Source organism: Kitasatospora sp. NPDC032121 (genome assembly GCF_055580145.1).
In genome coordinates, this window is record NZ_JBVILX010000033.1 from 1 (window position 1) to 41,366 (window position 41,366).

The 41,366-nt window shown below is 71.1% G+C and carries 36 protein-coding genes and 4 pseudogenes; 18 read left to right on the forward strand and 22 right to left on the reverse strand.

What is annotated here, in order from left to right:
* Positions 1–1,395: 1,395 nt before the first annotated feature.
* The 5 genes from ACZ5OX_RS38125 (at position 1,396) to ACZ5OX_RS38145 (ending at position 6,024) form a co-directional block, all read left to right on the forward strand.
* Entirely contained in the window at positions 1,396–1,965 is a 570-nt protein-coding gene (locus ACZ5OX_RS38125; RefSeq protein WP_465636655.1) for a DUF6232 family protein, read from the forward strand.
* Positions 1,962–2,318, forward strand: a complete 357-nt coding sequence (locus tag ACZ5OX_RS38130) for a hypothetical protein (protein WP_465636656.1) — start codon at positions 1,962–1,964, stop codon at positions 2,316–2,318. Before ACZ5OX_RS38125 ends, ACZ5OX_RS38130 begins: the two co-directional genes overlap by 4 nt.
* Positions 2,319–3,639: 1,321 nt before the next feature.
* Entirely contained in the window at positions 3,640–3,873 is a 234-nt protein-coding gene (locus ACZ5OX_RS38135) for a hypothetical protein (RefSeq protein WP_465636657.1), read from the forward strand.
* 98 nt (positions 3,874–3,971) lie between these two features.
* Positions 3,972–4,583: a hypothetical protein gene (locus ACZ5OX_RS38140; protein ID WP_465636659.1), complete on the forward strand. Its 612-nt coding sequence runs from the start codon at positions 3,972–3,974 to the stop codon at positions 4,581–4,583.
* A 487-nt stretch (positions 4,584–5,070) separates the two neighbouring features.
* Positions 5,071–6,024 carry an ATP-dependent DNA ligase gene (locus tag ACZ5OX_RS38145; RefSeq protein ID WP_465636661.1) on the forward strand — a complete coding sequence of 318 codons (954 nt, stop codon included), beginning with the start codon at positions 5,071–5,073 and terminating at the stop codon, positions 6,022–6,024.
* Between the two features lie 324 nt (positions 6,025–6,348).
* On the opposite strand, the gene ACZ5OX_RS38150 is transcribed toward ACZ5OX_RS38145, so the two are convergent.
* The 7 genes from ACZ5OX_RS38150 to ACZ5OX_RS38180 all read right to left on the reverse strand — a co-directional run bounded on the left by ACZ5OX_RS38150 (position 6,349) and on the right by ACZ5OX_RS38180 (position 15,949).
* Complete coding sequence (locus tag ACZ5OX_RS38150; protein ID WP_465636663.1) at positions 6,349–7,611, reverse strand: hypothetical protein; 1,263 nt, start codon at positions 7,609–7,611, stop codon at positions 6,349–6,351.
* An 838-nt stretch (positions 7,612–8,449) separates the two neighbouring features.
* Complete coding sequence (locus ACZ5OX_RS38155; RefSeq protein ID WP_465636664.1) at positions 8,450–8,785, reverse strand: hypothetical protein; 336 nt, start codon at positions 8,783–8,785, stop codon at positions 8,450–8,452.
* A gap of 471 nt (positions 8,786–9,256) precedes the next feature.
* Positions 9,257–10,150: a hypothetical protein gene (locus ACZ5OX_RS38160; RefSeq protein ID WP_465636666.1), complete on the reverse strand. Its 894-nt coding sequence runs from the start codon at positions 10,148–10,150 to the stop codon at positions 9,257–9,259.
* Between the two features lie 107 nt (positions 10,151–10,257).
* A complete protein-coding gene (locus tag ACZ5OX_RS38165) occupies positions 10,258–12,636 on the reverse strand; it encodes a helicase associated domain-containing protein (protein ID WP_465636668.1) in 2,379 nt (792 codons plus the stop codon).
* Positions 12,637–12,688: 52 nt separating this feature from the next.
* A complete protein-coding gene (locus ACZ5OX_RS38170; RefSeq protein ID WP_465636670.1) occupies positions 12,689–13,387 on the reverse strand; it encodes a helix-turn-helix domain containing protein in 699 nt (232 codons plus the stop codon).
* Positions 13,384–15,609, reverse strand: a complete 2,226-nt coding sequence (locus ACZ5OX_RS38175) for a hypothetical protein (protein WP_465636672.1) — start codon at positions 15,607–15,609, stop codon at positions 13,384–13,386. The genes ACZ5OX_RS38170 and ACZ5OX_RS38175 overlap by 4 nt, the downstream gene beginning before the upstream one ends.
* Positions 15,610–15,616: 7 nt before the next feature.
* Positions 15,617–15,949, reverse strand: coding sequence for a helix-turn-helix domain-containing protein (locus ACZ5OX_RS38180; protein WP_465636674.1), 333 nt, complete (start codon positions 15,947–15,949; stop codon positions 15,617–15,619).
* 1,209 nt (positions 15,950–17,158) lie between these two features.
* Here ACZ5OX_RS38180 and ACZ5OX_RS38185 point away from each other — a divergent pair.
* The gene (locus ACZ5OX_RS38185; RefSeq protein WP_465636676.1) at positions 17,159–17,653 is read left to right on the forward strand and encodes a DUF4145 domain-containing protein; all 495 of its coding nucleotides are present in this window, start codon (positions 17,159–17,161) and stop codon (positions 17,651–17,653) included.
* A gap of 83 nt (positions 17,654–17,736) precedes the next feature.
* On the opposite strand, the gene ACZ5OX_RS38190 is transcribed toward ACZ5OX_RS38185, so the two are convergent.
* A complete protein-coding gene (locus ACZ5OX_RS38190) occupies positions 17,737–17,985 on the reverse strand; it encodes a ribosomal protein L7/L12 (protein ID WP_465636678.1) in 249 nt (82 codons plus the stop codon).
* Positions 17,986–18,662: 677 nt separating this feature from the next.
* Here ACZ5OX_RS38190 and ACZ5OX_RS38195 point away from each other — a divergent pair.
* The 3 genes from ACZ5OX_RS38195 to ACZ5OX_RS38205 all read left to right on the forward strand — a co-directional run bounded on the left by ACZ5OX_RS38195 (position 18,663) and on the right by ACZ5OX_RS38205 (position 20,536).
* Positions 18,663–19,055, forward strand: coding sequence for a ribosomal protein L7/L12 (locus tag ACZ5OX_RS38195; RefSeq protein ID WP_465636680.1), 393 nt, complete (start codon positions 18,663–18,665; stop codon positions 19,053–19,055).
* 111 nt (positions 19,056–19,166) lie between these two features.
* Positions 19,167–19,832 carry a hypothetical protein gene (locus ACZ5OX_RS38200; protein ID WP_465636682.1) on the forward strand — a complete coding sequence of 222 codons (666 nt, stop codon included), beginning with the start codon at positions 19,167–19,169 and terminating at the stop codon, positions 19,830–19,832.
* Between the two features lie 398 nt (positions 19,833–20,230).
* Positions 20,231–20,536 (forward strand): hypothetical protein, encoded by a 306-nt coding sequence (locus tag ACZ5OX_RS38205; protein WP_465636684.1) that lies wholly within the window; start codon positions 20,231–20,233, stop codon positions 20,534–20,536.
* 11 nt (positions 20,537–20,547) lie between these two features.
* On the opposite strand, the gene ACZ5OX_RS38210 is transcribed toward ACZ5OX_RS38205, so the two are convergent.
* The 4 genes from ACZ5OX_RS38210 to ACZ5OX_RS38225 all read right to left on the reverse strand — a co-directional run bounded on the left by ACZ5OX_RS38210 (position 20,548) and on the right by ACZ5OX_RS38225 (position 24,333).
* The gene (locus ACZ5OX_RS38210; RefSeq protein ID WP_465636686.1) at positions 20,548–20,949 is read right to left on the reverse strand and encodes an Imm7 family immunity protein; all 402 of its coding nucleotides are present in this window, start codon (positions 20,947–20,949) and stop codon (positions 20,548–20,550) included.
* A gap of 791 nt (positions 20,950–21,740) precedes the next feature.
* Positions 21,741–22,583: an ankyrin repeat domain-containing protein gene (locus ACZ5OX_RS38215; RefSeq protein WP_465636716.1), complete on the reverse strand. Its 843-nt coding sequence runs from the start codon at positions 22,581–22,583 to the stop codon at positions 21,741–21,743.
* Positions 22,584–23,579: 996 nt separating this feature from the next.
* Positions 23,580–23,930, reverse strand: coding sequence for a hypothetical protein (locus tag ACZ5OX_RS38220; protein ID WP_465636687.1), 351 nt, complete (start codon positions 23,928–23,930; stop codon positions 23,580–23,582).
* A 7-nt stretch (positions 23,931–23,937) separates the two neighbouring features.
* On the reverse strand, positions 23,938–24,333 hold the full coding sequence (locus ACZ5OX_RS38225) for a DUF402 domain-containing protein (RefSeq protein WP_465636689.1): 396 nt from the start codon (positions 24,331–24,333) through the stop codon (positions 23,938–23,940).
* Positions 24,334–25,002: 669 nt separating this feature from the next.
* On the opposite strand from ACZ5OX_RS38225, the gene ACZ5OX_RS38230 reads away from it, so the two are divergent.
* The 3 genes and pseudogenes from ACZ5OX_RS38230 to ACZ5OX_RS38240 form a co-directional block, all read left to right on the forward strand.
* The gene (locus ACZ5OX_RS38230; RefSeq protein WP_465636691.1) at positions 25,003–25,665 is read left to right on the forward strand and encodes a helix-turn-helix domain-containing protein; all 663 of its coding nucleotides are present in this window, start codon (positions 25,003–25,005) and stop codon (positions 25,663–25,665) included.
* The gene (locus tag ACZ5OX_RS38235) at positions 25,662–26,339 is read left to right on the forward strand and encodes a hypothetical protein (protein WP_392926203.1); all 678 of its coding nucleotides are present in this window, start codon (positions 25,662–25,664) and stop codon (positions 26,337–26,339) included. The genes ACZ5OX_RS38230 and ACZ5OX_RS38235 overlap by 4 nt, the downstream gene beginning before the upstream one ends.
* Before the next feature lie 425 nt (positions 26,340–26,764).
* A pseudogene (locus ACZ5OX_RS38240) lies at positions 26,765–27,091 on the forward strand (transposase); the annotation flags it as partial.
* A gap of 302 nt (positions 27,092–27,393) precedes the next feature.
* Here the strand turns inward: ACZ5OX_RS38240 and ACZ5OX_RS38245 are convergent.
* Together ACZ5OX_RS38245 and ACZ5OX_RS38250 are read right to left on the reverse strand one after the other, a co-directional pair.
* Positions 27,394–27,942 (reverse strand): annotated as a pseudogene (locus tag ACZ5OX_RS38245) (transposase domain-containing protein); the annotation flags it as partial.
* A 311-nt stretch (positions 27,943–28,253) separates the two neighbouring features.
* Positions 28,254–28,811, reverse strand: a complete 558-nt coding sequence (locus ACZ5OX_RS38250; protein WP_465636693.1) for a hypothetical protein — start codon at positions 28,809–28,811, stop codon at positions 28,254–28,256.
* Between the two features lie 627 nt (positions 28,812–29,438).
* On the opposite strand from ACZ5OX_RS38250, the gene ACZ5OX_RS38255 reads away from it, so the two are divergent.
* Positions 29,439–30,062 (forward strand): hypothetical protein, encoded by a 624-nt coding sequence (locus ACZ5OX_RS38255; RefSeq protein WP_465636695.1) that lies wholly within the window; start codon positions 29,439–29,441, stop codon positions 30,060–30,062.
* Positions 30,063–30,135: 73 nt separating this feature from the next.
* Here ACZ5OX_RS38255 and ACZ5OX_RS38260 read toward each other — a convergent pair whose 3' ends face one another.
* Together ACZ5OX_RS38260 and ACZ5OX_RS38265 are read right to left on the reverse strand one after the other, a co-directional pair.
* A complete protein-coding gene (locus ACZ5OX_RS38260; protein ID WP_465636697.1) occupies positions 30,136–30,747 on the reverse strand; it encodes a hypothetical protein in 612 nt (203 codons plus the stop codon).
* Positions 30,748–31,064: 317 nt separating this feature from the next.
* Positions 31,065–31,247, reverse strand: a pseudogene (locus tag ACZ5OX_RS38265) (IS982 family transposase); the annotation flags it as partial.
* Positions 31,248–31,339: 92 nt separating this feature from the next.
* Between ACZ5OX_RS38265 and ACZ5OX_RS38270 the strand changes: the two are divergent.
* A complete protein-coding gene (locus ACZ5OX_RS38270; protein ID WP_465636699.1) occupies positions 31,340–31,693 on the forward strand; it encodes a hypothetical protein in 354 nt (117 codons plus the stop codon).
* 78 nt (positions 31,694–31,771) lie between these two features.
* Positions 31,772–32,572, forward strand: a complete 801-nt coding sequence (locus ACZ5OX_RS38275) for an MBL fold metallo-hydrolase (RefSeq protein WP_465636701.1) — start codon at positions 31,772–31,774, stop codon at positions 32,570–32,572.
* Positions 32,573–32,689: 117 nt separating this feature from the next.
* Here ACZ5OX_RS38275 and ACZ5OX_RS38280 read toward each other — a convergent pair whose 3' ends face one another.
* The 3 genes from ACZ5OX_RS38280 to ACZ5OX_RS38290 form a co-directional block, all read right to left on the reverse strand.
* Positions 32,690–34,108 (reverse strand): helix-turn-helix domain-containing protein, encoded by a 1,419-nt coding sequence (locus ACZ5OX_RS38280; RefSeq protein WP_465636703.1) that lies wholly within the window; start codon positions 34,106–34,108, stop codon positions 32,690–32,692.
* Positions 34,109–35,219: 1,111 nt separating this feature from the next.
* Positions 35,220–35,579: a hypothetical protein gene (locus tag ACZ5OX_RS38285; RefSeq protein WP_465636705.1), complete on the reverse strand. Its 360-nt coding sequence runs from the start codon at positions 35,577–35,579 to the stop codon at positions 35,220–35,222.
* Between the two features lie 984 nt (positions 35,580–36,563).
* A complete protein-coding gene (locus ACZ5OX_RS38290) occupies positions 36,564–37,937 on the reverse strand; it encodes a tetratricopeptide repeat protein (protein ID WP_465636706.1) in 1,374 nt (457 codons plus the stop codon).
* 365 nt (positions 37,938–38,302) lie between these two features.
* Here ACZ5OX_RS38290 and ACZ5OX_RS38295 point away from each other — a divergent pair, with 365 nt between their 5' ends.
* A complete protein-coding gene (locus ACZ5OX_RS38295; protein WP_465636708.1) occupies positions 38,303–38,764 on the forward strand; it encodes a hypothetical protein in 462 nt (153 codons plus the stop codon).
* A 401-nt stretch (positions 38,765–39,165) separates the two neighbouring features.
* Here ACZ5OX_RS38295 and ACZ5OX_RS38300 read toward each other — a convergent pair whose 3' ends face one another.
* On the reverse strand, positions 39,166–39,603 hold the full coding sequence (locus ACZ5OX_RS38300) for a hypothetical protein (protein WP_465636710.1): 438 nt from the start codon (positions 39,601–39,603) through the stop codon (positions 39,166–39,168).
* A 29-nt stretch (positions 39,604–39,632) separates the two neighbouring features.
* Between ACZ5OX_RS38300 and ACZ5OX_RS38305 the strand changes: the two genes are divergently transcribed.
* Positions 39,633–39,770 (forward strand): hypothetical protein, encoded by a 138-nt coding sequence (locus ACZ5OX_RS38305; RefSeq protein WP_465636711.1) that lies wholly within the window; start codon positions 39,633–39,635, stop codon positions 39,768–39,770.
* Between the two features lie 125 nt (positions 39,771–39,895).
* Here ACZ5OX_RS38305 and ACZ5OX_RS38310 read toward each other — a convergent pair whose 3' ends face one another.
* On the reverse strand, positions 39,896–40,216 hold the full coding sequence (locus tag ACZ5OX_RS38310; RefSeq protein WP_465636713.1) for a hypothetical protein: 321 nt from the start codon (positions 40,214–40,216) through the stop codon (positions 39,896–39,898).
* Positions 40,217–40,343: 127 nt separating this feature from the next.
* Here ACZ5OX_RS38310 and ACZ5OX_RS38315 point away from each other — a divergent pair, with 127 nt between their 5' ends.
* Positions 40,344–40,982: a hypothetical protein gene (locus ACZ5OX_RS38315; protein WP_465636714.1), complete on the forward strand. Its 639-nt coding sequence runs from the start codon at positions 40,344–40,346 to the stop codon at positions 40,980–40,982.
* Between the two features lie 146 nt (positions 40,983–41,128).
* Here the strand turns inward: ACZ5OX_RS38315 and ACZ5OX_RS38320 are convergent.
* Positions 41,129–41,278: pseudogene (locus tag ACZ5OX_RS38320) on the reverse strand (ATP-binding protein); the annotation flags it as partial.
* Between the last annotated feature and the right edge of the window lie 88 nt (positions 41,279–41,366).

Genomic DNA, 41,366 nt, shown 5'->3' on the forward strand with positions numbered 1-41,366 from the left:
CCCACGTCACACCACACGACACCACCCCACACGACAGCCCAACGCGACAGCAGGCGCGACGACCCCACACGGCCTCCCCCAGGGCTCCCGGACGTTCCTCCACGGGCAGCCACCAGGGCGGCCTGACGGCCACCCAGCCGTCCAGCCGGAACGGCGGTGCCCAGCGGCCAGGGACAGCAGCACCGCGAGGCCCGCACGCCGCCCCGGACGGCGGCACAGCAGGCAGGCAGGGCGCAGCAGGGCCGGACGGCGCGGGGCCCGGCGGCTCCACCCCGGACGAAACCGAACACCGACCCCCGCCACCACCCCGCCCGCGCAATTCCACCCGAATTCAGACCACCACCGGCAACCAATCCGCCAAAACAACCGAACGGGATACCTGGAGGAATTCATCCTCGAATGCGCCCCAACAACACCCCACCGGCCCCCGAGCGGCCCCACCGGACCCCCGACCCCACTCCGCCACCACACACAGTCACCAACCCGAGCGTGAGTCACCACCCACCCGGACACCCCAACAGGACCAACCAAAGGTCCAGACAACCTGGCATGTAGAGCCAATTTCACGCCCCACAACACCAACAGGTCACACCCCCGGGGGGGGCGCCAGGGCGCAGCAGCACGACCGGCAGCCAGGACACCGGGACGGCGGGGAACGCACAGAGACCGCGCCGAGTCGGACGAGCGGCCGGACAAGCCGGACGTCACCAGGCCGACGAGCGGGCCGTCCAACGGCGCCGAGCGGAGCTGCCGGAGAACGCCAGCACGGCGCAGCACCGCGACGAGCAGCACCACCAGGACGGCACAGCGAGCCCGGGGCCGGGACCGGCCGGCACCGAGCAGGACCCACACGCGAGGCCCCCGGACAGGGCCCGCCAGCTAGCGCCGCAGGCCCCCGGACGGCGGCCCAGGGCGCAGCCTAAGGCGAGCGACGACGCCGAGGCCGACGCCCCGGCCGAACGAGAACGACGAGCAACACCAGGCCGACGCAGCCGGCCCCGGGCAGGCCCCGGACGACGACACGGGGCCCCAAGCGACCACCAAGGCGGAACCGCGGAGCACGGCCACCAGACCCGAGGCAAGGCCAACACGGGCCCCGCCGAGGTCACCTCCACGGTGGGGCGCAGCAGAGGCCGGACGGCTGGCCCACCCGCACGGCGACCGAGGACCGTCGTGTCAAGGCGGGCTGCGGCGTCCTGTGTGTGACCACTCGTCAGGGAGGTTCCGGTCGGTCATCCTGGGGGCGTCGATGGAGGCACCGGGCCCCGGCCGGGGCCGGACAGGTGAGGGGGAAGCGTGGGTAGGAACGATCAGCCGGACCGTCCCTGGCGGGACCCGGCCCGCCAGGTGCCACCGCAGCCGCCCCGTCCTCCGACGATCGGGGACCGGGGCGGTATGCCACTCGCGACCGGACCGTCGGCGGTGCTGACAGCCTCGGTCGACCTGCGGGTCAGCAAGCGTCTGCTATGGGTCGGCGGGGCCGTCTACCCGCTGCACAACATTGTGCGGGTCTACGCCTTCGTGCTGCTGCCGAAGCGCAAGGAGGCACTGCGGCGGTTCGCGCGGCAGGTGGTGCAGGCACTGACGCTGGCCCTGCTGGCCGTGATCGGCGCCGGACTCCCGTCAGACATCGGGAAGGACATGGAGATGTTCAAGGGAGCGGCCCTGACGGCGGCCCTGCTCTGGGCGGGGTACGGGTTCGTGGAGATGCTCGTCGTCCTCACCTCGCCCGCGCTACCGGTGCTGGCGGTGGACACGGCGGGTAACGCGACGGCCCTGATCGGGACCGCCGACCGGGCCCGGCTCGCGGAGGCGGTCCGGATCCTCTCGCACGCGCTGGAGAACCCGGAGACCGAGGTCGCCCTGAAGATCCGGTCGGTGACCGTCAACACCGGGAACTACCACATCGGCGACAACGTGAACATGTACGGCGGCAGCGGCAACACCGGGAAGGTGACGGAATGAGCGGCGACCACTTCCACGGCGACGTGGTGAACATGTACGGCGGCACCGACAACAAGGGCATCGTGCACCACCACGCGCCGGCCGCGGACGGCGACCGGACCACCCCGGAACTGACGCGGGCGGTCGAGGAACTGGTCGCCATGCTGCGCGAACTCCGGGCGGGCGTGGCACCGATGGCCGCGGAGTCGATCGAAGAGGCGCTGCCGGCCATCACCGTCGGCCCACAGGCAGTGCCGCGCGAACGGCACCGGGCACTGATGGCGGTGGCGGGGATCGCCGCCACCCTCGGGGCCGTCGGTACCCCTGTCGTCGAGGCGGTGCAGCGAGTACTGGGACTGCTCGGCGGCCAGTAGGCCAAGCCCGGCCTACGCCATTTCCCCAGCACCATCCAGTGGACCGACCTCGCCGCCGCAGGAGAGTTCCGCCACCGCGGCCACCTCTCCATGGCCGACCTCCTCCACCAGGAGCGGACCGGCGCCCCGCCGGGCCGCAGCCGGCTTCGGCGCCGCAGGCCGGCGTGACCCGACAGCGCACCACCGCCACACCCCCCAACACCAGAAGGACAGGGGCGCGCAGAAAGGGTTGTCGGCTTTTCCAGCCGCCTTGGTTAGCCCTCTGAGCTGCACGAATGCCACCCCACACCCGGGGCGGGGGTGCTGGCATCAGGAGCCACGTCAGGAGTCACAGCGGGAGCCACATCAGGAGCCACGTCGGGAGCTGCATCAGGAGCCCCGGGAAGAGCCATTCCCGGACCGCGTGGGGCCGGACCGGCCCCCCGGACCGGCCCCCTGGGCCCGACGGGGTGTCAGAGCCCCACTGTGCGCCCGTCAGGGCCGCCCATGGCGTGCCGGGCAGCGGAACCGCAGCCCGGCCCCAGCCAGACGCGGGCCGCCGACAGGAGCGGTGGTCGTCCGGCCTTCACCGGGCACTCACCACCACCACAGCCCCGCAGGGCGCAAACCCGCGCCGTCCGGACCGTCACCCAGAACCGCACCACCCACCACCAGCCCAGGGCCGAGGGACAGACAGAGGGGGTTGTCGCATTTTCCGGCGACCCAAAACAGCGGCCTGACCTGCACAAACGCGCGGCGGCGGCCGAAGGGTGCGGGGTACCTACGGCGGTAGCTGCGCCCGTACCTGCGGTGGCACCCCCGGTGGCACCTGCGGTGGTGCCTACGTGCATCCCGGTACGGCGTGCGGCAGGCCCCCGCGGTGGGGGGACCTTCGGGGTCGGTGGTTCAACGGTGACCGCCGCCGGGGGTTTCGGCCCAGGGCGCAGCTTGGCGAGCGACGACGCCGAGGCCGACGCCCCGGCCGAACGAGAACGACGAGCAGCACGTCGACGAGCAGGCCCTGGACGGCAGCCCGGCACAGCAAGGCGGCCCCGACCCGGACGACTCGGAGCCGGCGGCCGTCCGCCGCTGGCGGGGTCCGTTGCGGTCGGGGTGTTCTTCCGGGCGGTGGCGGGGGGTTCGGTCTCGGCGGCCGGGCGGGCAGAGCCTTCGGTCTGACGACTCCCGCCCGACCCCGCCGCCGGCCCTCGGGCTCCGATGCGCCCACCCGCCATTCGGCGCCCGAACAGGCCCGGGACAAGCGCTGCCCTTGATGGATCACGCGAGGCATCAAGATCGGTTTCGGCGCGCCGGACAGCGGCCCGGGCCTTGAATAGACGATATGACGCAGAATTCCAGTAAAAGAACCCAAACCCGAAATATCACCGCCCATTTCATGGAAATCATCCATAAAGGGCGATCGGTGGGCGAGCAGGGGTCCGCGCATGCAGGGGAGGACCGGCGGGGCCCGCGGCTTGGCGGGGTGAGCGACTGGCCTGAGGCCGATCTCGGTGAGCAGGCACTGCTGGTCTGGGTAGAGCTCGGCCCGGCCGGTGTCTCAGCACCTGGCTGGTAGCAGAGGGGCAGCGATCGCGGTCAAGACCTTCGCCGCTGTTTGCATGAAAATGATGGCGGCGGGTCATCAATAACCATATGATAAAAGTCAATTCATCCGTGCACATCACGTTCGGGCACAGTCAGGATGGTGAAATGACCAGGTTCACGACCAGGTTCGCCCAGGGGACCGCGATCGCAGCCGCAGCGGTCGCGCTGACGGCCTTCGCTCCGACGGCGGCCCAAGCCCACGGCTCGTCCGACATCACCCCCGCCACGGCGGTCTCCAGCCCCGCACTCGCAGAATCCATACCCTCCAGCCCCGCCCTCGCAGGCTCCATACCCCCTTGTACGGCCCACAACGCGAACAACGACCTCGGCGTCGGCTTTTGGGCCGACTACACCATCGTGTCGACCGCGGCATGGTGCAGCTACAACTACAAGTACGAGCTCGCCATGCAAGGCGATGGCAACCTCGTGCTGTACAACAGGGAAAGCGGCTCGGCGATCTGGGCCACCGGCACGTACAACCACCCGGGCGCGAAGGCGAAGATGCAGTCGGACGGGAACTTCGTTGTCTATGACACCAACGGCGCCGCCCTGTGGGCCACCGGCACCTGGTGGGCCGGCGCCGACTCGCACTTCGTGTTCCAGAACGACGGCAACCTGGTCGTGTACCGAGGCAAGGGCGAAGGCGACCCGGTATGGGCCAGCGGCACCTACGGCGCCTGATCTCCCACCCGGCGGGGCCAATTCCGCTGCCCGCCGCAGCGCCTGAACCATGGTTCGGAGCTCCGAAAGGCCGCTGCCCTGTCCGTGGGTTCTAGGACCGTCCCAGCAAATCGGGCATACCGGGCGGCCTGGGGCGGTGCTGGGGCAGAGGCGTCCCAGTACCGTCCCAGGCCGACAGCAGCGTAGCGGGGTGCGAACCGGCCGAAGGGGTGCGGCGGGTCTTCGGGGACGACGGCGGCGATCCGCACGGTCGGCGGCCAGGCCAGGGCGGCGGACGCCGAGAGCGACCCCACCGCTGGCCAAGATCACCCACCCAGCCGACCACGCCGCGCTCCGTCTGGCACCAGGCAAGGCCCGCGCCGTGGAGGAGGCCTTGGGTGGCCTGGCGGAGCTGTCCCCGGGGCAGGGGTCCTGGACGGCAGCCCGGCGCGGCGGACGGGTGTATCCGGTTCCGCTCCGGGTCCGGTTCGGCGGCACCCTGGGAAGCGTGAGTGCCCGAGGGGCCGCGCGGGTGCGGCTGCCCCACATCGAGCCGATGCTGGCGACGGCCGGACCGCTGCCGGCCGGGTCCGGGTGGGTCGCAGAGGTGAAGTGGGACGGGGTGCGGGCCGTCGCGTACGTGCCCGAGGCGGCGCCGGTGCGGTTGCTGGGCCGCTCCGGCGTGGACTTCACCGACCGGTTCCCCGAGGTCGCCGACGCGCTCACGGAGGTCCGCGGCCCGTTGGTCCTGGACGGCGAGCTGGTCGTGATGCGCACGGGCGTCCCGTCGTTCGCCGCGCTGCAGGGCCGTATCCACCGCACCCGCCCGCAGGCGGTGCGAGCCGGCGCCGCCGCTGCGCCCGCCCTGTACGTCGCGTTCGACCTGCTGCACACCGGCGAGCGGTCGCTGCTCGACGAGCCGTACGCGCGCCGGCGCGACCTGCTGGAGAACCTGGCCCTGGAGCGGCCGCACCTACGGGTACCGCCGGTCTGGGACTCGGTCACCGAGGCCTACGGATGGACCCGCGAACACCGCCTGGAGGGCGTCGTGGCCAAGCGGCTCGACTCCCTCTACCGGCCCGGTACCCGCTCCCGCGACTGGACCAAGATCAAACACCTGCGGGCGGCGGACGTCGTGATCGGCGCCTGGCTGCACGGCGGCCTGGCCGGAGACACAGTGCGCGCCGTCCTCGTCGGCGTCCCCACCCCGCCCGACGGCCGACTCCTGTTCGTCGGCTCGGTCAGCAGCGGCATGGTCACCACCGAGAAACGCGCCCTGGCCGCCACCCTGCGCCGCCTCACCGTCCCAGTGTCACCCTTCACCACCGGCGCCAGCCTGGGACTGCCACGCGGCACCGAGGTCCGCTTCGTCCGGCCCGAGCTCCACGCCGAAGTCGAGTTCCTGGAACTCACCGACAACGGCCGACTCCGACAACCAGTATGGCGCGGACTCTGCAGCTGAAGCAGGGCGCAGCCGGCCGAGCCCGAGGGGAGCAGGGGGGTGTTCCGCGGGGCCCGGCCGGTGGGAGGTCAGCAGCGCCAGGGTGGCGGGGCGCTGCTGTGCTGCTCGGCGGCCCGGTGGTGCTGTGGTGGGGCCGTCGTGGAGGGAATGCTAGACCTGCTGGTGGACAGGTGGCCAGGGGCTGTGACCTGGGATTTTTCGGCCGCGAACATGCCATCCGGAAGGATGGGATCCGGGCGCGAGGCGGGTGAGCGGCGGGCTATCCGGGTGCCCGGAGGGCAGGGCGGCTGCCCGTGTGGGCCTGGCTGTCTTCGGGGTCGTGTATCACTTGCCCCAAGGGACGGCGCGGCCGAAGACCTCGTTGACCTGCGCGGCGACATCCTGGCGGATCGTGGCGAGCGAGACGGCGGCCATCACGGCGAAGGTCCAGCGCAGGCTGGTGGCCATCCCTGGGCTGTCAGCCACGAACGGGACCATCGGCAGCAGCACCGCGGCCGCAGCGAACACCGCCGCGGGAGCGAGGCGCGGCATCCACCGTGCCAAACGTCCCGGCGCCGGGACGTCGGACGGAGCCCCCGTCAGCAGGGCGGCACGGTCGCCAACCATCAGTGCGTGGAGGCCGTTGAGAAGCGAGGCTGTCACCTCGTCGACCGCGGCAGCGCTGTGGGCCTGGGCGAGGTCGCGCTTGTGCGCGCGGAACACGGCGGCGATCCGCAGGTTCTCCATCCGCAGGGCAGCCGTCACCTCGGGACCCGGGTTGTGGATCCGTCCCGGGTACATGCCAGCGCGTTCCATCTCGACCGCGATCTCCTCCAGCTGCCGTGACCAACCGGCAACGTCCTCGGCGGCGAACCAGCGGTGCCGCTTCTGGTGGAGGTCGCCAACCAGCCGCGCGACCCGGACGCACACCGCGTCAAACGGGCGGCACCTCTTGCGCACCGCCTTGGCCCGGATCCGGCCGTAGAGCACGTAGTACCCGCTCAGTGCGATGCAGGCCAGACACGCGGCCACGAGCCCGGCCCACGAACCGTTGACCCTCGCCTGCGGATCCCCCGGCAGAGGCGTCAACAGTCTGGACCGCCCCTGAACAATGATCATCAGGAACACAAGGGAGTAGGCGAGCATGGTGGTGAGGGCCATGATCCCCTCAGCCCACTTCAGACCGGGCAACAGCCTGCATAGGATGATCGTCCCGACCACCGGCAAGACCAGGATGACCAGCAGAGCAAGCATCCCCCCGACCACGCCGCCCGCGACGAAGTCGGCCACCTCCTGCCGCGTCGGATGCGGAGGACGACGCACCCACCGGCTGTTCACCGCGACCACCACCGCAACCACGGCACACAGCCACAGCACCCGACGCGCCCCCCAGCTCGCGGCCGTGCGCACGGTGCACCAACGCAGCAGAACCCCGCGGACCCTACCGTCCAACCGCGCCCTGTCGGCTTCGGGTACCGCCTCCTTCGCCGCACGGGCCCGGTCGTCTTTAACCTCGCAGGCCAGGGTCGCCTTGAAGCGGGCCCGCGGCATCAACGGCGAAACCCAGGTACGGGCAGCATGCACCCACACAATCGACGTCATCGTCACGCCCGACACAGTAGAGGCCCACACACACCACCACAGGGCGTTCACCGGAACCCAACCCCCCTCAACCCCCGCCACAGGACCAGCGAGCCGCAGCCAGGCGCCGTATTAGGTCGCACATGCGGTTACGAGGCGGGCGAGCAGCGGAGCGGATGCACGACGACGCCGACCGACCATGCGACAGCGGACTGGCTGGGACGGCGGCAGCGGAACGGGGGCGCAGCGGCCGGGCGGCCGGCGGGCCGTCACCCTCCAGACGGCCTTGGCGAAGGGACGGCAGCCGGCGGCTGGGCGTTGGCTGGCCCGGAGAGCGCGACGGCAAGACCGGTGAGCACTGTGGACCGGCCGGACGGACCGTGTGGCCGGGGGCGACCGGCGCGCTCGCGGCGCACGGGCCGACGGCGTCCTCCCGGCCGGAAGCGGCAAAGCGGAAGGACGGCGGCGGTACCCCCAGGGGCCGAGCCCGGCCGGCCGGTGAACGGAAGGCCGGGGCACCGCGACTCCAGGGGGCCGGCAGGGATGGCGATGTCGGCAGCGGCGCGACAGCGATACGCAGGCGCGCCGGGCCGGCGGCGCCGTGGCGGCGCAGCAACGGCAGGGTGGTGGCGACGACCGGCAGGGCGCGGTGGTGGTCGCGGGCGTGGAGGGCGTCGCCGCCGTACGTGGGCGCGTGCCAGGTGTCCTCGGAGGCGGCCTCGACCTCGGTCATGCGGTTGAGCAGCCGCTCGTGGTCCCGCTTGGCCTTCTCAGCGTGGCGCCAGGTGGGGCCTGATTTGTTGGTCAAACCAGGCCCCAGGGGGCAGGTGCTACTCCTCGGAGTCACCAAAGCGGTAGAGCTGCACTACAAGACCACGCTGACGCGTGAAGTCCGCAATGCCCTCGACGTGGCCTTCAGCGTGGCACGGAGCCTCTGGAGCTCGGGCGCACGCCGCTCCCTGTCGGGCGCGTCCTCCACCGCCTGCCAGGCGGCCCGGTAGGCATCCTCCAGCGGACTGAGCATCTCGTCGTACTCAACGATGCTATCCGGCGGAAAACCGGGGTGGCTGCGTTGTGCGGCCATGTCCAGCTGAGCGGTGACCGAAAGGAGATCACCCACCAACTGCACATGGGCCGCCCCGATTTTCGGGCTCAGCAGAATGTCGGCCAGCAGTGCGTTCCAGTGCTCTTCCCCATCCATGATCAGTTATTCGCTTCCCTTCGCATTTTGTTGAGTTCCGCGGCTCCGGTCCGACCGGCGGGTATGTCGACCCCGCCTGCCCGCAGAATTCCCACGCAGTAGGAACGTTGCGCACCTGGGCCGTGTCCTCGCTGCGCAGAGCTGCCCAAAGACCCTCCGTGTCGTTGGGCAGCCAGCCGTCGCGCGGCACGAACCGGAACCACACCTTGATCAGGTAGTCCTCGGCGGCAACGGGTTCCGGCGGCGTCTGCGAAGTCATGCGCAACATGATCGCGCACACACCAGCGCCAACAGCGCGGTGGGTGTCCTGCACCGAACACCCACCGCCACGCCCCGAGAACACGGGGCCGAAAGGGGCCAGCACTCCCACCGCCTCCCACCGACATCACTCTGAACCCCGTGGTGTTACATGCCCACCAGCTACGGTGGACCCCTGGGTTCCGCCTCTAACGCCCTTCAGAAATCGCGAACTCATGGGACTTGGCCATGCGGCGCAGCAGGAGGAGCAGGCGGTCGGCGGTGCCGGGCGGGGTGGGGGTGCGGTGCCAGCCGGTGGTGGGGGCGAGGTCGGCGCGCCAGGCAGTGACGCCGATAGCTGCGGTGTTCACCCGGCTTTCGGTGAGCACGTCGGGGTTGAGCTTGAGTCGGGTGAGGGCGTCGCGTAGGGGGGGTGAGGTCGCTGGGGGTCCAGTGGATGACGGGGCGGCCGGAGAGCAGGGCGTTGAGGTCGTCGAGGGCGGAGGCGGGGTCGAGGGCGTGGGCGGGGGCGCCGGGGGTGCGGGGGCCGGTCAGACGCACGGTGCGGTCGTAGAGGGTGGCGCCGGTGCGGTCGACGGCGACCAGCCGGGCGGCGGCCGGCGGGCGGGGGGTGCCGGCCGCGGTGGGCTCGCCCGGGATGTAGTCGACGGCCAGGACGACCAGGCCCTCGTCGGCGAGCAGGCGCGCGGCGACGGCGGCGGCCTCGCGGGCCCCGGTGGCGGCCTTGGCCTGGCGGGTGCGCAGCCGCTGGATGTGGGCGCAGGTGCCGCACAGGGCGCGGCCGTCGTCGGCGGGCGTGCAGGGGGTTTCGGGGTGGGCACAGCAGTCGGCGCAGGTACGGGCGTTGGCGTTGGTGGTGCGGCGGGCGGCGGCCGCGGCGAGCTGCGCGGCGGTGGCCGCGGTGGGCACGGACTCGCGCAGGTCGTACAGGTCGAAGTTGTCCTTCCGTCCGGTGCCAGGGTTGCGGGTCTCGATGGTGGCGCGCACGGGGCCGGCGGGCTGGCGCGGGAGGTCGAGGGCGGCGAGCTGGGTGGTGGTGCGCAGGTGGTCGGGGACCTGGCCCCACCAGGCGTAGACGGCCGGCGGGGTGCTGACGGACGGTTCCACGTGCTGCTCCTCGGGGTGAGGGGTTCGGCGGGGTGGTGGGCGGCCGCCGGGTGGCGGCCGCCGGGATCGCGAGCGGGACGGCGGTGTCGATGCGGGTGTGGTCGGGTTCAGCCGGTGACGGTCTCGGCGTGCCGGGTGAGCGCGTCCAGGAGCGCGCTCTGCTGCTCGGTCAGCTTGCCGTCGGTGCGGGCCCTGTCCTGCTTGCGCAGCCAGGTGCCGGGCCGGAACGTCGGGTCGGCTTCGCCGCCGGTGCGGTTGACGGGGCCGGTAAGGGTGCCGCCGGCGGCGAGGTAGGCGAGCAGGCGGCGGTAGGAGCGGTTCCAGTCCGGTTCCAGGCGCCACAGCTCGTCCAGGCCGTCGAGCTTGGCCACCTGGTCGGTGGTGAGGTTGTCGGCCTTGCGCTGGCGGCGCATCCACGCACCGACCGCGTAGCCATCGAGCTTCTCGGTCGCGGGGATCGCGAGGTGGCCGTGACGGGCGGCCCAGGCACGGGCGTAGGCGTGGCCGCGTTCCCAGGCGTTGGCGTGCTTGGACCAGATCATGCCGAGCGCGTCCAACTCGCTGACTCGGGCCGGGTCGAGCAGGTGCTGGCCGTTGAGGTGGCGCTGGCGGTCCAGCCAGGAGATCAGGGCCGCGTGCTCCGTCTTGTCGGTGGGGTCGAGGTGGCCGTGCCGGAGGTGGAACGCGGCGGCAACCGCGTGCATCCGCTGCCACTCCACCGCCCGCGGGTTGAACGCCCGCAGCTTCACCGTCTGCAGGATCCGCGCCGCGTGCCGGCGCGCGTCGATCCGCAGCCAGTCCACCGGCGACTCCACTACCGCCGGCGGCTCCCCCTCTCCGGGGCCGGCGGCCGTGCCCGCCTCTTCCTCCGAGGCCGTGGCGGTGAGCAGGGCCGGCTGGGCTCGGTGGGCGCGCAGCTCGGTGATCCGGCCGACCACCCGGGCATCGTGGGCCGCGAGCGCCCGCAGGACCCGCCAGATCGTGCGGAAGGAGCCGGCCTCGATCTCGGCGTCCGCCTCCGCCTTCACCGCCTCTCCGGCGTCGCGGACCTCGGCCGGGTCGGCGGCCGCCGTGTCGTCCCCGACCTCCGGCGTCGGCAGGTACACCGGGATGACGACCCAGGACACCTTGCCCTGGCGGTAGGACTGGCGCAGCGCCCGGCCGACGGCCTGGACGATGTCGATGACGGACGACTTGGGGTCGGCGAAGCAGACGGCGTCGACCGCGGCGACGTCGATACCCTCGGTCAGCAGGCGGGAGTTGCAGATGATGCAGCACTGCTCGCCGTCCTCGCCGGTGGAGGCCTTGAACGTGGCGAACGCGGCCCGGCGGTGCTTGAGCCGATCGGTGCCGGCCACGGCGAGCGCCGTCAGCCGCTCGGGCCGGTCCGCGTCCTTCAGCAGGGCGGCCGCCGCCTGCAGACCGTCGGCGAACTCCCGCGCCCCCGACACCCGGGAGTGGAACGTGATCACCCGTCGCAGCTCCAGGTCGGCGACCGCGCGCAGCACCGCGATCTGCAACGCCAGGCGCAGCAGGTCCTCGTTCGAGCGCTGGGAGCGCAGGTCCGCGACGGCCGGGAGGTTGAGCAGGTCGCGCAGGTCCTCGTCAGTGACGACCGGGACCAGGACGCGGTAGTCGGCGAGGTAGCCGTGCTCGATGCCCTGGCCGAGCGTCCAGGTGTAGACGGTGGGGCCGTAGATGGACTCGTCGTCCATCGAGCACAACGCGGGCAGGGCCTGGCCGCCGGCGCCGTCCGTGTCGCCGTCGGTGCCGTCACCGGTGGCGGCGAGGTCGGCCAGGCCGTCCTTCGCCCGCCGGTCGTCCGCGATCCTCGGCGTCGCGGTGAAGTACAGCCGGCGCACGGCGGGCACCCGGGTGTCGTCATGGACCGCGGCCCACGCCTTGCCCTCCGCCCCGGCCGTGCGGTGGGCCTCGTCGACGACCACCAGGTCCCAGGCCGGGAGCCGGAAGTCGCGGTGGGCCTGGACGATCCGCTCCAGCGACGCGTAGGTCGCGTACACGGTGACCGGCTCGCCGGGCTTCGCCGAGGCGACCAGGTCGGCAATCCGCGCGGCCTGCGTCGACACCTGCGCGCGGATCCGGCCGCCGGCCTCCGCGCTCTCCAACGCCTCCTTCCGCGAACACGCCGCCACCGCCAGACCCCGACGCCCGCCCCGCAGCGACCACGCCTCCGCGGTCTGCTCCAGCAACTCGATCGTCGGCACCAGCACCAACACCCGCCCCCGCGCCGCCAGACGCCGCGCACAGCCGGCCGCGATCAGCGTCTTGCCGGAGCCGGTCGCGGCGACGACGGTCGCCCGCCCGCCGCCCTTCACCGCGCGTACGGCGGCCGCCACCGCGTCCTTCTGGAACCAGTGCAGCGGCAGCGGGTTCACCATGGCGGTGCCGGTGGTGGGCTGGGCGGGGAGGGGCAGCGGCCCAACCGACACGGCAGCCTCGGTAGCGGTGGTGGTCGTGGTGTCCACGGCGGTGCGTCTCCTTCGTCTGCCAAGTCTTGGGGGTGCCGGGCCCGGAGTGTTACCGGGGGATCCAGCCGCGGACTTCGAGGTACTGGATGTCGGCGTCTGCGACGGCGCGGCCGGTCTCCACCAGCCAGTCCCGCATCGCCTCGGTGACGTCGCCGTGGTGCTCGGCGACCCGCTGGGACCACTCGGCGGCGTCGAACCCGCCGGTGGAGGCGGAGCCGTAGGTGCGCTCCTCCGTGCCGTCCGCGCGGGGGACGAACCCGCGGCGCAGGCCCGGGGAGTCCTCCATCGAGCCGGCCGACATCGTGAACTGGTCGGCGCGCATCCTCACGGTGAACGCCAACCGCCCGCCAGCTTGGCCGGTCGCGTGGACCACGGGCGCGAGGTGGGAGGCGCCGGAGCGGATGGCCTGCCTGCCAGCGCGGCCCGCCATGCTCTCGCCGGGCGCGCCGACGACGTCCTTGCCCCGCACCCGCGCCTTCTGCCCGGTCTTCGTGCGGCGGCGCTCCACGTTCTCCTGGGCGACGGCGCCGAGCGCCTCGGTGTCGCGCTCGCCGCCGCGCACCGCCCGTACGACCTGGCGCAGCGCGTTCACGAACGCCGCGCCCTTGCCCTTGGTGAAGAACTGGCTGACCAGGCTGGCGTCACGGCCGAGCATCTTGGCGACCTGGCGCTTGGTGTAGCCCTGGTCCAGCAACTCCTGGGTCAGGCGGGCAGCCTCGTTCGGGTTGTTCGGGTCGGCCGGACTCACTGGTCAGTCCCCTTCTCGGTGGCGGCGAGTTCGGCGCGACCCAGGCCGCGCAGCTTGAGGTACTGCTCCTGGGTGGCGGGGTGCTCCACCGGACCGGTGAGGTGGCCCTTGAGGAGGTAGTCGCCCGGCTCGCCCCGGTAGGGCCAGGGCTGGCGCTCGGTCAGCGCGATGCCGTCCGTGCCGAAGTACACCACCGTGCCGGGCTTCGCGTGCAGGGCGCCGGCGTGGCCGATGACCTCCTTGCCCTGGCGGTACTTCATGTCCAGCAGGGCGGCGCGGGCCCCGGACCAGACGTAGGCGGCCCACTCGGGGTGGGCGTACGGGTCGCGAGAGAACCCGGCCTGCCGCTGCCACGTCACCACCTCGCCGTCCTGGCCCAGGATCTCCACCCCGGCCGGCAGCGCCTCCCCCACCGGCGTGGTGCCGGAGACCAGACGCGGACGCTGCGCAAAACCGCCGAGGCCGAACAGCAGCACCGACCGGACCGCCCGGGAAGCGAGGTACGCGGCGGTGCGCTGCCGCTCGTCCCCGTGGATCCGGGAGAGGTTGGTCAGGTCCGCCCACGCGGACTTGAGGCGCTTGCCCCACTCGTCGAGCGGCTTGCCGTCCTCGAAGAGCAGGCCGCCGAGGATCTCGACCTTCCACGGGGCGATGTGGTTGGACAGCGCGAGGTGGACCTCGGCGCCGCCCGCCCACGTCGTGAACATGGTGCCCGGCTCGGACGGGTAGATCCAGGCGCGGTCACCGGTGACGGGGGCGGGCAGCAGGCCGACGTGGTTCCAGCCGGCCGGGACGGTCACCCGCACGTTCCAGTGCGAGCAGGACATCAACGCCTTCGTCTGCTCGGCCTCCGTCATCGCGGCGAACGCGGCGGCGGTGATCCGGCGCGGCGTGCCGACCGGCGACTTCCACAAGTGCTTGGCGTAGGCGAAGGTGCGGTCGTACTCCACCAGCGCCGGGAGCTGCTCCGGCACGCGCGGGGGCAGGATCAGCTCGGTACGGCCCTGGCCGCCGGTGGCGTGCAGCAGGCCCCGTAGCTCCTCGGACAGGACCGGGTAACCGCCGGCCCACCTGCCGGTCGTCGGGACGGTCCGCGACCACAGGTCCCGGCCGGTCTGCGACGGCGAGCCCATCAGGACCGCGTCATCCCAGTGCCGGCGCAGCGCCTGCCACAGCAGGGTGAACGCCTGACGGCAGGTGACGACATCGGCGCCGTCCGGGTCGAACCACTCCCCCATCGAGCGGATCTCGGTGCTGCCGCTGTCGGGCGCGGTGGCAGGGGCGTAGCGGCCGACGGGCTGGCGCTGGTGGACGAAGTGCCCGGCCAGCTTGTCCCGGCCGGAGCCCACAGCGGTGGTCCACCGCTCGGACGGCGTGTTCAGCCACGCGGCGACGGCGTCCTTGAGCGTGCTGTAGCGCTCGGCGCCGTCGTGCCAGGGCGCGCCGGCGGTGATGTAGATCCGCTCGGTGCCGGGCGCGGTCGCCAGGACGGCGTCCAGGATCTCGCCCGGGGTGCGGGCGCCGAGGTCGAGCCGCACCGTCTGGTCGCGCACGGCCAGGACACCGGCGGCGGCGTCCAGGAACACCGTGGCGCGGGCCTGCTGCGTGAAGTTGGGGCGCTTGGAGACCAGCCCGGTGGTGACGGCCTCGAACCGGGCACCGGCCGGGCCTTCCGGGAGAGTGGGCAGCTCGCGCGGACCAGCCTCAACCACCGGGCGCGGCGCGGCAGCGACCGGAACCGCGGAGACGACCGGCGCAGCAGCGGGCGCGGCCGGGACAGGCTGCTCAACGACGGCGGCCTGGTCCTCGACCTCGGCCGGCGCCTCGACCACCGGGGCGGCCGGGGCCTGCTGCTCGACGACGGGGGCCGGGCAAGTCAGCGCCGGGGCGACCGCGGTGGCGGGCTCGGCGACCGGCTCGGTCTTCGGTGCCTCGGCGGGCGCTGCCTGGTCGTCGGTCTTGGCGGCGCGGACGGCAGCCGGGGTCGGGTCCAGCAGCGGCGCGATCCGCACGACGTCGCCGACCGACAGGCCCGAGGCCTTCGCGATGGCATCGGCCTTCGCGCCCTCGTACCCCGCGAGCCCGGCGACCCGGCGCGCCCGCTGGGCGGTGAGCTTGTCCAGCTCCTTCTGCGCGGCCGCGACCTGCTTCTCGGCGGCCGTGATCCCGGTACGCAGCTCGCGCAGACCGGCGAGCTCGGCGGTGTACGTCTTGCGGTCCATCAGGGTGTCACTCGCCCTCGGTGGTGGCGTCGGTGTCGGTGTCGAGGGGGCGGGCCCGGCGGGCGAGGGTGAGCCAGCCGTCCGGGCCCCGGGTGCCGTGGATGTCGGCCAGGCCCGCGAGCAGGAAGGCGTACGCGCCACGCTTGGGGGCCCGCGGCTGAGCGGCGCCGCTCTCCCACTTGGCGAACGTCTCCCGACGCGTACTCAGGGCGTCGGCCACCTCAACCTGGGTCAGGCCTGCGGCCTTGCGCAGCCGCTCCCGCTCGGCCGGTTCCGGCAGGTCACCGCCATCCCGGGCCTTGGCCAGCAGCGCGTCCACCGCCGCGAAAATCTCAGACATCACATACCTCCTATCCATGAAGGTAGCACAAAACACCGCCCTGTTAGCAACATTTTACTCGCACAAACATCTCATCAATAACCACATATAGCACTCATCCCCTCTGACCGGCCCTGATTGTCGGTGCCAGGTGAGAGCGTGGCCGGTTACCAACAAAGGCGGGAGGAGGTGGAGGAGATGACGGGAAGACAGCAGAAGGCCGTGGTCGTGCTCGGCGCGGCGCTGGTCGGCGGCGGCTACGTGCTCAGCAACGTGGCCAAAAGCCAGGCGCGCGTGCGCGGCCCAGCTCGCCGTGCTGAGCGCGGGCGTCGCGTTCGCCCTGCGCAACGCCTGACGCAGGGCCCAGCACTGTTCGACCCGGCCACCCTCGCGGTGGCCGAGCCGAACAGTCTTCGCGGCCCCACTCGGCGCCGGCCTGGTGGACCGGGAACGACCGGCAGCAGCACGAGGCCGCCGGCTGCTCCAGGACCGCGCGGTGGCGCAGCTTCGGACGGCGGCCACGGCGTTCACGGCGGCCGGGACGGTGGAGAAGACGGAGCCGAGGGCGCGGACAGCGTGGGCGAGCTGGTCGGCCTGATCGCCCACCATCGTGGCCCACCTCGGCACCGCAGGCCCCATGGGCGCCATCGCCGAGCAGCAGCTGCGCATCCTCGCCCGGCCGTACCTGTAACCCCGGTGGACGCGTTCCCCCGGCCAACCGCAGGAACGATCCGGACATGGGCAGGACCAGGACCAGGACCAGGAGCAGGAGCAGCGGGAGCGGCAGCACGCGGTGAACGAGGTACTCGCCGAGGCGGGTGAGGCGGGCCGGCGGGCGGCCGGGTGGGTGGGCGCGCGGGCCGTTCGCGGGTCGGTGAGCGGCTCAGCGTAGGGCCCGGTTTGCTGCCCGGTGACCGGATTCCTCTGCGGACGTTCGGCTGGCGGGCGCGGGGTGCAGGCGGCCGGGTCCCGGGGAACGACGGGGAGCGTTCCGCGGGCCCGGCCCTGGGAGGCCAGCCGCACGGGGAGGACAGGGCGCGGCTGCTCTGCTCGGCGGCCCGGTGGTGCTGTGGTGGGGCCGCCGTGGCGGGAATGCTAGACCCGTACCGCCGATGGTGGCCAGGGCTTTGACCTGCAAGAATTTCGGCCGCGAACATGCCATGGGGTATCCCGTGGACCCGATCTCCGAAACCGGTGGCGCCGTGGCCGGAGGGGGATGAGACTGCGCGGATGGATGTCCTCCCGCCGCTTCCCGGACCGCTGCCCTGGCCGGTCCCCGACCCGCGCGCCCATCACTTCGTGGCTCACTACTGGGATATGCACGGCCTCGTCGCCAGCTTGGTCCTGCCCGAGAACGCGCCCGCCTACGTGCTGAGCGCGCTGGAGACGTCCCGCGAGCTGATCCGGCACTCCTACTACCGGTACGAGTTCACCACCGTCGCCGTCGCGCACTCGCTGTTCGCACTCGAGCTCGCCCTCGCCGAGCACCTCGGCGTTCAGCGGAAGAACTTCCAGCAGCTGATCGCCCTGGCCGCCGCCGACAACATCATCACGGCCGACCTCGCCGACCGGCTCAACGCCGGCCGCCTGCTGCGCAACAAGCTCGCCCACGGCAAGCTCACCGGCACCGCCCTGACCCCGGTCATGGCCGTGAACATGGTCCGCGCTGCCTTTGACACCGCTGCTCTGCTCTTCCCCGCCCAGGCCGGCGCCGCACCGAGCTGACCGTCCGCGCGGCGGATCCGGATCCGTGATCCGGATCCCACCCGCCGAACGCGGCGGCCTAGTGAAGCGCCCTGTAGGCGCGCCTATCGTCGCACTTCAGCCTTGGCTCCTACTTCGAGGAGTTTGCAGACCGCGGCTTCGGCCGCCTCCTGCGATACATCTTCGAGGATGGTTACCGAAAGGTGATCCAGGAGCAATTTGCTGTCCCACAGACCCAGCCCGGTCCGTTGGCGAAGCACCTTCACGACCTCGATGGTATGAGGCCCGGGATGGGTCAGAACCACGGCGTTGGGTACGTTGTCGCAGATTAGCTCGAAGTACTCGTCCGCCATAGTGACTCCTTGGTCGACGGGGCAGACAACAGCGTAGAACACAGGTCAGCTCCATTCGAGGGTGAGGCCAGCGGTGGTGCCCGGGTCAGCCAAGGCGCCACGTCTCGACGCCGAGCGCGGGGGCGTGGGTGCCGTCGGGGCGGGCCACCGTCCTCACCTTCCTTCGATGCGGCGTCCGGCCGGACTGCTTCAGCGAGATCACGCTCTACCCCACAGCGAAGGGCTTTAGCCGGAACCGGAACGCGGCGAGCCCCCGCCACCAGGGAAACCGGTCACGGGGGGCTCGGAGCGGGGATGGGGCAGGTGCCTCGCGGGTCACATTCCGGGGCGGCCGGTCAGGGGCGAGGAGGACCCAGCCGCGCAGCGGGTCGTGCTCCGCCTGTCCGTTGACGGTGAGGTGGTCGGGTGCCCGCGCGATCTGGCGGCCGGGCAGCTGAAGGGCCGCGGCGAGGCTTCCCCTGGTCACGAGTTCGTCGGCGCCGGCTTGCTCCAGGCGCGCGCCCTCCTCGGTCCCGGCCCGTAGCAGACCTGACACCTGGGCGGCACTCGCCCACGCACGGGGGCCACGGGCGGGGAGACATACGCCCACGGAGTCGGCCGTGCGAAAACCCGTGGCCCGACCGCCCGTCAGGCGATTGACTGGAACCGGTACGACACCGACCAGCAAGGGGGGATTCGTGGAGGTTCCGGATTTCTCAGTTCTGCTGACCGGCGCATCCCCTCACGACCCGACAGCCCTCAAAGCGGTCCGCACGGTCACCGGGCTGAGTCTGTGGCGTAGCCGGCAGCTGTTGGACAGCGCGCCCGCCACCGTCCAGTCGGAGATCCCGTTCGACATCGCCGCCCGCGCGGCACGGTGCCTGCGTCAGGCCGGCGTACCGGCCGCGATCCAGTGCGGCTGGTGCCACCGCACCCTGCCCGGCGACGACACCCCTGTCGACCCCGGCCCTTGCGCGTCCCCGTACTGGCCCACCGCCCACTGCCAGGCCAACTCCATGACCAGCTGCGACTGCGGCTTCTGCGCCGCCTACGGCCCCCTGCCCGGGTACACCACCCATCACAGCCCCTGAACCCATGCCGACGGCCGCCAGCGGGACGGTCTGGCGGCCGACCAGAACAGGCGGCCAGGCGCAGCAGCGGGGTGGCCGTACACCGTTTACCCGAAGTAGGGATGGACCCGCATGGAGCCCCGTGCCGATTTCACCGAGGACTTCGGGCTGAGTGGCCTGACGAAGTACCTCCAGTCCCGGCTCGCGCCCCGGGACGCGGCCGGCATCCTCTCGTTCGTCGATAACCTGCTCGAAGTCGAAGGGCGGGCGTACGCGCAGGAGGTGGCGAAGGACGTCCGCCGTGTGACGCGGTCCTCGTTGCCCGATGCCGTGCTCTCCACGGTGTGGCTCGCAGCCACGGAGTCGCGCTTCGATCCGGCGGGCACGGGGCTCGGCATCCGCATCTGGCTGGAGCAGATCGCGGACACCTGTTCCAGCTTTGTCCGCCGAGCCGATCCGTCCTTCGATCCCGCAGAACCCAGCCCCGCCGACCATCCGGAACTGCGAGAAGCGGTACTGGCAGAACTCCGGGGCACCGGGCCCGCGCTGACCGAGAAGGCCGTCACCACCGTCTACCCGCCGCCACTGCACGCGGTGGTCCCGGCGCTGGAGGCCGCGGTCACCGAACTCGGTCCCGATCTCGGATTCCGCCTCTTCCTGCGGGCGATGAAGGTGTACTTCATACCCATTGGCCCGGCGCGGCTGAGCCGGTTCGAGGAGATCGGCCGCAAGCTCGGCTACCACGAGTGGGTCGTCGAGGACGGCAGTCTCAACATCTGGTCAGACCTGGAAGACTGACCCGGACAGCGCTCCCGCCCCACCGCTCACGCGGTGGGGCCGGACTCGTTTGAGTCCCAGCCCGGCCAGACCGGCCGCACCCTCGAACGGTCGGCGAAATGACCGGCCCGGTGTCGGCCGGACGCGGCGGTGCCCGGGCCGGGGGTGGTAGTCCGGGCACCGCCGTCCTGCTGCGACCGGCAGGCACCCGGCCCAACGAGCGACCCCCCGATCCGTCACCCCGCTGACACCGCCCCGCGCCGGGGGTCCGGGCCCGGGGTCGGGGCCGGTCGGGTGCGCCCGTCCGGCCGGCCCAAGGCGTGTCGCCGCCGCCGCGGGGCCCGCGTGGCCACACTGGGCGGGCCATCCGACCATCCCAATCTCTTCGTGAGGAGGCCGGTGCCGGTGGAGACCGTGATGTGCATCGCCCAGCAACCCAAGGCCGACGCCTTGCTCGCCCGCAGCCCACTGGCCCTGCACGACGGGCCATCCGTCTCGGCGAGCCCCTGCCCAACCGGCCCGCGATCGCCGCGAGCCCGGCCATACCCACACTGCCGCCGGCACCCAGCCCCCGCACCACCGACGCCCTCGCGCCCACCGCGGTCCGCAACTGCCCGCACTGCGACCAGCCCATCACCATCGTCGCCCTGCTGGCCACCCCGGAGGCCGCCCGTCCGACCATCTCGCAGCCGACCAGCGACGTCGTCGCCCTCCGCCGGGTCTGACCGACCACGCCCTACCCCTGGAACGGGTCCTCCAGCACGGGGATGCAGGGCGACAGCAGTGAATCCGCGTGCTCGCTGACCTGCCCGCGGACCATCTTGATGACAAGGACCTCGTTCTCACGACCGGGGTCCTCGTCATCGCGCACATGCAGCAGACCATAGGAGCCCGGCGCCCGCTCACCGACCTCGCGGAAGAACGCCAGGATCTCCGCGTCACGGTGGTTCCGGAAGCCGCCGAAGTGAACGAACACCTCCCCGTTCATCCACCGCAGATCAAGCAGAAAACGGCTGTCGATCTCCCGGATGCGTCCCTCAATGCCCCCGACGACCAGCCGGAATCGATCGCCGTCATGCTCCTCATCACCGGCGCTGGCACTCTCCAGAACCTTGATCCAGCCGTGGTACTCGAACATGCACCTCAGCCTACTGATCAGCCGATCAGCGACTCACCGGCTCACCAGAATCCATACACTGTTCAACCGTCAGCCAAGTGAGGAACTGGAGCAACACTGGCCGATTCAAAGAGCCTCATCAGGGCAGCGGCCCGCTCGTCCAGCGCATGCGCGGGGTCGCCGACCGTACGGGCGAGCTGTTCGACGGCCGCGCGCTGTTGCGCGGGGAGCGATCTCACCCATCAGAGGCCGCGGAGGATGCGAACGAAGATATTCCTCGAACGCTGCCGGGTTCTGAACATACTCCTGCATCTCCGGGGTGAGCGGGAGGTTCTCCTGCTTCACCACCGCTCCCGAGTCCCGGGCGAAGACCGCCGCCGTGACTCCGCCAGCGGCCACCAAGACCCCACCCAATGCCAACAGCACCGCCCCTGCCCGCCCAACGGACACCTGGGCGCCCTCCCCTGCCGACTGCCAAGCCCGTCCGGCTATCGCCGTACCGCGACCCCCAACTGAGCCACCACAGAAGGCTCAGAACCTTCTGTCAACAATGCAGGCGGCCGAGCTCCGTGTCGAGAGCACTTGAACAACTGGGTGCCCCAAACCGAGGCAACGACCAACGACGCTGACCGGCAACCCGTACGGCGAGGCGACAGTCCCAGCGAGCCCACGCACTCGGGGCATGACGCTACAGCTCGGGCAACCGGTCAACGGATGTGGGGGGTGCCGCTCTGCCACGTTCATTGTGACGAGCTTCATCTCGATTCTGCGGGCCAGTGCCGTGTGGCTGCCCTGCGGGGCCTGCGGGTAGGTCAGTGCTCCCAGTAGTCGAGGTCGGGCAGCCGGATCCAGGTATCGGCGGGGCCGGTGACGGCGCGGGCGCTGGTAGGTCGGAGACCCGCGAAGGCGCAGGCGTAGGCGACGGCGTGATGGCGGTAGAGATAGCTGGCCAGGACCTCCTCAGGGGTGTCATCAGGGAGGGGGCCACCGCCGGGGTGGAGGTCCCAGCCTTCGACGGTGCCGTCGCAGACGATGCTGCCCTGGTTGCCGCTCTTGGGGTTGGCGTAGAGGCCGTAGCCCGCGGTATCGATGGTCAGGCGGGTCATCGCGCCCGGGGTGGACGGGGTATAGCCCCAGGGCTGGGTGACGATGCATCCACCGGGAACGGTCGTGACGCCGACGATGAGCAGGCTCTCGTCCGTGTCGTACTCGTACGGGTCGTCGAGGAAGTCCGCCATGAACTCCTCGTCAACAGGCGTCGCGTCCAGGCGGCGGATCGCCTCGGCCGCGTCGATGTCGGCGATGCAGGCGAGGCCGGTGCCCTCGTAGTGGAAGCGTCCCAGTGCCTCGACGAGTTGGCGGCCGCGCTGGATCGTGGCCTGCTCGGCTGCCGTCAGGCCGGGTTCTTCGTCTGGGACGGGGAACAAGTCGGGGTCCGTTCCGGCCAGGGCGAGGCGGCCCGGCGACCAGCCGCCAAAATGGGGCCGCCAGGGATCGGCACCGGCGGCCACGAGGGCCCGGGCATTGTCCGGTTGGTTCTGCGTGACAGCCTCCCACAGCGCCGTCGTTCCGCACTCCTGCGCGTCCACGTCCGAGACGCGACCCGCCAGTTCGGCCACCACCTCTGGAGAGCCGAACCCTGCCGCCCGGTGCAGAGGACGCCCCCCGCTCCACGCGTCCGGGTCAGCGCCCGCGTCGAGCCGCGCGGATGTCGCCGTGGTCCCGCCAACTCTCCCGGGTCACACCGGCCCAGCCCGTCATCGTGTCTCTCCGTCCTCTCCGCACCAGCGCGGGCGTCAGCCCCTCCGCGCACGATCGCATGCGGGTCCGACAGCCGGCGTTCCGGAGCCGATCCGGTCCGCGCCGATCGGGTCGGCCGACTGCCCTGCTGCGACGTCAGGAGCGGTGAACGGTCGCCGTGAGGCCCCGGCAATCCGTGTCAGCGGGGCAGCGGCCGGCGCCACGGTGGCAAGGAACTCGGCCGAACGCCGTCCGGTGACCAGGACGGCCGCCCTCTCCACCCACCCGTACTGCCCGCTCCCCAACCGGCCCCGCCCCCGGCTCGCTGACCACAGGGCCCAGGGCTCGCCGTTTGACTCTCCAGCTCATGGGATGTCTGTCAAGTTCGTGTTGAGACGGGGCGGGTCCGCGCGGCCGTACTGGGAGGGCGGTGCTAGCGCTGACGCGCCACCCGGCCGCGCTCGTTGATCGCAATCAGCACTTCCGTTGACATCGTCAAATTATCGGGCCTGCAACCCTGCGGATCGGAAGCGGCGAATAGGATTCGACCTTTCGAGCCCTGTGCACTAGTACCGGGGGCCGAGGTTGTGCCACGTTCCCCAACAGGGCCATCCCCTTGTCCGGCGAGCCGACAGCGGTCCCTCCCGGCGCACCGACCCGGCGCCGGACAGTTCCTGCCGCGCGAAACCGCTCGGCGGGGCCTGGGCCGCACAGGGCGGCCAGCAGCCGCTCGGGGGTGGTAGCGAAGGCCGGTGCCGCCCAGTCACCCGACGTCTCCAGCGCCCGGGCAAGCGCGGCGGCACCGGCCCGGGCGGCGCTGCCGGCCTGCCCGGCCCACGGCGCCAACGAGCGGGATCTGCGGCGCGCACGCCCTGCACGGCTGCGGACGGCACCGCGGCCCCCGCTGCGGGTCAGGCGGGCGGGACAGTTGAGGCGGAGGGGCAGGCTCGCCCGAGCAGGCAGGCGCGGGCGTCGTCCAGGGTCACGGCCGCGCGGCGCAGGTGGTGGCTGACCGCCGGGACGGGGGTGCCGCGCAGGCGGTCGGCGGCGTGGAGGGCGGTGGCGGCCCGGTCCAACAGATCGCCGGCACGGTGTATCGCGTAGCCACGGTCGCTGGCGCGGTACTCCCCCGCCAAGACCTCGGCCACGGCGGCGAGTTCACCGACACCGGGGTCCTCCACCGGCTCGGCGCCGGAGAACTCCAGCGCGTACGCCACCTCCGCCAACCTGGCCGTACGGCGCGTCTCCCACCACGTACTCACACCGCGATCATCCACCACCACACCACCCAGTGGACACGAAACGAACCAACTCATCCCAGCACCTTGACGAGGTCGGAATCGATCGGCTCACGTCGGGCTGTCGTCGGTAGGGCCTCTCGAAGTTCACGTACCAGCGCAGCGGTTCCTTCGTGGCGGCGTCCTGGAAGCAGTGCGCGGAGAACCACTCACCGGCCAGGAAGTGGCTCAACAACGCGGTACCGGTCCACCGGTAGAGGCTCAGCGTCCAGGTGCCGGCCGCCAGGTCTTCCAGGCCCTGCTTGCGGGTGGTGTCGTCGCCGGTGCGCGTCGCGGTGATCCAGGTTGTCGGGGCCAGGCTCTCGATCCCCGGCCAGTAGGCCAGGGTCAGAACGTGGCCGGTGTCGTCGACCACGCGCTGCGCCATCGCGGTCCACATCACGGTGGTAAGCCAGCCGTCCCGGCCTGGAGGTCGGGAAGCGCGCTCGGTTGTGCGACGGCATCGGTTACCGGGGAGGGCACCCGTTTGTGCACGCCGGTTCGTGCCAGGTCGTGCGGACAACCAGACCGCCCGGGGTGAGGTGCTCACTCGACCAGGTCCGGCAGCACCCGCCGCCCGGCCGGACCGGGGCCGACAGCCTGACAGTGCGGACCGCGACAGCAGGAGCGGGCACGGTCGGTGCGGACGGCCGGCGGCGACGGCGGGGTCGGGTGGGAGTCGTCATGCCGAAGGTTCTGCCCAGCACGCCGCCGCGCCGAACCCGGCCGACGCCCGAACAGACCACGCCGGGGCGAAACTCACCGCCCCTCACCTGCGGTGGGGAGTTTCCGCCCCGGGGATCCGGGCCCGGGGCGGGGCATGGGAGGATCGGGTGGGCGGCGTGCCCGCACCCATTGCCCGCGGTGCGCGCCGCCTGGACGGCCAGCCAACTGCCCGATCCCGAGACGGTGTCGGGCCGCTACGACTACTGCCGGACGAGGGACAGGAAGTGTGTGGCCTCAAGACATAGGTGACACGAGAGTCTCAGGAGTTCATTGACAGTTGTCCCGGGACATCCTTGACGCTGTCGCGGGACCTCCTTGATCATTGGTTGCTGTGACTGAGGGGGACGACGCTGCTGGGCGGGGTCCGGGCTGGCTGGTCGAGCAGCGATACCGGGCGGTTCTTGAGGTGCTCGACGGCTCGCCGGTCAGCGAGGTGGCGGTGCGCTACGGGGTCTCCCGCCAGACGGTCTACACGTGGAAGGCCAAGCACGAGGCCGGCGGCCTGGACGGGCTCAAGGAGAAGTCCCGGCGGCCGCGCACGAGCCCGAACCGGCTCCCAGCCGAAACCGAGGCGCTCGTCTGCGAGATACGCCGAGCCAACCCGCGGTGGGGAGCCCGACGGATCGCCTACGAGATCGCGCGGACCGGAGCGACTCCGGCGCCGTCACGGGCGACCGTGCACCGGGTGCTGGATCGCAGCGGCCTGATCCGGCACCAGAAGCAGCAGCACCGTGGCCCCCTCGGCGACGAGGTGTACAAGGTGTACTCCCCTGACAACCAACTCTGGTTCGGCCAGGACCCGGCCAGCAAGGAATTCGGCGCCAACCGCTTCGCCGTCCCGGACGGCGCGCCGCTGTCCTTCGACTCGCACTCCCACTACATGGACGAGCCGAAGAAGGACCCCGCACCGGACGATGCTGCGGTCTCGGTCAACAACATTGGCCAAATCGTGGCCGGCAAGTACGACCACGTCACAAGGCAGGGCCAACGATGAGCATCCCGTCCCGTCGCACCTCGCTCGTCAGCGCCGCACCCTCGAACGCCCCGCGACCCGGCAAGCCGCTGACGCGGCGTCTCGCTGCGGCCGCCGTGCCCATCGCGCTCGTGCTGACGCTGACGGCCTGCGGGGCCTTCACCGCCGCCGTCGGCGACGGCGCCCGCCCGGACCCGACGGCGACGGCCCCGCTCATGGCGCCCGGGCAGGCCCTGCAGAAGCTCAACGCCCTGCTGGAAGAGGCGACCTCGAACGTGCAGCCGACGCTGCGGTATTGGGATGCCTGGCCTGAGACCAGGGAGCAGTACTCCTCCGGCCTGAACGAGCACTCCCTCGGCTACGCCAAAGCCTCCCGCAAGCGCCACGTCATGACCAAGGTCGCCCCCGCCAAGTACGCCACCCTGCTGGAAACGGTGCGGAGCGTGTGGGAGGCCAAGGCCTACCGCATCGAAACGGGCCCCGCCGGGCAGGCCGTGTCCGCCACCACGGCGGAGGGGTTCAGCGTGCGCATCGGCATCGGCTCCGCCGGGGACATCGACATCGAGGCCACTGTCAGCCCGATCCCGGTGCCCGATGGCCGGGACCTGTTCGGCACCCCGACACCCGACCCTGTCATGGCCAACGGCAACCCGGACATCCTGCCCAAGTACGACGACCCGTACTGGTCTGCCTGACCACCGGCCCGTCCCCTGTTCCACGTACCGTCTGCTGGGCTGCCGCCGTACGGCGCCCGCACCTTTGGAAAGTCCTCGAATGACCCCCGAACAGGCCGTCCAGGCACTCAACGCGCTCCTCGACGAGGCGATGTCCGCCATCCGCCCCCGGTTGCAGTACTGGGACGGCTGGCCGCGGTCCACCGAGCAGACCACAGGCCCCGACGACCGCCCCTTGGGCTACGCCGTTGCCACCCGCGACCGCTACATCATGACCAAGGTCGCCGCAGCCAAGTACGGCGCGCTGCTGGGCGTCGCCGAACGTGGCTGGCAGGCCCGCGGCTACCGGATCTCCTCCGTCAACCCCGGCCAGCCCGCCATGTTCGCCACCACGCCCACTGGGTTCAGCGCGTGCATGCTCTTCGGCGCCGCCGGCAACATCACCTTCCAAGCCACCGTGGGCGGACAAGATCTCCCGCGCGCTCAAGCCGATCTACACCGCGCCGACCGCCGATGCGGCCGAGGAGCGGTTCCTGGAGTTCCAGGAGGAGTGGGGCGCCAAGTACCCGGCGATCGTGCGGCTTTGGTCCAACGCATGGGCGGAGTTCGTGCCGTTCCTGCAGTTCGACGCGGAGATCCGCCGGGTGGTCTGCACGACGAACGCGATCGAGAGCGTGAACGCGCGCATCCGCAAGGCCGTCCGCGCCCGTGGGCACTTCCCCAACGAGGCCGCCGCACTCAAGTGTGTCGACATGGCCGTCATGAGCCTGGATGAAGTTCCACCAAGGCCGGGTAGTTAAGGATTTCGGCCGGGGTGCAAGGTGGGGACCGCTGGTGTGGCGGCTGCCGTGTAGCGGCCCCTGCGGACCTTCTTGATCAGCCCTTTCTCAGCCCAGCGGGTGAGCTGCCGGTAGGTGGTGACGAGGGTGACGTCGCCGAGGAGTTCGGCGATCTCTCTGGCCTGCCAGTGCCGCTCGGGTTCTTGCTGCAGCATGGTGAGGACTCGCGCCATGCGGTTGCTGGTTTTGCCGGGGCCGACGTACTGGGGGACGGTGGTCGCCGGCACGCCCACCCCGGTGGGGCCGAACACCGCGCCGATCACCGAGCGGGTTCCGGTCTCGACCAGCGTCATCAACTCGATCTGGGGATAGCCGCGGTGCGGGCAGCCCCCGAGCCAGGCCCGGTTGCGCTCGCTGTCGGGTGTCTTGATGGAACTGCAGCCGTCGAAGGAGACCGTGCGATAGGGGCCGAATCGCGCTCCCGGGGTGCGAGGTTGGGCCAGCGCTCCGGCCACCACCTCGAACAGGCCCTTCATCGGGGCGCAGCCGATCCGGCGTCGAAGATCGCGCAGACCCTTGGCGGTCGGTGCCGGATGCAGGTCGTCGAGGGCGGCGGTCATCTTGGCCCACACCAGTTCGTATCCGACCTCCGGGAACAGGCACATCGCGAGGAGGAAGTACACCCCGACCCGCGAGGGCAGGTCCCGCAGCCTCCGCTGGACCGCACGGGTCTCCTCCAGGACGGCGTCCACCAGCTCGAAGGGCAGCAAAGGGGTCAGGCCCCCGAGGTGCCCGGCAGCGAAACGCCCTGCGGCCAGGGTGATTTCCCGCGTGAGGGTGGTCAGGGCGGGCGGCGAGGCAGAATGGACAGACAACGCGGCTCCACGGGCAGGGCGTCTTGGTCGACACCTGCTCCAACGGGGCCGCGTTGCTTGCGTTCCGCGCACTGCGGTGTACCTCGACCCTTGCCTTGCACCCCGGCCGAAATCCTTAACTACCCGGCCTTGGTGGAACTTCACTCAGGTCCTTCCCCCGGAACCACGCCACCACCGGCCACTCCCTGGGGTCGGGGTCGTCGGTGAGCCAGAAGAACTGGCCGCCTTGCACCGTGTCGCCCCAGTGGAGCAGTCCCCCCGGCCGGTTGTGTCAGCACCGCTCACTGGGTTTTCGCGGGGTCCTTGCGGAGGAGCTCCTCGGCAGTGCAGGTCTGGTCGAGGTCCCGGACCAGACAGATGCTGAAGCCTCGGTCGTCACGCTGGATCCTGGCTATAAGGTTGCACTGGTTCCCACTGGTGTTCGCCGCCACCCCAAACCGCTTGCCCTCGGTCGCCGAGTCCGACTCCGTGAAACTGGTCGGCGATCCGTCCTGCACCCAGAAGCTCCACTTGCCGGCGGTCACAGTTGTCGTGCACTTGTAGTCGGGCACCGCATGGTCGATCCCGCTTGCCGTCAGGCCATGGCTGTCCGAGAGGTGCATCCTCGCGCCTGCCGCGTTGCTCCAGTCCCCGACCAGCTCGGCCTGCTTAATCACGGCCGTCTCGCCGCCGGCGGCGGCGCAGGACGTGCACGCGAGAACCAGGCACCCGAGGACCAGCGCCGCCCGACCGGACGCCCTGTTGAGCCGACGAGTTGGGCTGTGCGCCCTGTCATCGTGGCGGGACGACAGCCGACCCCCACGGCGGGCTTCGGCCCATCTCTCATACGTCGCTTCCATATCCGTTTCCCCACCACATCAGTTTGAGAGTGCCGCCGCGAGCACCGCGACGGCAGACCGCGGCGAGCGCCGGCACTTGGGCCGGCCAGCCTGCCACATTTATTGAACTTGTTCAATTTAAGCTTGATGGATCCGTTCAACCGACCCCGAGAGCTGCCCCGGGCCGCCCGAAGGGCCGCCCGGGGCACTCGGAGAACGACACGGCGGATCTCCGCCCGAACCGAGCTGCCACCAGCGTGCGAACACGGCAACCGGTCCCGGCCGCCGAGGAGGCCGACGGCCGGGACACGTCCGAGTGGAGCAGACTATTCGCTGGGGAGGAGGACGGCCCGATATCCCCACGCCACCGAGACGGGATCGAACTGTTCCGGATCGCATCGGTCACGGTCAGCCGTTACCGATACCGGGCCAGCGCGATCCCCAACCCATGGAAGCCTGCGAACCCCGTCTGACGGCAGAGACCGTGGAGAGCCCGTTGCGTTGAGAGGCGCACGGCAGGTTCGGCGAGAGGCCCGGAGAAACGGACCGAGAGCAATCCCGGCACCGCGCTCCGGGCCTACTCAGCGATCGGGCCAAGCCGCAGGCCCCACTGATCCGTCTCGCCCGCGTCTTCGTATCTTTGGTGCCATGGCGAATGAAGCAGAGCCGGCACCGCACACCAATCGGTGGGATAACACGGCGAATTCGGTCCCGGGCAGCAGCGAGTCCTACCGGGACGTCTGCACGTGCTTCGACCAGGGCCGGGCCAGCAACCGGCTACGGGTGCGCTTCCACCGTGAGCGTCAGGACACATCTTCGCCGGCCTGGCAGCACCTCCTGGCGCTGATCGAGGAAGCCGCCGCCGACGGACGGGAGGTGTTTCGGCCCTTGGTGGCGATGAGTCCCCGAGAGCGACGCCAGATCGTCACCCTGCCGCCCAGCATCGCGAAGCTCACCGCCGTCAAGCACGTGGACCTGGTGCACGCCGCGCTCACGCGCCGGTGCGGTGGGGTGCGGGCCCTGGCGGTACTGCTGGTCACCGTCGGGACAGGGCGGCCACCTGATCGGGGTCAGGGACGGCGGGTGACCCCTCCGGCGGTGAACCACTGCACGAGCGTCGCCGCCAAGGTGCAGCCGTCGCCTGTCGTGTCTACGTGGCATCGACGTACTCGACTGCGGCGCGAAGGAAGGCGGCCCAGCCTCGCGGCCGGCCTGCTCCAGGCCGGTCAGCGGGGTGAATCACAGGCTTGTGAGCTCTCAAGACTCAGTTGACACTCAGCCGGCTGGTCCGGTGGTTCCCGGAATGCGTGAGGGTGCCCTGCCGGCAGGGCACCCTCACGTTCGTTCAGGATGTGCTGTGTTCCGGAACCGGCCCGTGGATGGCCTCGGGGAAGCCAACGACGAGTACCGCGTCCTGGGATTCCTTCCAGAATTGCAGCGAGTCACCTGACTTCTTCTGCATCGAAGCCTCCCCGACCCCTTCTATTCTGACTGTCATTGCCTTCTCAGAGCATCCGACGGTCGCGAATTTAAAGGGGTCCAGCCGGGCGGACGCCAGAGTGTATTTCCCTTCAAGAATTGTTCCAGGGAATTCCTGACGGCTGTCCGAGGATCCGGTGCGGCCGGCTGGCCGGGGTGACCCGAGTGAGGTAGGCGCCGTGGTGGTCGGCTCGGTCAGCATGTCGGGCAGGAGCGCAACATGGCAGGCTCCGTCCCTCACCGAGAGGATCACGTTGGCGCCCGAGATTTCGGCGACCCCCAGGATCTTCGCGACGCCCTTGGATGGTGGGGCGTCGATGCTGCGCTGGATCGGCCCGTCCACGGATGTGGCGGCGAGCCCGTCCAGGGCCCAGGGCCCGTCACCGCCTTGAGGCGGGGTGTCGCCGCCGGTACATGCGGTCGTGAGGCCGGCCGTGAGGAGAAGTATCGTGCCCGCGAGCCAACTCGATCGCCGCATGTGCTGAACTCTCCTAGTCTATCGAGTGACAGGCGTCGCCACCGCCGACGTAACAGTCGCCGACCGAGGTGGCCGACGCCGTACTTCCGTATGAGAGCACGGTTCGACAGCCCGGTACGCGAGTCACGGCGGATCGCCGCATACAGATCGACCTTGGACTTCGGCAACATCCCGGCTCCCTCGTCGTGCAGAGCACAACCATGGTCCCGAAGCAAGCACTCAGGTGTTCTCGAAACCCGGCGACATCACTCTCCCGTGGCACAGGGTGCTCTCACCGCTCAGCGACAGGTGCTCTCACGACACACGTATAAAGCCAAGCGTCGTTCGGAGACACGGCCGAGCAGGGCTTGCATCACCGCGAGGGTGACCAGCGCGGCGTCGCTGAGCTTGGGCGCGATGCCGATCACGGGCCGCCACGGGGCCAGGTGCGGCGATTCCTTCAGCAGGTCGTCGGTCTTCACGTAGAGTGCGGTGGCGAGGGAGTCCAGGTCTGGCGTCACAACCGATCTTTGGACTCCCTCGTCTCATGTCATGCACGGGTGGCGGGGATAATCCGGGTGTATGCCCGGCGCGTCGTCTGTACGCTGCGGCCGTGGAATTTTCGTCCGGCTGGAGCACTGGCCCGGCGTTCGACAACCGAACCCTCACTGTCGAGATCGCTGGCTCCGTACCGACGGCGGCAGGCGCCCAGCAGGTGGTCGAGATCCTCTTCGGGCGGGGCTGGCGAGTGCGCAAGCAGTCGTGGACCGAGTTCGAAGCCGAACACACCTACGCCCGGTTGTCTGTGCTGCCGCTGGACCCGGTGATCTTCACGGGCGAGATCGCGATCGCTGGGATCACCGAGTTGATCGAGACCTTCGGCCGGATCGGCCACCATTGCACCATCGAGCTCTACGACCCGGACAGCGGCGAACTCCTGGCCGAACGCCCGATCCACCCTGGTTAAGCATCGAACCGACGAGCGGCCACGATCGTTGACCGCATCCACCAATAGCCCTTGGCATCAGTCATCTAGGCTCTCGGGATGGCCAATGATCTTCACCTCACGGTCCTAGGTTGCGCGACTCCGTACCCGAGCGTGGACAACCCGTGTTCCGGCTACCTGGTCTCCAGCGGAGACACGCATGTGTGGGTGGACGCAGGCAGTGGGACGCTGGGGCCACTTCAGCGTCATGTCCGTTTGGACGAGCTCAGCGCGATCTGGATCTCGCATCTGCACGCCGATCACAGCGCGGATCTGCTCACCGCGTACTACGGCGCCTTGTATTCAGACGTCCGACTCACGACACCGATCCCTTTGTATGGTCCGCCCGGCATCGCCGACCGACTGGCGGGCTTCCTCACCAACACGTCGACCCGCAGCCCGATCGAATCCGCCTTCACGGTCACCGAGTTGTATGACGGCCACCAGACGGACATCGGCCCGCTCCGGCTGACCAGCCGTTCGGTGGCGCACGGCATTCCGGCCTTCGCACTACGTGTCGAGACTTCGGGTCGGTCGCTGGTCTACTCGGGGGACACCGCGCCTTGCGCCAGCCTGACCCAGCTGGCCGACGGATGCGACGCGCTGCTGTGTGAGGCCGAGAGTGCGCAAGTCCCCACTGAGGGCGACCGGGTTCATCACACTCCCGAGGAAGCCGGGGCGACCGCGAGCGCGGCCGGGGCCGGCCGGTTGATCGTCACCCATGTCGGCCGGTTCCTCACGCCGCAGCAGGCAGTGGCGCGAGCCTCGGCCCGCTTCGACGGCCCCATCGAATACGCCACTCCCGGATCCACCTTCGAGGTTGCTCAGGCGGCCAGCTCCCCCGAACGTTCGACGAGCTGACCTCGTTCGAAGCGTGCACCGATAGCCTGGTGCGTGCCCTGGTGGCCGGATTCGACTCCCCCGCGCCCGTTCGGATCCGCTGACGGCGGGCGGCGGTCCGCCCGCCGCCCGCTCGCGCTATGCGTTGCGCAGCGCGGCCGTGATGCCCAGCAGTGAGGTGGCGCGTGGCGCGGCGTCGACCACCGCCCGGGCCCTGTCGGCGTCGGCCTCCTCAGCCAGCACGTAGACGGGGCCGCTCTGTCCGGGCTCCGACGGGCCCCGGTCCTGCACGGCCAGGACGAGGGCGCGGCTCGCGGCGTCGTCCTCGGCCGTGATGACGATTTGCCAGGGGCGGCCGAGGTGGTCGTAGGCGGTGCGCCGGGTAGGGCCGTACGGGGCGGGTCCCGCTGCGGGCTCGGGGAGCCGGTGGTGGAGACGGTGCAGTGCCTTGGTGTCCGGGAAGAGGAGCGGCGGGGCCAGGGCGGCGCGCAGCTCTCCGTCCAGCCAGGCGTCGTAGAGCGGGTCCGTGGCGGCGTGGGCCTCGCGCCAGGCGGCGAACGCCGGTTCCTGGGCGAGCTCTTCGTAGAGGGCGTGGGCCCGGTCGGCGAGCTGGGTCAGTTCGACGGCGAGGTAGCGCTCCCCGGAGAGGCCGACGTCCTGGGCTCCGCCGTTGCCGCTGTGGCCGGCGGCATGGCGGCCCGCCTGCTCCAGCGTGGCCTTGGCCTGGTCGAGATCGGCGAGTGTGCTGGGGCGGCCGTGGCCGGTGCGGGCGAGCAGCTCGGCGTCGTCGACCAGGTTCCGGGCCCGGCTGCGGGCTCTGGCCGCGTCCAGTGCGCGGTGCAGCCGTGCGGCGCGCTCTCGGCAGATCGCCTCCTCGGCGCGCAGGCTGCATACGATGTGGGCCCAGGTCAGCCGGCTCGCCCGCGGCTCGGCCTGCTCGGTCTGCTTGCTCTTCACGGCGCGGCGGCCGGTGGGGCGGGCGGTGCGGTTGTCGATGGCCCGGGCGAGGATGCCGGCGGCCTGGGCAGCTCCGGCGCCGACCGGCAGGACCAGGTGGATCAGGTCGCGGTCGCGCTCGACGTGCCAGCGCTCGTAGGTCTCCTGAAGCCGGGCCTCGGGCTTCAGGGCGTCGTGCAGGAAGTCCTGGATCTCGTAGAGGTGGAGCAGGGCCGCTTCCAGGCGCGGGCCGTCCTGCTCCGAGCGCTCCAGCCGACCGTCGGCCGGGGCGAGTTGCGCGGGCAGCCGCCGGTGGAGATGGGTGTCCGAGACCCGGTAGGGCGCCACGTCCGGGACGCTCATGCTCTCCAGGAGCCGGTTGCCGACGCGGGGTTCGGGGCGCAGCCGCACGACCAGGCGGTGGTCGGTGCGCGCGATGATGCGCTGCAGGTCGGCGAACGACGGCTCTCTGCTGCCGTTCTCGTACTTGCTCAGCGCCGCCTGTCCCAGTCCCACGTCCTCGGCCAGCGCGCTCTGGGACAGGTTCTCGCTGCGCAGGCGGGCCCGGCCGAGGAGCCAGGACGCGCGGATCGCCGCGAACGGGTTCGGGTAGTGCGCCATTCAAGGCCCCCAGCAGCGTATATTCCAAAATGGACTATGAATATGACAGTTCCTGCGGCCGGTTGGCAAGCCCTTCCCCCTGCGCACGCCGAAGCAATCCGCTCCCACCGTCCCGAGGTCGATGGTGACCGGGATGGTCCTGAGTCGGCGGCACGGCGAGGAGTCGTCCATCGACATGCGGCTGACCGACGCGGCTCGGCGGCTCGTCCGCCGCCGGTACCAGGCGATGCCGGCCTGGCGGCAGCACCTCCTCAAGGCGAAGGCCGAACCCTGGAAGCCGCGCTACCCCTCGATGCGCAAGGGCCGACAATTCAACGCCGATCTGCGCGAGCGCATGTCGATCGTCGTCTCCAGGCTGCGCGCCCTCGGGTGGCAGATCGGTTCGCAGCTCCCGACCCGCACCGAGGTCCTCCTCAGCGACCAGGCGGCCGGCTGGGAGGAGGAACGCATCGCGGGTGACCGGTTCTGGGTGATGCCCAGCGACGGCGGACCTCTGGCATATGGGGTTGCCGCCGGCGGCGAGTACCCGTGGCGCCAGTGGGATGTCCAGACGCCGTGGGGCAGCGCCGTGGGAGATCCTTCCGGCCCCACCGCCATCGCCACCGAGATCGACCAGGTGCTTCGCCGAGGTGTTCCACCCGGTGTCACAACGTGGCCAGTGCTGGGCCACGCCCCGGCAGACCGCCGACCTCGGGAGAGGACCCCCCGCCGTACGGCAGACGCTTCCGATCAAGAGGCCCCGGTCCAGGATTCACTGACCCTCTGGGACATGCCGCTGGTCAACCCCCGGCACGTCTGGTGGAAGCACCGGCTCGTGCTGGAGAGCACCCCCGATCTGCCGGCACCGTCCGGCGAACTGCCCCGCTGGGAACGGCATGTGCCGGACCTGCCGTTCCGGACCGTCCCGAAGCGCTACGAGCCGGGCCTGTGGGAGATCGCACGCCGATACCGGGGACAGTACTTCCTGCCCCGGACCCTCCCTCAAGAGCACCAGGAGATCCTTCGCCGTGCCCGGGCGGCCGCGCGCGCCGTCGAGGAGGCACCTCCCAAGATCGGGGATGAGCTCCTCTACCGCGCCGAACCGCCCCTTTCCGTTGCCCCGGCCGGCCGGTCAGTCAAGGTCGGCGGACGCCAGGGCCACCGCGAGCACCCAGTACGGGACGGCTTCCAGGCACTGCTCGGCCATCATGCTCGGGTCGGACGCCGTGCCCGCGTCGTTCAGCGCCAGCAGCCCGGCACCGATCGCCGCGTCGACCGCCGCGTCCAGGACCTCGGCTGCCGTGAACTCCCCGCACGCCACCAGCTCACGTACCAGGGCGACAGCCTTCGCCGGATCGCCGCGCCACAGCTCGGCGACCTCGTCACCGGCGCCCGCCAGGTCGATGACCGCGCTCTGTTCCGCGGTCGGCAGCGGCACGGGCCAGGACGCTCCGGGCTCCTCCACGATCTCCTGCGCCCGCGCCAGCGCCACCCTGGCGGCGCTCGTGCGCCGGTTGCTCCCGCTCCCGAGCGACCGCGGCCGGCCACCGGGCCTCGTCCTCGGCCCGGGCCACCTCCAGCAACGGGGCGGCCGTGTGGCTGAGGTAGACGACCGGCAGGGGATCCACCACCACCGCTTCCTGCCCGGGCGGGGCATCCGCGACCGGCTGGTACAGCGCCTGCGCCGCCGTGGCGCAGGCCCCGACCGTGGTGGTCAGAGCGGCGATCAGCCGGGCATGGCGACGTCGGCGTGCGGGCAGGTCCAGACGGGCGCGGTCACCCCCGCACTATGCCGCGCCGCACCCGCCGGCGACGTCCGTTCCCGTGAACATCGTGCGGGGGTGACCGCGCCTCTGGTAGGACGCACCGGTCATCGCCGGGAGCAGCAGCGGCCCGCCGATCGCAGCGGTGTCCGGACGGACAGCCTGGCCGAGGACGGCGCCGACGCCCGGGTACAGGTGGAGACCGGACGCGTCGACCACCGGCGCCTGACCGGGGTGTGTGCGACGACACCCGAAACTCACCGGCCCCGGGGCGAAACTCACCGGGCCGAGCGGGCAAACTCACCAGCCGCCCCGGGGCGAAACTCCCCATCGCAGGTCAGGGGCGGTGGCGAAACTCCCCCAGTGGAGGTCAAGCAGGGTGCAACGCGCGCGGGGAGTGCAACACGTGCTGGCCACGGGTCCGCTCAACGGGGGTTTTCGCAGGTCAGGACTGCAACGCGGTGGCCGGGTGGCCCGGCGCGTTGCAGTCGTGTCGCACCGCGCGTTGCAGTGACGGCCGAACAGGCGGGGGTTGTCGTGTGACAGCGAAGGTGGACGGCAGGCCAGGGAAGTTGGACCGAACGCAGTTCGTGACAGCGAAGTTGGATCACTGCTGGTCAGGAGGCCGACGCGGTCGCCTGTCGGACTCCCGAAACCGTCCTCCTGCTCTTGACCGCAGCAGGCACCCAACGGCCCGAGCCGGTGGCTGGGCGTCAGAACGGTGGTTCGGTGGAGTAGGCGGCGGTGGCTATCCAGGGATCAAATACCGGATCGGGCAACGACCGCTGCTGGAAGGCGGCCACGGCTTCCCCGACGCGGCCAAGCTCGATGAGGATTTTGGCCCGGGACGAGGTGTTGTGGGCGGAGTCTCGTTCGAGCGCGGCGAGCGCCTCTTCAGTACGGCCAGCTGCGGCGAGCAGGTCGGAAACGGAGCGGACCGCGTAGGGGGCGACGCCCTCGGGATGGGCCCGGGCCAGATCGATCGCCTCGTCGATCCGGTCGCAGGCGGCCATGAGCGCGAGCCGCGGCCCGAAAAACTCCCAGCTCTCTTGCCCTCCGTGGCGTTCCCGCATGGCATCGAGGTACGCCAGGCCGTCCTCGGCCCGACCGTACTCGGCATACAGGTCGCAGAGCGCGCCGACAATCCAGTCCTCCCCGTTGCCGGGACCCTCCGTGAAGGCCTGCAGTTCCTCGAGCGCCTCGTGGCCGCGGCCGTGCCGGGCCAACAACTGCGCCAGCGCCACCGCGTGGTTCTGGCTCCAGTGCGGCGGGTTGTCCGGGTTCCGGTAGACGGCGGCCGCGCCGTCCACGTCGCCGCACTCCTCCAGCTCCTCGGCTAGGCGCTCGGCGGCGAACCCGTGCTGCCTACCGGCCGCGTAGGCGCGCAGCTCCCCAATCCGGCCGTGCCGGGCCAACAGGTCGGCCAGCGGATCGCGGCCGTTGACCGAGCAGGCCCCGGAGGTGCGCAGCAGGGCGATCGCCTCCTCGGTGCGGCCCTGGCGCTCACGGATCGCGGCGAGCAGGTTGACGGCGTTGAACGGCTCCAGACGAAGCCTGTCGCAGTCGGGGTCGTCGCAGGCCGGGACCGCCGCCGCGATCCGGGCTTCCAGCAGCGCCGCGGCCTCCTCGTCCAGGCCCGCCGTCTTGGCGACGTCCACCAGGGCCGCAGCGAGGAACCAGTCCTCGGTCCCGGGCCGAAGCAGCGCGAACGCCTCCTCGGCCCGGCCGTGGCGGGCCAGCAGACGCGCGAAGAACTCCAGGACCAAGCGGTCCCCGGCCTGCGCATACGGGCGGGACGACGCGATCGCCTCCTCGCCACGCCCCCAGCCCTCCAGCAGCTCGGCTCGGGCCCGGGCCGCCGGCCACCAGCCCGTCGCCACGTACGGAGCGAGGACCTCCAACGCCTGCTCGTACTGCTGCCGCTCGCCCAGCAGCCGCGCCCACGCCAGCGCGCAGAACCACTCCCCACGCCCGGCCTGCACCTCGACCTCCCGCTCATGGCCGAGTTCGAGCAGCCGGACAACCAGCGAGGAAGGAATGTAGCCCGACGAGGTCCGGGCCCGACGTTCGAGATCAGCAGCGTCCACGGCCTTGCACCCTAGACCCCGCCCCCGACAAGACTCCGCACCCGCCGACGATCAAACTCCGTTGAGACTGGTCAGCCACCGGCGCGCTGTCCAGCTTCCGGCGATGGGGGTGCAACCCAGGCGCGCTGCTCTGGCCCGGGGCGATCCAAGTTCGCTGTCACGAACTGCGTTCGGTCCAACTTCGGTGGCAATCGGTCCAGCTCCGCTGTCACAGGTCAGCCAATGACCCGTCTCATCGAAGTTTGACGAGTCTCAACGAAGTTTGACCGCTTGCCGGACGGACGGGCCCAACCGAAGTTCGTCAGGCATCCCCTGCTGCCGATTGGCCTCCGGCCAGGTCAGCAGTTCCGTGCAAGACTTCGCCGGTGCTGCTGACCTGGATCGCCGAACTGGCCGACGAACCCCTGGCCCTCGAGCCCGCCGACCGTCCGGCGGAGTGGGAGACCAACACCTGGCACCTGAACGCCGAGGTGGAGGACCGTCAATCCCTCTCCGTCGCCGCGGTGGCCGCCGCCTTCGAACGGACGGCGGCCACCCTCCGGGCCCGGATCCGCGCCACCGGCTACTCCGGCCCAGCGACCTTCTACGTCTGGCACGACGAGGTGGCCGGCCAACTCCGCTGCTCGACCGGGACGGTGGCCCCGGACGACCTCCCCTTCGGCGGCGCGTACGCGGCCACCACGGACCCCGGTCTGGTCATCGTCCCCTTCCTGGCCGACGACAACCCGGGCGTGATCGCCATCACCGACACGGAGGAGCCGTACGGTCCACCTGAGCCGATCCCGTTCCCGGTCTGGGTCAGCGCCGTCGGCGCCGACGGCGCCTGACGTGGCCTCAGACCTGAACCCGGCGGTCAAACCTCGATGAGACACGCCCTCACCGGTCAAACTTCGGCGAGACTCATCATCCAGCCGGGCCGCCCCGCGCGGCCTCCAGAAGAGCTTCTGCCAGGTCGCGGGCGAGATCACGGTGCCGGTGACCAGGGCACCGGGCACGACGAGCGTGACCTCCAGGCGATCGGCCTCGATGCCCTCGTGCTCCGCGCCCAGGCGCAGCAGTTCGAGGTAGGGGTCGGGGTGGTGGCGCGGTCTCCGGTCAGCACTCGGAACACGGCCTGGCCCGGCGCCCGAGTCGGGCTCAGCAACTGCGGGAGACACCGGGACCGGTCGCCGCTACACCGCCTCGTCGGGTCGCCGCCCGATCGGCGGCTGCCTCCAAGAGCTCGGCGTCAGTTGTCGCTGTACTCCCACTGCTCGATGCAGAACAGGGCCCCGGTGATCGTGCTGTCCCCGGCCCGCTCGGCCCGCACCCACACGTTGAGCTCGGCCGAGCCCACGTTCCCGTACGGGGTGTAGCAGAGGTCCAGCAGATGGTCCTCGGCGTACCGGAAGAGCTCCGCCTCGACAACGGAGGGCCGGCGGCCGACCAGCTCGACGCCGTCGAGGAGGACCTGCGGGCCGGTGCGGCCGTGGACGCTCACCGCGCCCAGCTCGGGGCCCCCCGGGCCCTCCCAGTAGTGCGCGCTCACGCCGGCATGGTCGTAGTGCTCGTCGTCCAGCTCCCACTTCTCGGGGTCGCGGCCCCCTCCCGGCAGGCATGGGTGATGGCCCTCGCGTTCGACGGGCTCCTCGCCGCCCAGCGCGGCGGCCACCTGCAGCGGGCTCATCCCGAACCGCAGCGGCCCGATACCCCTCAGTGGACAACATCTTCCTCCAGGACCTGAACGACACCTGCGAGCAACCGGCCTGGCCGCGCAATCACACCGCCGCCGAGCGCCAGGCGTGCCACGTGATCGCCCACACCTACTACTCGGCGGTCGTCGCCTTCGGCTGACCCGCCAACCACCCGGACGACCCGCGCCGACCACCCGGAACACCGGGTGGTCGGCGCATCCTTGCCAGGACTGACCCGCCATGTACGCCTCCCGGACACGAGATCCTCGACGAAACGACGACCGCTCACACCACGCGGGCGAAACCGGAAGATGCCGGGATCACCACCAGACAATCCGACCCGGCATTCTGGCCATCGTCCCGGGCGCGGCCGGCGGCACCAGAGCCGGCCTCCAGCATCCCGGTCTCGTCACGGAGGAGTTCGGTGATCCAGTCGGCAACGCCGACCGGGAGTCGGACGGTGCGCTGTTCGATTCCGTACGGCGTGCCGATGGTCACCCAGACGTCATCCCCGGCGACGGCACCGGGGGCGACGGCCTGGTCTGCGAAGTCCTCCAGGGCGTCGGCGAGGTCGGCGGCCGCGGCCCCGCTGTCGGTGCCGGTCACCAGCTCGCCGGGCCGGCGGGGCCGGCGGGCTGCGGGGCCTGGCGGATGGTGTCGGGGTGGTGGAGGTACCAGCCCCAGTCGTCAAAGCCGGGCTCCCGCGCACCAGGGCGACCCAGGCAGGGGAGCCATGGTGCAGACGCCAGGCCTCGATCCGGCCGGACCGCCACCGGCCACCGAGGCGGATCTCGGCCCAGCGCCAGCGCGGCTCGGTGTCCCAGCAGCGGCCGGGGCCGAACATCAGCGCGCACGGCGCCCGCTCCTCGTCACCGAGCTGATGCGCCGGCTGGCCGGGATGATGCCTGTCCGGGCGCCGCAGCACGGCGGCTGCGGTACGGGTGCGCTCCAGCCAGCTCATGACCTGGCGCAGCGTGGCGGGGTCGAGCTGTTGGGTGAGGTCACGGACGCTCTGGTGGTCGTCGTCGCTCAGCTGGTGGAGGCCGGCGCGTTCCAGGGCGGTGTAGAGGGGCTGGGCTGCGGTGCCCGCGAGGCGGCGGTGGGCGGCGTCCATGGTCTGGCGGCCTGGAGGGCGGCCTCGCGCGGGCGCACGGCGACGTCGCGGCGGTGGCGGTCACGGCCCAGCGCGTACCTGGAAGGCGGTGTCATAGTCGGGGTCGTAGCGCTCGGCTCGGGCCTCGGCGGTGTGGTCGCGCACGCGCTGACACTCGGCGCAGGTGTGGGCCGCGGTGGCGAGGTCAATCACGCTCGACTTGTGACGGCGAGAGCATCCCCCCGGGGCGCGCAGTGCACCGCAGCCTCCGGTACCTGAGCGGTCGTTCCCCGCGCAGCCGCGGGTGCGCGACTGTCAACGGCCATTGAGCTCGCCCCGCTGGCGGCCAGAGATTCGCCCCACCTGCGGTCTTCAGGACCGCCCCGGTGGCGGCCAGATAATCTCCCCGCCTGATGAGGTGCTGATCAGCTGAAGGGCTTCACTCCCTTGCCGGTGGTGGCCTGGGTGAGCCGGTAGCTGTCACCCTGGGTGACGACGATGTGGGCGTGGTGCATGAGCCGGTCGACCGTGGCGGTGGCCAGGGTCTTGGGCATGATCTCGTCGAATCCATCTGGGGCTGGCACTTGTTCCCTCACACGAGTTGCCGCTGCCACCAGGCCGTTTCCTGTTCCTGCGGTCCTCGTTGGTTCTCGCGGTGGCCCC

What these genes read in the sequence shown, in the direction of transcription:
- ACZ5OX_RS38125 (WP_465636655.1), top strand. Translation starts at nt 1,396, where the DNA reads ATGCCACTCGCGACCGGACCGTCGGCGGTGCTGACAGCCTCGGTCGAC.
- ACZ5OX_RS38130 (WP_465636656.1), top strand. Translation starts at nt 1,962, where the DNA reads ATGAGCGGCGACCACTTCCACGGCGACGTGGTGAACATGTACGGCGGC.
- ACZ5OX_RS38135 (WP_465636657.1), top strand. Translation starts at nt 3,640, where the DNA reads ATGACGCAGAATTCCAGTAAAAGAACCCAAACCCGAAATATCACCGCC.
- ACZ5OX_RS38155 (WP_465636664.1), bottom strand. Translation starts at nt 8,785, where the DNA reads ATGGATGGGGAAGAGCACTGGAACGCACTGCTGGCCGACATTCTGCTG.
- ACZ5OX_RS38175 (WP_465636672.1), bottom strand. Translation starts at nt 15,609, where the DNA reads ATGGACCGCAAGACGTACACCGCCGAGCTCGCCGGTCTGCGCGAGCTG.
- ACZ5OX_RS38180 (WP_465636674.1), bottom strand. Translation starts at nt 15,949, where the DNA reads ATGTCTGAGATTTTCGCGGCGGTGGACGCGCTGCTGGCCAAGGCCCGG.
- ACZ5OX_RS38185 (WP_465636676.1), top strand. Translation starts at nt 17,159, where the DNA reads ATGGATGTCCTCCCGCCGCTTCCCGGACCGCTGCCCTGGCCGGTCCCC.
- ACZ5OX_RS38190 (WP_465636678.1), bottom strand. Translation starts at nt 17,985, where the DNA reads ATGGCGGACGAGTACTTCGAGCTAATCTGCGACAACGTACCCAACGCC.
- ACZ5OX_RS38200 (WP_465636682.1), top strand. Translation starts at nt 19,167, where the DNA reads ATGGAGCCCCGTGCCGATTTCACCGAGGACTTCGGGCTGAGTGGCCTG.
- ACZ5OX_RS38210 (WP_465636686.1), bottom strand. Translation starts at nt 20,949, where the DNA reads ATGTTCGAGTACCACGGCTGGATCAAGGTTCTGGAGAGTGCCAGCGCC.
- ACZ5OX_RS38225 (WP_465636689.1), bottom strand. Translation starts at nt 24,333, where the DNA reads ATGGCGCAGCGCGTGGTCGACGACACCGGCCACGTTCTGACCCTGGCC.
- ACZ5OX_RS38235 (WP_392926203.1), top strand. Translation starts at nt 25,662, where the DNA reads ATGAGCATCCCGTCCCGTCGCACCTCGCTCGTCAGCGCCGCACCCTCG.
- ACZ5OX_RS38250 (WP_465636693.1), bottom strand. Translation starts at nt 28,811, where the DNA reads ATGGAAGCGACGTATGAGAGATGGGCCGAAGCCCGCCGTGGGGGTCGG.
- ACZ5OX_RS38255 (WP_465636695.1), top strand. Translation starts at nt 29,439, where the DNA reads ATGGCGAATGAAGCAGAGCCGGCACCGCACACCAATCGGTGGGATAAC.
- ACZ5OX_RS38260 (WP_465636697.1), bottom strand. Translation starts at nt 30,747, where the DNA reads ATGCGGCGATCGAGTTGGCTCGCGGGCACGATACTTCTCCTCACGGCC.
- ACZ5OX_RS38275 (WP_465636701.1), top strand. Translation starts at nt 31,772, where the DNA reads ATGGCCAATGATCTTCACCTCACGGTCCTAGGTTGCGCGACTCCGTAC.
- ACZ5OX_RS38280 (WP_465636703.1), bottom strand. Translation starts at nt 34,108, where the DNA reads ATGGCGCACTACCCGAACCCGTTCGCGGCGATCCGCGCGTCCTGGCTC.
- ACZ5OX_RS38300 (WP_465636710.1), bottom strand. Translation starts at nt 39,603, where the DNA reads ATGAGCCCGCTGCAGGTGGCCGCCGCGCTGGGCGGCGAGGAGCCCGTC.
- ACZ5OX_RS38315 (WP_465636714.1), top strand. Translation starts at nt 40,344, where the DNA reads ATGGTGCAGACGCCAGGCCTCGATCCGGCCGGACCGCCACCGGCCACC.